Source organism: Methanomicrobiales archaeon (assembly GCA_030019205.1).
Lineage (GTDB): Archaea > Halobacteriota > Methanomicrobia > Methanomicrobiales > JACTUA01 > JASEFH01.
The window spans coordinates 1-57,671 of sequence record JASEFH010000015.1; the positions used below are offsets into that span (position 1 = coordinate 1).

53 protein-coding genes (1 of these 53 running past the window's edge) are annotated in these 57,671 nt (G+C 64.2%); 25 read left to right on the top strand and 28 right to left on the bottom strand.

What is annotated here, in order from left to right; genetic code table 11:
• Positions 1-555: 555 nt before the first annotated feature.
• A complete protein-coding gene (locus QMC96_08840; protein MDI6876860.1) occupies positions 556-1,320 on the bottom strand; it encodes a dihydroorotate dehydrogenase electron transfer subunit in 765 nt (254 codons plus the stop codon).
• Complete coding sequence (locus QMC96_08845) at positions 1,313-2,200, bottom strand: dihydroorotate dehydrogenase (GenBank protein ID MDI6876861.1); 888 nt, start codon at positions 2,198-2,200, stop codon at positions 1,313-1,315. The genes QMC96_08840 and QMC96_08845 overlap by 8 nt, the downstream gene beginning before the upstream one ends.
• Before the next feature lie 52 nt (positions 2,201-2,252).
• Here QMC96_08845 and QMC96_08850 point away from each other — a divergent pair, with 52 nt between their 5' ends.
• Positions 2,253-3,119, top strand: coding sequence for a lactate dehydrogenase (locus tag QMC96_08850; protein ID MDI6876862.1), 867 nt, complete (start codon positions 2,253-2,255; stop codon positions 3,117-3,119).
• Between the two features lies 1 nt (position 3,120).
• The gene (locus QMC96_08855) at positions 3,121-5,592 is read left to right on the top strand and encodes a DNA-directed DNA polymerase (protein ID MDI6876863.1); all 2,472 of its coding nucleotides are present in this window, start codon (positions 3,121-3,123) and stop codon (positions 5,590-5,592) included.
• Positions 5,593-6,555: 963 nt separating this feature from the next.
• Here the strand turns inward: QMC96_08855 and QMC96_08860 are convergent.
• Both QMC96_08860 and QMC96_08865 read right to left on the bottom strand, forming a co-directional pair.
• Entirely contained in the window at positions 6,556-7,050 is a 495-nt protein-coding gene (locus QMC96_08860; protein ID MDI6876864.1) for a tetratricopeptide repeat protein, read from the bottom strand.
• A 159-nt stretch (positions 7,051-7,209) separates the two neighbouring features.
• Entirely contained in the window at positions 7,210-8,061 is an 852-nt protein-coding gene (locus QMC96_08865) for an aldo/keto reductase (GenBank protein MDI6876865.1), read from the bottom strand.
• A gap of 315 nt (positions 8,062-8,376) precedes the next feature.
• Here QMC96_08865 and QMC96_08870 point away from each other — a divergent pair, with 315 nt between their 5' ends.
• A complete protein-coding gene (locus tag QMC96_08870) occupies positions 8,377-9,156 on the top strand; it encodes a fasciclin domain-containing protein (GenBank protein MDI6876866.1) in 780 nt (259 codons plus the stop codon).
• 166 nt (positions 9,157-9,322) lie between these two features.
• On the opposite strand, the gene QMC96_08875 is transcribed toward QMC96_08870, so the two are convergent.
• The 15 genes from QMC96_08875 to QMC96_08945 form a co-directional block, all read right to left on the bottom strand.
• Positions 9,323-9,850, bottom strand: coding sequence for a YbhB/YbcL family Raf kinase inhibitor-like protein (locus QMC96_08875; protein MDI6876867.1), 528 nt, complete (start codon positions 9,848-9,850; stop codon positions 9,323-9,325).
• A 44-nt stretch (positions 9,851-9,894) separates the two neighbouring features.
• Positions 9,895-11,037, bottom strand: a complete 1,143-nt coding sequence (locus QMC96_08880) for a DUF362 domain-containing protein (protein ID MDI6876868.1) — start codon at positions 11,035-11,037, stop codon at positions 9,895-9,897.
• A 167-nt stretch (positions 11,038-11,204) separates the two neighbouring features.
• Entirely contained in the window at positions 11,205-12,005 is an 801-nt protein-coding gene (gene budA, locus QMC96_08885; protein MDI6876869.1) for an acetolactate decarboxylase, read from the bottom strand.
• Entirely contained in the window at positions 12,002-12,547 is a 546-nt protein-coding gene (locus tag QMC96_08890; GenBank protein MDI6876870.1) for a hypothetical protein, read from the bottom strand. The genes budA and QMC96_08890 overlap by 4 nt, the downstream gene beginning before the upstream one ends.
• A gap of 222 nt (positions 12,548-12,769) precedes the next feature.
• On the bottom strand, positions 12,770-12,946 hold the full coding sequence (locus tag QMC96_08895; GenBank protein MDI6876871.1) for a hypothetical protein: 177 nt from the start codon (positions 12,944-12,946) through the stop codon (positions 12,770-12,772).
• Positions 12,947-13,135: 189 nt separating this feature from the next.
• Positions 13,136-13,582 (bottom strand): carboxymuconolactone decarboxylase family protein, encoded by a 447-nt coding sequence (locus QMC96_08900; GenBank protein MDI6876872.1) that lies wholly within the window; start codon positions 13,580-13,582, stop codon positions 13,136-13,138.
• A 184-nt stretch (positions 13,583-13,766) separates the two neighbouring features.
• Positions 13,767-13,991: a hypothetical protein gene (locus QMC96_08905; protein MDI6876873.1), complete on the bottom strand. Its 225-nt coding sequence runs from the start codon at positions 13,989-13,991 to the stop codon at positions 13,767-13,769.
• 984 nt (positions 13,992-14,975) lie between these two features.
• Positions 14,976-15,914, bottom strand: a complete 939-nt coding sequence (locus QMC96_08910; GenBank protein MDI6876874.1) for a methanogenesis marker 7 protein — start codon at positions 15,912-15,914, stop codon at positions 14,976-14,978.
• Entirely contained in the window at positions 15,911-16,492 is a 582-nt protein-coding gene (locus QMC96_08915; GenBank protein MDI6876875.1) for a methanogenesis marker 17 protein, read from the bottom strand. Before QMC96_08915 ends, QMC96_08910 begins: the two co-directional genes overlap by 4 nt.
• Complete coding sequence (locus QMC96_08920) at positions 16,493-17,731, bottom strand: methanogenesis marker 15 protein (protein MDI6876876.1); 1,239 nt, start codon at positions 17,729-17,731, stop codon at positions 16,493-16,495.
• On the bottom strand, positions 17,728-18,177 hold the full coding sequence (locus QMC96_08925) for a methanogenesis marker 5 protein (protein MDI6876877.1): 450 nt from the start codon (positions 18,175-18,177) through the stop codon (positions 17,728-17,730). Before QMC96_08925 ends, QMC96_08920 begins: the two co-directional genes overlap by 4 nt.
• A 2-nt stretch (positions 18,178-18,179) precedes the next feature.
• Positions 18,180-18,650 (bottom strand): methanogenesis marker 6 protein, encoded by a 471-nt coding sequence (locus QMC96_08930; protein ID MDI6876878.1) that lies wholly within the window; start codon positions 18,648-18,650, stop codon positions 18,180-18,182.
• A complete protein-coding gene (locus tag QMC96_08935) occupies positions 18,647-20,170 on the bottom strand; it encodes a methanogenesis marker 3 protein (GenBank protein ID MDI6876879.1) in 1,524 nt (507 codons plus the stop codon). Before QMC96_08935 ends, QMC96_08930 begins: the two co-directional genes overlap by 4 nt.
• A 10-nt stretch (positions 20,171-20,180) precedes the next feature.
• Entirely contained in the window at positions 20,181-21,791 is a 1,611-nt protein-coding gene (atwA, locus tag QMC96_08940) for a methyl coenzyme M reductase system, component A2 (protein ID MDI6876880.1), read from the bottom strand.
• A gap of 71 nt (positions 21,792-21,862) precedes the next feature.
• A complete protein-coding gene (locus QMC96_08945; protein ID MDI6876881.1) occupies positions 21,863-22,678 on the bottom strand; it encodes an HAD-IC family P-type ATPase in 816 nt (271 codons plus the stop codon).
• Between the two features lie 285 nt (positions 22,679-22,963).
• Here QMC96_08945 and QMC96_08950 point away from each other — a divergent pair, with 285 nt between their 5' ends.
• Both QMC96_08950 and dapF read left to right on the top strand, forming a co-directional pair.
• Positions 22,964-23,983 carry a ribose 1,5-bisphosphate isomerase gene (locus tag QMC96_08950; GenBank protein MDI6876882.1) on the top strand — a complete coding sequence of 340 codons (1,020 nt, stop codon included), beginning with the start codon at positions 22,964-22,966 and terminating at the stop codon, positions 23,981-23,983.
• Between the two features lie 117 nt (positions 23,984-24,100).
• A complete protein-coding gene (gene dapF, locus QMC96_08955; protein ID MDI6876883.1) occupies positions 24,101-24,922 on the top strand; it encodes a diaminopimelate epimerase in 822 nt (273 codons plus the stop codon).
• Here dapF and radB read toward each other — a convergent pair.
• A complete protein-coding gene (gene radB / locus QMC96_08960; GenBank protein ID MDI6876884.1) occupies positions 24,909-25,577 on the bottom strand; it encodes a DNA repair and recombination protein RadB in 669 nt (222 codons plus the stop codon). The two genes, dapF and radB, sit on opposite strands and share 14 nt — an antisense overlap.
• Entirely contained in the window at positions 25,574-26,761 is a 1,188-nt protein-coding gene (larC, locus tag QMC96_08965; protein MDI6876885.1) for a nickel pincer cofactor biosynthesis protein LarC, read from the bottom strand. The genes radB and larC overlap by 4 nt, the downstream gene beginning before the upstream one ends.
• A 46-nt stretch (positions 26,762-26,807) precedes the next feature.
• Here larC and QMC96_08970 point away from each other — a divergent pair, with 46 nt between their 5' ends.
• The 6 genes from QMC96_08970 to QMC96_08995 all read left to right on the top strand — a co-directional run bounded on the left by QMC96_08970 (position 26,808) and on the right by QMC96_08995 (position 35,265).
• Positions 26,808-29,225 carry a CDC48 family AAA ATPase gene (locus QMC96_08970; protein ID MDI6876886.1) on the top strand — a complete coding sequence of 806 codons (2,418 nt, stop codon included), beginning with the start codon at positions 26,808-26,810 and terminating at the stop codon, positions 29,223-29,225.
• A gap of 1,065 nt (positions 29,226-30,290) precedes the next feature.
• Positions 30,291-31,838 (top strand): class I adenylate-forming enzyme family protein, encoded by a 1,548-nt coding sequence (locus QMC96_08975; GenBank protein MDI6876887.1) that lies wholly within the window; start codon positions 30,291-30,293, stop codon positions 31,836-31,838.
• Positions 31,835-32,383 (top strand): hypothetical protein, encoded by a 549-nt coding sequence (locus tag QMC96_08980; GenBank protein ID MDI6876888.1) that lies wholly within the window; start codon positions 31,835-31,837, stop codon positions 32,381-32,383. The genes QMC96_08975 and QMC96_08980 overlap by 4 nt, the downstream gene beginning before the upstream one ends.
• The gene (locus QMC96_08985) at positions 32,384-33,823 is read left to right on the top strand and encodes an ATP-binding cassette domain-containing protein (GenBank protein ID MDI6876889.1); all 1,440 of its coding nucleotides are present in this window, start codon (positions 32,384-32,386) and stop codon (positions 33,821-33,823) included. It begins immediately after the preceding gene.
• A gap of 3 nt (positions 33,824-33,826) precedes the next feature.
• The gene (locus QMC96_08990) at positions 33,827-34,609 is read left to right on the top strand and encodes an energy-coupling factor transporter transmembrane component T (protein MDI6876890.1); all 783 of its coding nucleotides are present in this window, start codon (positions 33,827-33,829) and stop codon (positions 34,607-34,609) included.
• A gap of 59 nt (positions 34,610-34,668) precedes the next feature.
• Entirely contained in the window at positions 34,669-35,265 is a 597-nt protein-coding gene (locus tag QMC96_08995) for an ATPase domain-containing protein (GenBank protein MDI6876891.1), read from the top strand.
• 1 nt (position 35,266) lies between these two features.
• Here the strand turns inward: QMC96_08995 and QMC96_09000 are convergent, their stop codons facing one another.
• From QMC96_09000 to QMC96_09010, 3 genes are all read right to left on the bottom strand, one after another.
• The gene (locus tag QMC96_09000; GenBank protein ID MDI6876892.1) at positions 35,267-36,166 is read right to left on the bottom strand and encodes a methionine synthase; all 900 of its coding nucleotides are present in this window, start codon (positions 36,164-36,166) and stop codon (positions 35,267-35,269) included.
• A gap of 314 nt (positions 36,167-36,480) precedes the next feature.
• The gene (aspS, locus tag QMC96_09005; GenBank protein MDI6876893.1) at positions 36,481-37,773 is read right to left on the bottom strand and encodes an aspartate--tRNA(Asn) ligase; all 1,293 of its coding nucleotides are present in this window, start codon (positions 37,771-37,773) and stop codon (positions 36,481-36,483) included.
• Between the two features lie 150 nt (positions 37,774-37,923).
• Entirely contained in the window at positions 37,924-38,199 is a 276-nt protein-coding gene (locus QMC96_09010) for a hypothetical protein (protein ID MDI6876894.1), read from the bottom strand.
• Positions 38,200-38,406: 207 nt separating this feature from the next.
• Here QMC96_09010 and QMC96_09015 point away from each other — a divergent pair, with 207 nt between their 5' ends.
• Both QMC96_09015 and QMC96_09020 read left to right on the top strand, forming a co-directional pair.
• Positions 38,407-38,775 (top strand): hypothetical protein, encoded by a 369-nt coding sequence (locus tag QMC96_09015; GenBank protein MDI6876895.1) that lies wholly within the window; start codon positions 38,407-38,409, stop codon positions 38,773-38,775.
• Positions 38,776-39,038: 263 nt separating this feature from the next.
• Positions 39,039-39,809: a TIGR04255 family protein gene (locus QMC96_09020; protein MDI6876896.1), complete on the top strand. Its 771-nt coding sequence runs from the start codon at positions 39,039-39,041 to the stop codon at positions 39,807-39,809.
• 85 nt (positions 39,810-39,894) lie between these two features.
• Here QMC96_09020 and QMC96_09025 read toward each other — a convergent pair whose 3' ends face one another.
• Together QMC96_09025 and cofD are read right to left on the bottom strand one after the other, a co-directional pair.
• The gene (locus QMC96_09025; GenBank protein MDI6876897.1) at positions 39,895-40,161 is read right to left on the bottom strand and encodes a hypothetical protein; all 267 of its coding nucleotides are present in this window, start codon (positions 40,159-40,161) and stop codon (positions 39,895-39,897) included.
• A gap of 101 nt (positions 40,162-40,262) precedes the next feature.
• Positions 40,263-41,168 carry a 2-phospho-L-lactate transferase gene (cofD, locus tag QMC96_09030; GenBank protein MDI6876898.1) on the bottom strand — a complete coding sequence of 302 codons (906 nt, stop codon included), beginning with the start codon at positions 41,166-41,168 and terminating at the stop codon, positions 40,263-40,265.
• 211 nt (positions 41,169-41,379) lie between these two features.
• On the opposite strand from cofD, the gene QMC96_09035 reads away from it, so the two are divergent.
• The 7 genes from QMC96_09035 to QMC96_09065 all read left to right on the top strand — a co-directional run bounded on the left by QMC96_09035 (position 41,380) and on the right by QMC96_09065 (position 47,303).
• Complete coding sequence (locus QMC96_09035; protein ID MDI6876899.1) at positions 41,380-41,628, top strand: hypothetical protein; 249 nt, start codon at positions 41,380-41,382, stop codon at positions 41,626-41,628.
• 667 nt (positions 41,629-42,295) lie between these two features.
• Positions 42,296-42,676 (top strand): hypothetical protein, encoded by a 381-nt coding sequence (locus QMC96_09040; protein ID MDI6876900.1) that lies wholly within the window; start codon positions 42,296-42,298, stop codon positions 42,674-42,676.
• 144 nt (positions 42,677-42,820) lie between these two features.
• The gene (locus QMC96_09045; protein MDI6876901.1) at positions 42,821-44,026 is read left to right on the top strand and encodes an HD domain-containing protein; all 1,206 of its coding nucleotides are present in this window, start codon (positions 42,821-42,823) and stop codon (positions 44,024-44,026) included.
• 17 nt (positions 44,027-44,043) lie between these two features.
• On the top strand, positions 44,044-44,598 hold the full coding sequence (locus QMC96_09050; GenBank protein MDI6876902.1) for a UbiX family flavin prenyltransferase: 555 nt from the start codon (positions 44,044-44,046) through the stop codon (positions 44,596-44,598).
• The gene (locus QMC96_09055) at positions 44,591-45,826 is read left to right on the top strand and encodes a UbiD family decarboxylase (protein MDI6876903.1); all 1,236 of its coding nucleotides are present in this window, start codon (positions 44,591-44,593) and stop codon (positions 45,824-45,826) included. Before QMC96_09050 ends, QMC96_09055 begins: the two co-directional genes overlap by 8 nt.
• Positions 45,827-45,829: 3 nt before the next feature.
• The gene (locus QMC96_09060; protein ID MDI6876904.1) at positions 45,830-46,987 is read left to right on the top strand and encodes an aconitase X catalytic domain-containing protein; all 1,158 of its coding nucleotides are present in this window, start codon (positions 45,830-45,832) and stop codon (positions 46,985-46,987) included.
• A 49-nt stretch (positions 46,988-47,036) separates the two neighbouring features.
• Entirely contained in the window at positions 47,037-47,303 is a 267-nt protein-coding gene (locus QMC96_09065; protein ID MDI6876905.1) for a hypothetical protein, read from the top strand.
• A 928-nt stretch (positions 47,304-48,231) separates the two neighbouring features.
• Here QMC96_09065 and QMC96_09070 read toward each other — a convergent pair.
• Both QMC96_09070 and QMC96_09075 read right to left on the bottom strand, forming a co-directional pair.
• Positions 48,232-49,092, bottom strand: a complete 861-nt coding sequence (locus QMC96_09070) for a universal stress protein (GenBank protein MDI6876906.1) — start codon at positions 49,090-49,092, stop codon at positions 48,232-48,234.
• Positions 49,093-49,427: 335 nt separating this feature from the next.
• Positions 49,428-52,178 (bottom strand): HAD-IC family P-type ATPase, encoded by a 2,751-nt coding sequence (locus QMC96_09075; GenBank protein MDI6876907.1) that lies wholly within the window; start codon positions 52,176-52,178, stop codon positions 49,428-49,430.
• 177 nt (positions 52,179-52,355) lie between these two features.
• On the opposite strand from QMC96_09075, the gene QMC96_09080 reads away from it, so the two are divergent.
• The 5 genes from QMC96_09080 to QMC96_09100 form a co-directional block, all read left to right on the top strand.
• Positions 52,356-53,663: a HEAT repeat domain-containing protein gene (locus QMC96_09080; GenBank protein MDI6876908.1), complete on the top strand. Its 1,308-nt coding sequence runs from the start codon at positions 52,356-52,358 to the stop codon at positions 53,661-53,663.
• A 132-nt stretch (positions 53,664-53,795) separates the two neighbouring features.
• Positions 53,796-54,527, top strand: coding sequence for a DUF432 domain-containing protein (locus QMC96_09085; GenBank protein ID MDI6876909.1), 732 nt, complete (start codon positions 53,796-53,798; stop codon positions 54,525-54,527).
• The gene (locus tag QMC96_09090; GenBank protein ID MDI6876910.1) at positions 54,524-55,381 is read left to right on the top strand and encodes a mechanosensitive ion channel family protein; all 858 of its coding nucleotides are present in this window, start codon (positions 54,524-54,526) and stop codon (positions 55,379-55,381) included. Before QMC96_09085 ends, QMC96_09090 begins: the two co-directional genes overlap by 4 nt.
• Before the next feature lie 22 nt (positions 55,382-55,403).
• Positions 55,404-55,988, top strand: coding sequence for a HEAT repeat domain-containing protein (locus QMC96_09095; GenBank protein ID MDI6876911.1), 585 nt, complete (start codon positions 55,404-55,406; stop codon positions 55,986-55,988).
• 997 nt (positions 55,989-56,985) lie between these two features.
• Positions 56,986-57,671: the beginning of a DNA-directed DNA polymerase II large subunit gene (locus tag QMC96_09100; GenBank protein MDI6876912.1), read on the top strand. It continues 3,202 nt past the right edge of the window; the window shows 686 of its 3,888 coding nt (coding positions 1-686); its start codon is at positions 56,986-56,988; its stop codon lies beyond the right edge, outside the window.

Consider the following 57,671-nt stretch of genomic DNA (forward strand, 5'->3'; position numbering starts at 1 on the left):
CCCCCCGTGCCCCCACCCCGCTGGTACGATAGCCCGGAAGGGAGGAAAATCCGGGAGCGCTACGTCACAGTGCCCTTCCAGCCGGTATGATAGCTTGGAAGAAAGGTAGGCCCTTCTTCTGCACCTGTACACCGCTGTTTTGTCACCGAATCCACCATATCCAGGAGCTCATCCTATTGCACTTCAGCAGGATGTAGCCCCGGATGGCTCAAAAGAGGAGAATACGCACCGCCCCCGCCGCGCCACGATCGACGACGAATTGGCATCCGCTGCCGTGTCGCGACAACAGCCCTCCCTGCGCAGGTTCGGGGTGAGGTCTTCACTTTCCAAAAAGCGGGTCCGGATCCCCATCGAGGCTGATGCCGTTCTGGTATGCTCCGGGGAAGAGTCTCCGCCTGCCCCTTCGCGCGATAGAGAGGCTTCTACCCGGATCTTTCATCTGATACGGGCATATTTCACTATTCCCCTCCCCTCAGAAAGGGGAGGAGCATCCGGATCATCGATGGGCTATCCGCGGGACGAAAAATCCCCCGGAAGGTTTCTCACCAATGGGAATCAGATGTATACCTTCCGCCCGCTGCCATCTCTGGCGTACCGTCCGAACTCGCTCTCGAGCAGGCGATCTCCGGGAAAGACCGGGCCGTCGCGGCAGACGCGCAGCCCGTCCGGGTCGATGCAGCAGGAGCCGCAGACGCCCACCCCGCATTTCATGTACCGATGCAGGCTGAACTGGCCCCGATCGGCGATCCCCGCATCCTGGAGGCGTTTCAGCACCGTCCGCATCATCGCCTCGGGACCGCAGACACAGACATGGTCGAACTCCCGGAATCGAACGGCATCCAGGAGATCGGTCACGAAACCGTGGTGCCCCAGCGTTCCATCGTCCGTCGCGATCCGGAGATCCGTGCAGCGGCGAAGCGCCTCGGTGAAGGGGACCTCCTTCCAGGTCTTCGCCCCGAGGAGGAACGTCTCCACCTTCCCTTCGGCAGCGAGAGGGACCAGGGGGGCTGCCCCGATCCCCCCGGCGACAGCGAGCGTCCGCCCGTGAACGGAGAAACCGTTCCCGAATGGCCCGCGGATTCCGATCCGGCCGCCCTCTGAGAGCCCGAACAGGGCTGCGGTGGCATCCCCCACCCTCTGCACCGAAATGGAGATCGCGGAGGAGAGCGCCATGGGGATCTCGTCCACACCCGGCACCCAGACCATCACGAACTGCCCGGGCGAGAACGGAAACGACTCTTCGAAGAAGAGACTCCGGATCGTGGGCGTCTCCTTCACGATTCCCCGGATGGTCACCGCCCGCGGCAACGCATCAGGCATGGGCACACCCGACGATCTCTTCCGGGGCCAGACCGTCCTCGCTGTACAGCCCCGATCCTATCCTCTCGAAGATGTCCGGCCCCTCGAGGACCGCGCTGCCGATCTGGACCGCGCTCGCTCCTGCCATCATCATCTCGATCACGTGGGCGGGCGTCGAGATCCCCCCGCACCCGACGATGGGGATGCAGCACGCCTCGTAGAGTTCGTAGACGCACCGCACCGCGATCGGGAAGATCGCGGGGCCGGAGAGTCCGCCGTAGCGATTTCCGAGGACGGGCCGCCGCAATTCCGTGCTGATTCGCATGGCCTTCACCGTATTGATGGCGACGAGGGCATCTGCTCCCCCCCGTTCCGCCGCAAGACCGATCGTCGCGATGCTAGCGACGTTCGGCGTAAGTTTCACCCAGGTGGGTATGCCGAACTCCCGCACCGCACGGGTGGAGGCTTCCACCACCGCGGGATCGCTCCCGATCGCCGCTCCATACCCCTCGGCATGCGGGCAGCTCAAGTTCAACTCGAATCCGGCAGCCGTATCGGCAAACCAGCCGGCAACGGTTCCAAACTCCTCCGGGCTTCCGCCGAATATGCTCACAAGGACCGGTTCGCCCTGGAGCGCGGAGAGCTCGTCCCGGAACTCCCTCGAGGGGTTCGGGAGCCCCATCGCGTTCAGGACGCCGCAGTCGAGCTGCACCACGCAGGGTCCCGGATGCCCGTCAGATGGACAGGGTCCGATCGATTTCGTCACCGCACCTCCCGCACCATGGGCGAGCACCCGTTTCACCGACGAGCCCGTCGTCCCCAGGATGCCCGCTGCCAGTATCAGGTGGTTCCTCAGCGGCACGCCGCCCACGCGAACCGCACCGGGCCTGAGCTTCAGCATATTCAGAGTGATTGTAGTTTTTTTATTATTAGCATACCCATTATAGTATCATATGACAAGCCTTGCGGTGATGGGGACGGGGAGGGTGGGAGGCGAGGTGGCATTCCTCGCCTCTGTGATGGGCATCGTGGACGAGCTCATCCTCCACGACATCTACTCGCCCCTCCTGCACGCGCAGGTTCTCGATCTTCAGCACGCCATGCCATACCTGGACATCTCCACCGATCTATCCCGCATGCGGGATGCTGATATATGCATCTTTGCCGCCGGGTCGGGCCGAACCCCGCATGTCAAGACCCGTGCCGATCTCATCGGCGCCAACCTCCCCGTCGCCGCTGCCTGCACGAGATATCTGGAGCAATTCTCCGGCATTTTCATCACCGTGAGCAACCCCGTCGACGTTCTCAACTACTATCTCTGCCGCCGTCTCGGGCTGGATCCGGCCCGCTGTATCGGGTTTGGGGGGCAGGTCGACAGCGCCCGCTTCCAGATCCAGCTGCTGGAGAACGGGATCGACGGGGAAGGCTATGTGATGGGGGAGCATGGGGAGCATCAGGTACCCCTATTCTCCCAGCTCCCCGTGCAGGTGGACCTCCCAAAGAAGGAGGAGATCCTTTCCGCTCTCCGCGGCATGAGCATGAAGATCATCGAGGGCAAGGGAGCCACGACCTTCGGTCCCTCCGCCCATATCGTCGATCTGGTGGATATGATAAGCGAGGATGCCGGATCCATCATCACCGCCTCTGCCGTGGTCGACGGTGAGTACGGTCTCTCCGGCTGCTCCATCGGGGTTCCCATCCGGATCGGGGGCGAAGGAATCGAAGGCATAGAGGAGTGGCAGCTGGACGAATGGGAGAGGGAGAGGTTTGAGGAGGCGGGGGCGTTCGTAAAAGCCCTCTGTGCATCGCTGGATGTCTGACATGTCGGGGACCGTCGATGCGGTCAAAGAGTACCATGCGCCCGCCGCCTGCATCGATACCGGGAGCGGTGCGGTGCGGATCGCCATCAACCAGGTGGAATACAGCAACACAGCCCAGGGTCCCGTTATCCACATATTCGGGAGGGACGAGAGCGGCTGCGCCGTTCACCTGGAGGTCACGGGATTCCGCCCCTACTTTTACGCCCCGGTAGGGGAGGCCGACCAGAACAACCTTCCGCCGACGGTCGAGGTGGAGCGGGGCTCCGTTTACCGCTCCATCCGCGGGGAGCCGCTGCGGAGGCTCTACACCCCGCGCCCCACCGATGTCCGCGACGTCCGCGAACGCTTCCAGCACTACGAGGCGGACATTCCCTTCGCCACGCGTTTCATGATCGACTGCGGGTTGACGGGAGGGGTTGAGGCGCCCGCTCTGACGGTCGATTACCGTGAGATTACGCCTGCCGATGTAGAGGCACCGGCACGGGTCTGCATGCTGGATATCGAGTGCGACGACTCCCGCGGATTTCCCGAGGCGGAGAACGACAGCATCCTCTGCATCACCTGCTGGGATTCGTTTGAAAATGCCTATGCAACGTTTCTGTTCCAGCCCCCGGGGGGGTCTTCGGATCTGCCGTCGCTCGGTCGCGGGGCCACGCTCCCCGATGGATGCTTCTGCGAGGAGAAGCACGCCATCCGCTGCTATGCGACGGAGCATGCCATGCTGAAAGGATTCGTAGAGCACATCCGGGCTGTGGATCCCGATATCCTGAGCGGATGGAACATCGAGGAGTTCGATATCCCCTATCTGCTGCGGCGCATGGAAGTGCTGGGCCTCTCTCCGACTCTGCTCGCCCGCCTGCCCGGGCAGACCGAACGGAACGCGCTGCGGGGGAGAGCCATCTTCGATCTGCTCCAGGGCTACAAGAAGATCCACGGGGCCACTCAGAAGGAGTCCTACCGGCTGGACGCGATTGCGGAAGCGGAGCTCGGCGAGACGAAGGTGAGATACAACGGAACCGTCTCCGATCTCTGGAGAACGGACCTGAGGCGGCTGATCGAGTACAACTTCACAGACGTCGCCCTCTGCGTCGCTATCGATCGCGAAAACCTGATCATCGAATTCTACCGGGAGATTGCCCGCTACGTCGGCTGCCCCCTGGACCGCACCATCAACTCCTCCAGCGTGATCGATGTCTACGTCCTGCGGAAGGCGCACGGACGGTTCGTGCTTCCGTCCAAGGGTTTCGCCGCAGGCGACGAGTTCGAGGGGGCAACCGTCTTCGATCCCACGCTCGGCATCCGCGAGAACGTCGTGGTGCTGGACCTGAAATCCCTGTACCCCATGGCGATGATGACCATCAACGCGTCTCCGGAGACGAAGGATCCGGAAGGGGAGTACCGGGCTCCGAACGGGGTCCGTTTCCGGCGGGAGCCGGACGGGCTGACGCGGAGCATCCTCGCGGAGCTTCTGGAAGAGCGCGAGGAGAGGAAGCGGTTGCGGAACCAGCACCCCTTCGGCTCCCGCCAGTACCTGCTCTACGATCTCCAGCAGAACGTGATCAAGGTCATCATGAACTCCTACTATGGCGTCAGTGGCTACGCCCGCTTCCGCCTGTACGACCGGGAGATCGGTTCGGCGATCACCTCGGTGGGAAGGGCGATCATCGAGCATACCCGCCGCGTGATCGAGGAGATGGGATACCACGTGCTCTACGGGGATACCGACTCGTGCATGGTGGAGCTCCCGCCCTCCGATATCGGGACGACGATCCGCACGGCGAGGGAGATCGAGGCGGCGCTCAACGCAAGCTATGCCGACTTCGCACGCAACACCCTGAATGCCGAGAAGCACTACTTCTCCATCAAGTTCGAGAAGATCTACCGCCGTTTCTTCCAGGCGGGCAAGAAGAAGCGCTACGGCGGGCACCTGATCTGGAAGGAGGGCAGGGAAGTGGACGAGATCGACGTCGTGGGGTTCGAGATCCGCAGGAGCGACTCGCCCCAGATCACCCGCATCGTCCAGAAGAAGGTCTTCGATATGCTCCTCCGGGGCGAGGGGTTCGAAGCGGTTCGGGCATATCTCAGCGGGATCATCAGGAAGTACCGGGCCGGGAAGTTCACTCTGGACGAGATTGGCATCCCGGGCGGCATCGGAAAGCAGCTGGACCAGTACGAGACGAACGACGCCCACATCCGCGGAGCGAAGTACGCCAACCAACACCTGGGCGCCCAGTTCGGGCGGGGGAGCAAGCCCAAGCGGGTGTATATCAAGCACGTGCGGGCACGGTACCCCCAGACGGATGTGATCGCTTTCGAGTACGGCGATCAGGTCCCCCCCGAGTTCGTGGTCGACTACGAGACGATGCTGGATAAAACTATCAAGCAGCCGATCTCCCGCATCATCGAGGCGGTCGGGTGGAGCTGGGACGACGTGGACCCGACGCGGACCACCCTCGCACAGTTCGGGCTTTAGATCCCTGTTCGGGAGCGGATCGCTCGAGCGAGCCCGCTCCATTCTACCGGGCAGGAACTACGGCGTCCAAGCGTATTCTCCGGAATACCGACACTGCCTGTCCAGGCAGGCTCTATCGGATCGGAGGAGTTACGGAAGGGGTTTGCGCCCCTCCCGCATCTGCCTCTCACCCCCGCAGACGATTCCTGGAGAGGGGAGCCACGCGGTCCAATCCCCTTGAGAATCCCTGCCATTCCGATTGTCGCCGGATGTGGCCGAATCTCCATGCCATGAGAGCATGCCGACTCGATCCGACCCAGAATCCAGCTCCGATCCTGTGTTCCTGTACAGGCCATATCGCACCAGGAGGGGGAGGCGTCCCCCCGCATGTCCCCCGTCCCCGCGTTGCGACGCCTCACTGCAACGGGGCGAGGATCCATACGGGATAACCCTTTGGGCGGGGAGGGGGATCGATACCCCCTCTCCCGCGACGAAAGCGGTCTCATCCCGCATCCACGTGCTTCGCGCCAGGACGAAGCGGGCGATCGCTCCAGGTTCGCCGATGCCAGATCACTGACCATCGGCACCATGCTCTCCGGCGTACGATCGCGGGAGAGCCGAGCTTCCCCGCCCATCGTCGCGGTAATGGGGTGCCGGTTGTCGGGATTTCGGATCCGGCATCCATCCCGATCCGAACCACGCATCACCCGGGATTGTGGAAGAACGAACAGCCTGGATCGAGGCTGTCGTGCGGGTAGAGCGGGGTGATGGGAGGGAGAAGAACACCGTCGGGCCACCCGACCCGCGAATGCATTCAGTCCTTCCCCGGCGGATTCCAAACCGAAGATCTCTTGCTCGGGGGCGGCGGCTGTGCCCCGCTCCGGAACTCCGCTCCGACAGCATCGCGATGAACGGAGGCCCAGGGCAACAAGGGCGATTAAGAATCGATCTGGCAGGAATGCCGTCCCGCCGTAAACCCTCTCGTCAGTCCTCCGCGCCTCTTTTTATCTCCGCGAGCAGCCGGTTCCTCCTCTCCTTTATCTCAAAGACAGTTCGGATCTTCAGGGCTTCCTCGTAGCTGTCCAGGGCGTCCCGATAGTTGCCGAGGGCCTCCAGACTGAGTCCGCGGCGGTACCAGACGTAAGGATCTTCCCGATCCGCCTTCAGGGTCTTGTCGAAGCAGAGGATCGCCTGCTCATGCCTCCCCAGAGCTGCCAGGGAGAGAGCCCGCTGGTACCACGCATCCGCGTCGTCGGGAGCAGCGACGATCGCCTTCTCGAAGCATTCCAGCGCCTCCGCATGCCGACCCAGGTGCGCAAACGCCCTGCCCTTGCCGCAGTGTGCCCTGCTGCTCCGCGGATCGATCTCGATAGCCCGTGAGAAGGCCTCCACCGCCTCCCCGAATTTGCCCACCTGCATGAGATCGAACCCTTTCCTGATCCACACAGACGCATTCCCGCCATCGAACAGGGTCTTCACCTGCTACATCCCTTCCTTCCACAGAACGCGGAACCTTCCATCCCGATATACCAGTGTGTCGGCGCAAAACTACATGAACTGTGCGCTTTTGTTCGTCGCAGGTGGCGGGAATCGTCCCGATTCTGCACGCAGATCCGGCGGGATGAAAGGAATCGCGATTCAGAGTACACGGCGGTAGAATGCCATCTGCTGAACATACGGGCGGTAGCGATCCAGGAGCTCGTGCTGTTCTACCTCGGGGAGGGGTTTGAAGCCCCGTGCCGCAGCCGCAAGCGTCTTCACCTCGTCCGGATGCGAGCACCCAACGATAATCACGTCGATCTCCTGCGAGAGTGCATAGCGGATCAGAAGTTCCGGCGGTATCCCGGCGTTCCGGTCGATGTAGTAACCGGCGCCGAGCACCTTCATCCCGATAACCGCGATTCCCCGATCTCTTGCCGCCGGAAGCGTGGTATCCAGGAATCCGCCCAGAATCCCCTCGATTGGGTTCACCGGCAACAGCACCGTGTCCACGGGCCAGTGCTCCACAGCATACGTCAGCACCGAAGGATCCTCGTGGCCGCTGACACCGATGAAGGTGCATCGCCCGTCGTCCCGAGCCCGCTCGAACGCCTCCAGAGCCCCTCCCGGACCCTCGATGCTCTGGAGGTCGTCGCGGGTCCTTACATCGTGGATCTGCCAGAGATCCAGGTGATCCACCTTCATCCGCTCGAGCGTCTGCTGGAGATCCACCTCTGCGCCGGCCCGGTCGCGGGCGGCGGACTTGCTGGCCTGGAAGATCCTGCTGCGGACATCCGCCCTCCGCGACCAGATACGCCCATAGTACTCCTCGCTGCCGGCATACGCGCGAGCCGAATCGAAATAGGTGATCCCCTGGCCGATCGCCTCCTCGACGACGGCGGCCGCCATCGCGGATCGCCCATAGGTTCGGAGGACTCCTTCGCCCCCGAGCCCGACCGCCGTGACCTCCCGCCCGCTCTTCCCCAGCGAATGTGTCAGCAACCTGTCCATGCATCCCCCTATCCAGAACCCGTTAAATACCTATGCCCGCCGGACGGTCTCCGGGGAGCGGGGCGGGCGATGACCTGTCCCCCGTCCGCGTCGCGACAGGAGGTCATGCCCCGATCTCGTTCCGGCACACCGGGGAGGCAGAAACGGGTGCGAATACCGCCCGACACTCGATCGCGAACGAGAATGCTCTCTTTCACCGAACAGCACGTCAGGATCCGTTATTGCCAGATTACGCCCCCGAAAGGGGGCAAAAAAATATATATAAGATTGCACGATAGGTTCGCGACCCCCTCATCATGAGGGAGGAGGGCAGATATGATCAAGAAGATGGGACTCGTGTTAGGGGTGCTTGTCTTGGTGCTTCTTCTCAGTGCAGGCTGCACTGTGGAGGACCTCACCAATATCAGCACGACTCCGACCCCCGGGGCGACCTTGACTCCGGGTGTAACAGCGACCCCTGGCGTAACGCAGACACCCGGTGCGAATCAAACGCCCGGAGCCGGGCAGTCGATCGTGGAGGTGCTGCAGGGCGAAGGGCAGTTCTCAACGCTCCTGTTCGCAGTCGATGCAGCGAACCTGACGGACACACTGACTGAAGGCGGTCCATACACGGTTTTTGCCCCGACAGACGATGCGTTCGATCAGGTGCCGAACGAGACGCTTAACGACATCCTTGCCGATGAAGAGAGTCTCAACACCTTACTGCTCAACCACGTCGTTGAGGGCGAGTATACCGAGGACGAACTTGTCGGTATGGGGAACGTGACGACCCTCGCGGGGGAGACGATGAACGTCAGCAGAGGGCTCCTGGGCGGGATGACGCTGAACGATAATGTATCCATATCCGACACGTTCAGCGCGGACAACGGTATTATTTACGCCATCGACCGGGTGCTGATTCCGGAGGGTCTCCCAAGCGGCAATGCCACCTCTGCCGTGGCGACAACCTCGCCGACCGCAGCTCCGGGTATCGCCGCGGCGAACACCACGGACAATCGGACCGGTCTGACACCCGGGGGAGTCCCGGTCGTCGTGAACGTCACGAACACGACGCGGAACGAGTCGATTGCGCGTTCCCGTTCGGGATTCTTCTGACCCGCCAATATCTTTTTCCGGGAACGGGCAGGGGCGGGATCTCCGACCCTGACTCAATAATGATGGCCGCGGCGGGAGTGAGAGCGCGGCAGGAATCCCGGAACGGTTCGTCAGTATTCTGGAGCATCCTCTCTGAAGGAGAGCAGGAGGTCCCCTCGTGCCTGCATCACCGCCCGTAGATCCCCATCACCTCTCCACGGGCCAGAACGTGCCCCTCCATCGCCCTCATAAAGCGAGCTCTCCCTTCGTTCCCCGCCAGATCCAGCAGCGTGTCCAGGGCATACACCCGGAAGTAGAAGCGATGCGGCTTGCCGGGCGGGGGGCAGGGTCCGCGATACCCTACTGTGCCGAAGTCGTTTCTCCCCTGGACGCTCCCGTCGGATAGCCTCTGTCTCCGCGGCACGTTCTCCTCCAGCCGCCGCGTATCCGGCGGCATATTGAAGATCAGCCAGTGGGTGAAGATGCCGCGGGGAGCGTCCTCATCCTCGACGATGAGCAGGAGACTCCGAGCCCCATCGGGTACGTTGCTCCAGGCGATCGGCGGCGATAAATCCTGACCTTCGCAGGTATGTTCCCGGGGTATCCTGCCGCCGGGGACAAAGGCATCGGATGATACGCGGATATCCGCCATGCACTCCTCCATGCTCCCGGTGAAGCGCTTGGCCGTTGGGATCGGCAGGCAATGCGCATGCACCGTACGGGTATAGCGACGGTGCGCATGAAAAGGGTTTCGCAAGCCTATCGGATGAACCGCCTGAGGAACGGGCGCGTGATCCCAATCGCATTCGCGGGGCAGATCTCCTGGCAGCAGAAGCAGCGGATGCATGATCGGCAATCTATGGCAGATCTCTCTCCCGCCCTCCAGCGGATGGCAGAAGCCGGGCAGTTCTCCGCGCAGGCGCCGCACCGGATGCAGGACTCCTCCCGCACGAACGGTCTGACGGCGAGAAACCAGCGGGCAACGCGGAGCATCTCCGGGGGAACCCGACCCAGGATCGGAGCCTCCGCCGGTTTGAAGTCGGGTACCGCAACGGTGGCGGGATCCTCCCCTGCGATCCGTATATCGGCAAGGGACGCGGGACCGATCCCCCGCAGGGCTGCCAGGCGAACCGTGGGAAGTGCGAGCGGATCGAAACCGACGATCGAAGCGGCGACGAAGTCGAGCGCCGGGCCGCTTCGGCTTGCCATGAGAAGCCCGATCCGGCGCGGGTTCCCGTTCGACGGACCATTCCCCTCCATGCCCACGACCGCGTCCATGATATGGAGCGCCGGGGGCAGGGAGATATACAGATCGAGGAGGAGTTCGGCGAAGCGCTCGACGCTGTCGGCTGCGTGGAGGTGGTATTCCGCTTTTGTCGCTCCTGGCAGGCATCCATAGAGGAGCTTTACGGCGCCCGTGAGAAGAGTGAGCTGATGTGTCTTCAGCTTGGGCAGTCCGATCACCACATCGGCATTCAGCACCGCATCCGCTACCGGGAACCTCTTGAACGTTCTCGCCTGCTCCGAGGAGATAACGGTGGATGCGGCATCGAAGCAGGCAGACTCGCAGCCGGTCTCGTCGATTACGGCCTGAATCCCCGTCTTCTGCAGGAGATGCGCGTAGGAGGTCAGCGTTCCGCGTCCCCCCGGCGAGTCTCCCACGATCGGGATGGCGCCAATCTCCTGCACCATCCGCACGACGACCCGCACCAGAGCCGGATGTGTGGTGACAGCTGCATCCGGAGGACGGGGGGACAGCAGGTTCGGCTTCACAAGGACGCGATCCCCCCTCTCCACGAATTGCTCCAACCCTCCCAGCGGTTCCAGAACCTGCATGACCGCTGCGCGGATTGCTTCGTCGCGGTATTCCGGGCAGCGGGCAATGGAGACCCTGTACTCCATCCTACGCTATCCCCCCGCCTGCATGAAGCCGACCAGGAACACCCTGAGCCCCTTCTTCCCCGGCCGCGCATACCGGCCGCGCATACCCCGCGCGGGTACCTGCGACGTTCGGCACAGACACCACCTCGATGACTCCCGAGACCGCGTCGCCGCTCATCCTGCCGACATCACCTCTGCTTCTCGGCGCGCTCCAGCTCATCCGTGAGGTTCGCGCCCGGATCAGCGACGTTGGCGCCCTCCCGGAAGACCACGTGGAGTTGCGGTGTCGCGTCCAGCTCTGCGGCGCCCTCAGGGGCAACGAACGCCAGAACGTGCCCCCCTGTCCTCCTGTCCTCGCTGATGAAGTGAAGATGGTAGCCGGGCACGTTCAGCCCGCCTACGTTCTGGGGGGAGTACAATCCAACGAGCGACCCGGAGATGTTCCCGTACTCGTAGACCTTCTGGAACTCGAGCGCATCCGCAAGCCGGGGATAGGGCTCCTGCTGGGCATCCACGCTGCGCACCACCATGGCGGGGAAGAGTCCCTCCATCCGGATCGCGTAAAAGACGGACTTCGATGGAAGATTGCGGTCCAGGGAAGCGGTGAATTCGCTATAGGTGGATCCTTCCGCCACCGGAATCTCGATATCGGCATCGAAGAATGTCACCGCGGCAAACGGAATGCCGACAGCCGGATCCGCGACGTGGGCCCTTCCGTCCCCCTTCACCTGGTAACAGGTGCCGTTGATTACGATCATCTCGCCGTCCAGGGATTCGAACGTACCGATTCCAAAATCCCCGCGCCCGCTCAGCTCCCGCAGGGAGACAAGTCCGCCGTACTCTCCCTCCACAAGGGCATCGATTGTGGATACCTGATAGAGAACCTCCCGATCCGGCGGGGGGGCTGCCTCTCCCGAACCCCAGCAGAGCAGAGCCAGCCCGATGAGCGCCAGCACCGCAATCCCTAGAGCGCCTGCCCACCGCCTCAACTCCCTGCCTCCTGCGGCGCCATTTTCAGCGATCGGGAGGAATCGCTCCCTCCCGCAGCCCGCAGGTAGACTGCAGGATGCGTGAGGGGATCCGGTTTCCAGCGGCCATTGCCGGTGCCGCCGCGGCAATCGGCGCGTTCGGTGGGAGCGTCAGCGTAGACCTCCCGATGCAGCATGCACCATGTTCCACGCTTCTCCAGGCTCCGAGTGCACGGGCTCGAGGTCGCATCGATCCTCCGCGGATTCGGTACGCTGCCTGCCGGCCCGAGCGGCATCCCCGCCTGCATCCGCACACCGGCGGCGACGGCAACCGATCCCGGTCCCGCAAACCCCGCCGTGCTGCAGGGGATCCGCTCCTGCGAGGTTGATGCTTCAATCTTCTCCGCCGTTCCGCTCGCGGTTGCGGGCACCGTGCCATCCGCCTCTGTGCAGATGGCAATTCCGCAGGGATGCCGATCGCCGCGCTCCTCCGGAAATGATCCGGAGGCCCCGGGTGGCGGGATGCGGCAGGTATTCCTCTCGGGAACGGGGCGGCAGTACATGAATGATCCTCCGCGCTCGCAGGGGATGAACCTTATCGAAGCTGCCACTCTCCAGCGCACCGCCTCCGCGGCTGTCGCTGCCTCCCGGATCCAGAAGCGCGCGGGAGATCCCCCGTTCCTGCAGTGCAGCCCCGGAGCGAAGGGGCTCGACTCTCACGGCGCGTGCCTGGCAGCGGCAACCGGCTTCGCGGCTGCGATCTTTGAGGTCCGGGCTCGAATCCGTCAGTGCAGGAGAACGATACCGATCTTCGGTTCCGCTGCAAAGAATCCCAGCGCCGTGCAGCGGCATCCGAAGTGCGGGGATACCTCCGCATCCACGGCGCTGATCGCGGTCGTGACAGGATCGAACCAGCCTGAACTCTCCGACGCCAGTACCCCCTGGGGATGTGCGTCTGCCATCCGGGCCGCGGCAGGAGATGCGTTCTGCTACCGTGCAGGGAGAAGCATCCGATCGAAGGCGAAGCGGGGAAGGGGCTCCATGACGCTTGCGGCTCCCAACGAAAACAGGCAACGGTCTGCAGAGTGCGGCCGCAAGCGTTGAAATGGGCATAAGGGCTGCCGCCTCTGCCCGCGCCTGCGAAAAGAGTGTCACTTCGGCGGCTCTTTGAGCCCAACGTTATTGGTATTGATATCGCAGGCAGTGCACTTCTCCACGTTGTCGATGATGCGGTATGCATTGGCCAGGATGGCCGCATTGGCCAGCAGACCCGCTATCAGGACCACCTCCAATATCTCCTCGCGGGTCGCCCCCTTCCGCATCGCCGCCTGCATGTGGTACTCCACGCAATGGGGGCACTTGAGAGCGGATCCGACGGCAAGGCTGATCAGCTCCACGTACTTCGGCTCGATGCTGCTCGTACGGGAGATCGCCCCCTTGTAGAGGAGATGCGAGATGAGCACCTCGGGCCGTTCGGCCATTCGCCGGAAGATCAGCGGAACCCGCCCGTACTCCTTCTCGATGTCGTCCATCCACTCCTTCGAGATGGTCTCAGCCCCCTCCTCGACGATCGTTGTAAGGATGTCTTCGAAAGCCATGTCCGTCCACCGGGCTGTCAATCCCTGAACAGGTCTCAAGAAGCGTATGCAGGAGAAGGTTTAGAATATATCGACAGCACTCCGCGCACAGCGGTGCCCCTTCGCTCGAGAGGGGGACTCTCCCCCGGTCCGGGGAATCCCCCGCAGAATCCAGCGAACCGCCCCGCGCTCTGCCTCCCGCCCTTCACTCGAGGTGCTCCGGCCACCGCTCGGGAGGCCTGCCCGGCGGGGGCATCGGGGGCAGAGGGGCGGGTGGGATCCCCGGCCGCTCCGCTCCGCGCTGCATAGTGAGACCTCTCCTCACCAGGGATACAATCGCCTGCTCGGGGTCCCGGAAGATCCCCTCGGCGACCAGCGCTTGGATCTCCGACCAGACATCCTGCGGCAGATCGACTGTGACCACGGTCATGTGTGAGGAGGAGTCCCTCCCACACCTTCAAGGTTTCCCCTGGCAGGTAGACCGGAGTCTGCTCTCCCTCGGGATCCGGGCGCCGCATTCAACGCGACGGGATCGGCACCGGACCGATACCGGTACCGATCTCCCCTGCAGTGGCTCTCTCAGTGTTCAGGGCCGGCGGTGCATTCGAACCTCCCGGCATCGCAGTATCACGGGGATGGGTGGTTGAAGTACGCAGGATTCCCGTGCCAGGGATGCGTGCGCGCACGACATCCGGGCCATGTGGAATCCCGATACGAGATCGGAACGCACTTGCCCGCTGTTGGACCCCGGTCTCTCCCGGCGTATCGCACTGCAGGGAGGGGATTCCTCCTCCCTGATTGCCCTCATCCCCGCCTGTAGCGGGATGCCATGACAGAAGAGGCTATCCATCCGTGATGATGACAGGTCATGGGACGCAGATCCGCACTGAACAGCACTCCGATCATCGCTTCTCCGGAAGAATCCGATCGCAGTTGAGGAGGATCCAGAAGGGATCGCACCCCCTCCTCCAGACCCTCATCCCGCCGGTACGACATGCATGAGAGGAATGTCCGCTGCAGAGACCCTGCGATGCATTCGGCTCCGGACTGCAGAACCGATTGGACTCGATCGCATGCGGCGATGACCGGCTCGATCGACCCGTTGACGGCGACCGGCCTGCCCCCTTCGCTTCCTATCGCAACGGTAATGAACGAGGCTCTGTGGAACAAGTCCTCTGACGTGCAGGATATTCTGTCGATTGTAGGATACCCACCTCCCCGCGGCCCGTTCCGGATCGCCCCCTACCCTCGGTGAGGGGAATCATGCGATAGGCCTGTTCGGGCTGGGGAAATCAGGAGTTTCTCCCCCCGGACGTGGGGGAGGGGCGAGACCCCCTCCACGGAGAATGCCTCCGTCAACCTCGATGGGGGTATCGGCGGAGCCAGGAAGAGAACGACACCCGGCCATGACCGGTCAGACCATGATATTGGTCTCCGAGAAGGGGCGGATCTTCAGCAGGATGTAGTTCCGCATGCGGGAAGGGGAGATATCGGCCACGCTTCCGATCCGCAGATCGCCATCGATCGGGAGCTCGCGCAGCCGTTCGGCGAACCTGTCGTAGGGCAGCTTCACCCGCAGCCCGGCCATCTGGACCGTGATCGGTGTGGGCGAGGTGACCTCGTGCAGCTCGGGCAGCCTGTCGCTGATGATGTCCATCAGGTGGGCAGGGAGGATGGAGAGGGGATCTTTGGCGATCTCCTCACGAACCCTGTCCATCACCCGGGACACCTCGGAGACGATCTCCTCCAGCTTCTCGATCTCCTCCGGGCGTTTGAAGCGGTGCATGACCCGTCCCACGCCGCCCACGTAGCCCTCCACGGGAGGATCGATCGCCCTCTCCAGCGCCTCCCGCGACGGTCCCCCGACGACCACGATCGGAACGTGGATCCCCCGCCGCAGAGCGGGGAACTTGCGGGCGATGCAGGTCTCGAAGTTCCCGAGCACGTAGACCGCCAGGTCGTGCTCGTTGATCACGTCCCGCTCTTCGACATTGAGCTGCGCTATCCGTTTGCCGAACCCCCGGGAGAGGCCAATCATGTTGGTCTTCGCCCCGTACTCCCGCAGGTACTCGGCAACGTCGCAGGAGGTGTGCGGGAGATGGTGGATCTCGAGACTCGGCGAGATTACGGCAATCTCCGTCCCCACAAGGGGGGAGAGGGTGACCTCGCCGGCCATCGGCTTCGCCATCGCCCGGATGGCGTCGATGTCGTCTCTCGGCACCATCAGCTGCAGGACCACCTCCTGCGCCATCACCTGCTTCTGGATGACGTAACCGCCCAGATCCTCCACGAGCTCCAGTATCATGTCGTGCTGATACACGCCGCCCTTATACGTGATCGGGACGAGGATCACAGCGTCACCCCCATCCTCCGGAACCGTTCGCGCACGATGCCATCCACCACGTCCTCCGGCAGTGTATCCTCGCTCGCTGCAAAGTAAAACTTGCCATCCACGAACTGCTGTCGCCGGACCTTGAAACCCTCCGGGGCGATGTGGAGGAAGGCGTAGATCAGGTCTTTATAGACCCCCTCGCTCGGATTGGATACATGCATCCCATCGATCGCGTGCAGCTCCGGATTCGCTCCGTGGACGACCACCGTAAAACGATCCGGCTGATCCACGTTCTGCCGTCCGAAACGCTCCCAGAGGACGGAGAGGAGCGGGGCCAGGTAGGCCTCGTTCCCGAGGGTGATCACCGCCCGGTCCTCCCGCACCGCCACCTCGGCAAAATCCGCCACCGTGACGAAGGGAGGGAGCTTCCGCATGGTCCCCACCGCGACGAAGAGGGGGATGCCCGGGTCGATGAAGATGTGGAGCCGATCCACCACCCGCAGCAGGTTCTGATCCTGGAGGACGTCCGACGCGATCCTGCGGTAGTACTCTCCGCCGACGGGTTCGGGGCACTCCACTTCGAAGTAGTCGAGGGCCATTTACTCTCCCTTGATGAAGCCGGAGGCGAGCAGGCTGGACCCCACGGCGCCGATGAACTGCGAGTAGCGGGGCACCAGGATCTCCGTCTGGAGCAGCGTCCCCATCGCATACACCAGCCCCTCGATGAGGGATGTGCCGCCGACCATGATCACCGGCTCCTTGATGTCGATCTCCTGGAGCTGCTGCTCGAAGACCTGCTCCGCGACGCTGTGGCAGGCGGCCGCGGCGACGTCCTGGGGGGAGCAGCCGCTGGAGAGGGCGTTCACCAGGCTCTGGGTGCCAAAGACGATGCAGTAGCTGTTCATGGGGACGTTTGCGCCCATCCCCTGCATGGCGAGCGGCCCGAGCTCCGTGATATCCACGCCGAGCCGTTTTGCCGTCATCTCCAGGAACCGCCCGGAGGCTCCGGCGCAGATGCCGCCCATGGTGAACGTGCCTGGTATGCCATCCTGAACCGAGATCGCCTTGTTGTCCATGCCGCCGATGTCGATCACCGTACACGGCCCGTGCTGGCGATCGGCAAGGAAGACGGCGCCCTTGGAGTTCACGGTAAGCTCCTCCTGGACGAGGTCGGCCTTTACATGCTCGCCTATCAGGAACCGCCCATACCCGGTGACGCCGATCGCCTCGAGTTCGGACCGCTTCACCCCAGCCTCGCCGAGCGCCAGGGCGATCGCCTCGTCCGCGCTCTTCAGCACGTCGGTGGTGGGCACCCACCCCTTGCCGACGATGGCGTTGTCCCGCATCACGATCGACTTCGTGGTGCTGGAACCGCTGTCCACGCCCAGCGTCAGGCCCACCTGCTCCTCGCGGGCGAGGAGCGCCCGGCGGCGGGCAATGGTGGTGAGGGCTTCCATGCGGGTGAGGAGCGTCCCCGCCGTCGTCCGCTCTGTGAACGAGTAGCTGACGACGGGGAGTCTGGAGTTCTCGTGAATGTAGCGGCGGAGCTCGTTCCGCACGATCGCCGCCTCGGCGCAGCGGAAACAGGTCCCGATGAACACCGCATCAGCATCGATCCGACCTTCAACGAGCGCCTTGGCGCGGGCGATCGCCAGTTTGAGATCGGCGCTGCGGGCCTCGAGCCCGAAGAGAGCGGAGTCGCGCTCGATATCGGCAAGCGATATGTCCGGGAAGAAGATCTCGGCGTTAACCGCTGCGGCAGCCTCGTTGATCTCCTTCTGCACCCCGCTGTACTCCGAGCCGCAGGAGAGCTGGGCGATCCGCACGGGGGCGGTCATCGCTTCTCACCCCCGAGCTCCTGGAGGAACCTCCGGATCGCAGCCACGAACGCGATCCCTTCCTCCTCGGTCTTCGGGTACATCAGCTCAAGGATAGGGATTTTCCGCCGCCGAACCAGATACTTGACCAGTTCGTTGGTGCGGGCGCACCCCATGCAGCCGAACGCCAGGTCCGCGTCGTTGATGATGATCGCCGCCTCCGCATGTTCGATCAGGGGGCCTATCACCGCCATCCGTCCCCGAACGCCCGACGGAACCTCGACCGCCGCGTAGCGAAGCCCCTTCTTGGGCTCCTCGGGGGTGATCTGCAGGGGCGGGGAGTCGATGCCCGCCGTCTGAATCCGCTCCCGGATTCCCAGCGGAGAGCCGAGGGGCTCGTGCCCGAACCGTGCCACCATGTCGGAGAGGATCAGGCTCGTTGTGGGGTAAATGAAGACCTTCGCCATTTTCAGGACTCCTCTGCCTCCATCAGTTCGATCAGACGGCGGATGCCGAGCCGGGGCCTCTCCGGGATACAAACAGGCTCTCTCTCCTCCTCTTCCAGCTTCCCCTCTTCCCGCCGCTCCAGTTCTTCGAGGCCGGCGGAGACGTTCCGCAGGTGGCGGAACTCGTACTCCAGCCCGTGGAACCCGGGACGGGCCCCCCCCAGGTTCGCGCGGCAGCGCCGTGGATCGCCCGGCGGAAATGCCCGATCCTTGACGAAGATGTGACAGGGATCGAATGAGCGGACGTGAGCGATGATCCGCTCGACTTCCTCGGGTTCGCCGCTCACCTGAAGCCCGAAACAGGTCTCCTTGATCATCGCCCCGCGGGAGACCTCGTAGGCCCGGAGCGCCAGCTCTCCCGCTGTCAGCGTGGGGGATTCCACGAAGACGTACTTCGTTACGGTTCCGATATGCTCGGGAGTATACTCGGTCACTCCCTCACCTCTCGGATGTATACCGTCTCCTTCTCTCTTACTCCTTTCAGTTTATCCATGTCTATTACAGTCCCGATGATGTTCGTGCCGTCGAATGGTTCGGAGGTCGGCCCGAACTCTGTGCTCGCCTCCGTTCTGACCCCGACCATTCCCGCTCCCCGCCGCGAGTCGTTGGTCATCGCGAGAACGGCGCGCTCGACGCGACCGACAGGAGTGTTCTCCGGGATGATCTTCATTCCCTCTCCCAGCCGTGGCTTGAATAGGTATACATCCTCGAAGTGGAAGAACAGGGGCATCGTTCCCACCCTGCGCCTGTCCAGCCCCGTGACGGAGCGGAATACTTTTACTGTCAGCGGAGCATGGCGATCGTCGAGTGCGACATCCACCACCTTACCGGCGGAGACGGACTTCAGGCGGACCCGTCCTGCCGCGAGCACCTCCAGCGTGGTCGGGGGGTCCTGGTCGACCACCACCCAGTCACCGGAGGGTGCGTCCACGTCGACGGCAATGTTGCGCGCCGCCCCGATGCGGCGGGCCTCCTGGACCGTAAGGCCGATCATGTCACACCGCTCCGGCGAGACCTGCAGGCAGAGGATATCCCCCTCCGTCGCGAGCTTCGCCAGCTCGATCCCGTGCGTCACCTGCCCGACGACAGTGTGGGCTGGCGTCCCGGGCAGATCCGTGCGGTAGATGTAGAGCGCGCCCTGCGACCTTCCGCCCGCACGGGCGGTTATGGTGCCCTCCCTGCGGGCGGACGGATGCTCCGCGGGGACGCCGATTCCGGCCGGCGTCGGATCCATGATGTGCGTGCTGGTGGCCCGCCCGACGCGGAAGTGGCCGTCCTGCACGCTCCACAGGAGATGCTCGACGCTCGCAGCGCTGTGCGTATCGATCCGCCCGGGCTCGTAGCCCTCGGCGGCGGCGGCGACGTAGGATATGACCTGCATCCCCTCCTCCAGGAGGAGGCTTCCGTCCGTCGTCGTGAACGAGCGGCTGGTGTCGGCAACACTGACGATCCGCTCCATCCGCTCCAGGGCGGCTCCGGGAGACCAGCGGTCGATCACTCCGCGTCCGCTGACCACCCTGCCGATGACGCCCCCGTCCGCGGCGGCGCCGTGATCGGCCACATGGCGCATCCGCGAGAAGACCAGGGCGGATCGGGCGGGATCGTAGCCGCTGCACCCCAGGATCACGTCCCCTCGCTCGTAGAGGTGCGGTGCGCGGTCGGGCCTGATGCCGGACGGGAACGGGCCGAACGCAGCCGCGTACCGATCCGCCCACTGGATCGGGAGGGGTCCCCCAATCGCGGAGATGATCGGGGATGCCTGCGCCGGGTCCAGGAGCTCGACCACCACCTCGCCGCCGCTCGTGGCGACCTGCAGGGATCGGGTCTGCTCCGCCTCGGCAGCCCTCGGCACGATGACGGCGACGGCGCAGCGGGGATCCCGTCCGGGCAGGATATCCTGCAGGGTAGCCCCCGCATCCACTTCCACCCGCTTTCCATCGAGGTGGATCTCCATCTGCCTCACCTCAGGGGGCAGCCTTTCCCATGACCATGCGCTCCTCTTCGGTGAGACTCTCCAGCACCTCCGCCGTAGGCCCGATCTTGATGATCCGCCCCCCCCGCATCAGGGCGATCCGGTCACATATGTCCTTTACGAACTCCATGTCGTGCGAGACGACGATGAACGTCTCGTCCGTCTCGTCCCGCGCGGTGATGATGGAGTGTTTCACGTCGATCTTGGTGATGGGGTCCATGGTGCCGGTCGGTTCGTCCAGGATCACCATGCGGGGTTCGCGGATCAGCACCTGGGCGAGGGCCACGCGGTGCCGCTCCCCCTCCGAGAGCTGGCCCGGGTAGCGGTCCAGGATCTCGCGGCTCTTCTCCTCGGAGAAGCCGGCCATGCGCAGCGTGAGCACGGCCTTGCGCACCGCCAGTTCCTTGGGGAACTCGAGCCCGATCGCGTCGGTGAGGTTGTCGAGCACGGTGCGGTGGGGGTAGAGGTCGTACTCCTGGTGCAGCAGCCCGATATACTCCTTCGCCCGCCCCCGCTGGTCGATCCCCGGCTTGGTCATGTCGATCCAGGTGTCCCCGATGCGGATGTTCATCTCCCCGCTCGTCGGCTCGATGATCCCCGCCATGATCCGGGAGAGCGTCGTCTTGCCCGCACCGCTCTTCCCGATAATCCCGAAGATCTCCTTCTCCGCAACCTCGAAGCTGACCCCATTGACGGCTTTCACCACGCCACGGTCCACGGAAAGGTAACGCTTCACCACATCCCGTCCGATGAGGATCTTCGTGCCGAACTTCGCCGCGTCGTACTCCTCAACCTCCGGGAGTCCGGACATGAACTGCCCGATCACTTCTGCCGGCGGCCCGATCTCGATCATCTCCCCGTCCGCCAGGAGGAGCGCCCGGTCTGCGACCGTCTCGATCACCTGCGGGAAGTGGGACGTGATCACCATCCCCATATGGTTCTTGCTCGTCGCTTCGAGGAGAGTCTCGTGCACCAGACTCGCCGTCTCCGGATCGAGCGTTCCCGTGGGCTCGTCGGCGAAGAGCATGATCGGCTCTTTGGCGAGCTGGCGGGCGAGCACCACCCGCTGCTTCTCCCCGCCGGAGAGGTCCCGGGCGATGTGCATCATGCGGTGAGAGAGCCGGACCTCGTCCAGCAGGTCGGCAGCCCGATTGATCGCTTTCTCCTCCGGGTAGTTGACGTCGTCCAGCGCCCGCAGCACGTTCTCGATCACCCGGTCGTTGCCGTAGAGGGCGAACGTCCGCTGGAACATGATGGCGGTGCGGCGCATGATCCGGCGCTTCATCGCCTCGCTCTTCCCGCCCCAGAAGTCCACGTCGACCGCCTTCAGCGTGCCGGGGCATTTCGGGCAGGGCTTCCCCGCCATACTCGGCATATCCAGGTAGCTGCAGGCATCGCATGCGGCGACATGGTAGATGATCCTCCCGCTGGTGGGAGGCTGGTCGACCCCCCGCATGAGGTGCATCAGCACCGTCTTTCCTGCACCGCTCCTGCCGATGACGCCAAATATTTCACCCTCCGCCACCTCAAAACTGATATTCTTTAGTGCCTTTTTTCCGTTAAAATGCATGGAGAGGTTCTCAACCGTAATGAAAGGGACCATGGCTCTTCCTCGTTACCTATTGTCTCATATGTGTAATATTACCATTATATATTAAAACGATACGAGCAGCATCAACCGGGGCAGAGTTTTCTCACGATCTCGACCACGTCCGACACCCTCTGGATGATGTAGTCGGCAGATCGGTAGAGTTCATCCGGTTTTCTCCAGCACCGCTGCTGTTCGGACAGGATGGCGACATCCGCTTTCTCCATCGCAGGGAGATCGTTGATGCCATCCCCCACCATCACCACCGTATCGAACTCCCGTTTCAGATCCTCGACGATCTGCGCCTTGATCTGCGGCGTCGCGGTGCCGTAGACCCGGTCGATGGGAACTCCCAGATGCTCTGCAATCCGTTCCAGCTTCTCCCCCCGATCGCCGGAGGCGATGTAGGTCGCGACACCCAGCTTCTGCAGGGCATGAATGGTATCCATCGCCCCCCTGAATGGCCTCCCGCCGGAGGTGACGGTGAACTCGATACCCTTCAACTCAAAGTTGACGATGGCGCCGCTGTCCATCATCACGATGGCCTCCCGTTTGCACTGCGCCCAGACCGCACGGATGCAGTCCTGGATGTCTCGAACTGTCGCGTGGCGGTCGTTGTAGAGGACATCGCCGACGTCTTCGGATACGACGACCCTGCGGGCACAGGCAATCCCGAAGCCGATCCGATTCTCGGTCAGATACTCCGAGAGGAGTTTCGCGGGCGGCGTTTCCATGATTTCGCGGGAGTGGACGTGGAGCACGACGAGCACCCGATGGATGGAACTGTAGGTGAGGATCGTCGTCTCGGCATCGAGATGGATCTTCTGGGATCTCACGTCTTTCACCGCACGGTACGTGCGGAGCAACGTTCCAGCGCTGTCGAACACCACCGCGATTGCCATCGCATCTCACCCTCAAGCAGACTGCGGCACGCCTCTCCGACCGCAGGTGTACTTCCGCCCCCACCTGTCGGCACAGTTGTACACTGCAGATAAAAATTGGTATGCCATCGTAATAAGTCATTTGCCCATCGGGAATTCGCTGGATGCGGCTGTTCTCGCGGTGGACCGGCATCCGCCGGAGAGCGGTAGCCGATCCAGCCCGGCCGCCCCGTGGACTCCGCCGAAGTTCACCGGGCGAGGGAAGGGCACTAGTATTATGGATGCCGCCGCTCCATTCCTGTTGGTATGCGCAGGAGAGATACGGGGAACGCAGGAGGCACCCCCGCATCCGCGCGGGTCGGGAGCCCCCTGGAGGAGACGGCGGAGAAGATCCGGCGGATGGAGATCCGCGGGGCGGGACGGATTGCACGGGCAGCGGCGGATGCGTTGCGGGTGCATGCGGAGACCGTCGATGCCCGCAGCCTGGAGGCGTTCCGGGAGGAGATGGAGGCGGCAGCCCAGAGGCTGGTCTCCACGCGGCCGACGGCGGTCTCCCTGCCGAACGCGGTTCACATCGTGATGGCGCCCCTCGACCAGGCCGGAGACGTCGAGGAGGCCCGCCGCGGCATCATCGAGCGTTCGGTGCGGTTCGTCGAGTCCTCCCTCTCGGCGGTCGAGCGGATCGGGGAAATTGGAGCCCAGCACATCCAGGACGGCGACGTCCTCATGACCCACTGCAACTCCGAGGCGGCGCTCGCCTGCATCTGCGGAGCGCACCGCCAGGGAAAGGAGATCGAGGTCTATGCCACAGAGGTTCGGCCCGGGAACCAGGGGAGGATCACCATCCAGTGGCTGAACGATGCCGGGATCCGGACCAACTACATCGTGGACTCGGCGGTCCGCTACTTCATCAACAAAGTCGACAAGGTCTTCGTGGGCGCGGATGCCATCGCCGTCAACGGCGCCGTCGTCAACAAGATCGGAACCTCGCAGGTCGCGCTCGCCGCCCACGAGGCACGCACCAACTTCATCGTTGCCGCCGAGACTTTCAAGTTCGCCCCGCGAACCATCTTCGGGGAGCTCGTGGAGATCGAGGAAAGGAGCGGGGGCGAGATCCTGCCGCCGGAGGTTGCTGCCGCTCTCCCCCACGTGCGTGTTCGCAACCCGGTCTTCGATGTGACGCCGGCCGCCTACGTGGACTTCATCATCACCGAACAGGGGGCGATCCCGCCCACCCTGGCGTTCATCATCCTGCGGGAGTACCTGGGCTGGAGCGTCGAGGAATTCCATAAGGAATTTTTGATCGACCATCGAAACCCGGTATGATGCGGCACTGTCCGGCCAGATCGTCCCCGCAGCCGGCTCATCAGCCGAGGGCAGTGAGTCGTCCGGGAGCCGGAGCGCCGCGGATAGACGTTCGAACTGTTCAAGGAGAAACGAGGCATGGACATACAGTTCACCAAACTGCAGGGCAACGGCAATGACTTCATCCTGATCGACGAGCGCGAGGGAGAGGTGATCCCCGATGAGATGAAGGGAAAGTTCGCCCTGCTCTACTGCGACCGAAGATTCGGTGTGGGTGCCGATGGGGTGATCTATCTCCAGAAGTCCGAATCGGCGGACATCCGCATGCGCCTCTTCCAGCCGGACGAGAGCGAGGCGGAGATGTGCGGCAACGGAATCCGCTGCCTGGCGAAGTACGCCTTCGACAACGAGTACGTCAAAGAGAAGTGCACGGTCGAGACGCCGGCCGGGCGGATTGGGGTGCAGATGTGGTACTCGGAGGAGGGGGAGTTCTGGGCGCGGGTGCAGCTGAACCGTCCCGCGTTCCAGCGGCCCGAGATTCCCGCCACGGGCGAGGGGGAGTACCGGGAGGAGATCAACAACCTCACCGTGCATGCGGTCAATACCGGCGTTCCCCATGCCGTCGTCTTCGTGGACGAGATTGGGGCGGTGGACATCGGCGCGGTCGCGCCGCCCATCCGGAACCATCCCACGTTTCCCCGCGGCGCCAACGTGAACTTCGTCGAACGGGGTGAGGGGGATACGTTGCGGCTGCGTACGTTCGAGAGAGGTGTCGAGGCGGAGACCACCAGCTGCGGCACCGGCGCCGCCGCCGCGGCGGCGATCGCCCACAGGCTCGGCCTGGTTGGCGATACGGTCCCCGTGGAGACGACGGGAGGGCCGCTCGTGATCCGCATCGGGGATACTCTCGAACTGGAGGGGCCGGCCTATACGGTCTACTCCGGATTCATACCCTGCTGATGCCCTCCCCCGTGATCACGAAGTCAAAATAGGTCCCTTCGGGCAGGGAGCGGTGCTTGACCAGCACCGCCCTCCGGAACCCATCCCGCTTCTCGATGCGGACGATCGTCTTGGAAAGGTGGAGGAGCGCAGTCCCCCCGAGGCCGCGGAACTCTTCAGTGTCCACGTCTATGTACACCTGGTTGGTGATCAGCACAGGCAGGTCGTACTTCTTTGCCAGCCCGAGGAGGTGGATCATCTGGCGAGCGAGCTTCCGCTGGGCGTCCCGGGTCTCTCCCAGCTCCGTGCGGTAGAGAGCTGTGGCCGAGTCGACGACGATCAGCCCCACAGTCCCCCGGCGGAGGAGCGTCTCGCTCTCGGCGATCATCAGACCCTGGCGGTCGAAGTCCGCAGGTTCGTAGATGAAGAGGTTCCCGGCGAGCTCTTCCGCATCCTCCCCGGCGATCTGCCGGAACCGTTCAACGGAGAACCCCTCGGTATCGAAGAAGATCACTCCCTTTCCGCTCTTCAAGGCGGCGACCGCGGCGATGATGCAGATCGTGCTCTTCCCGGATCCCGGCTCCCCGTAGACCTGCGTCAGGGACCGCCGTTCGAGTCCCCCTCCCAGGAGATCATCCAGCGCCTCCACCCCCATCGGCATCCTCTCCGCGTTCATCGAATCTGCTCCTCGCCCAGTTTCTCACGGGCAGCCGTTTCTGCTTCCCGCATCACGTCCCGGATGGGCAAGTGCAGCTCCTCTGCCCACCTCCGCACCTGTTCGAACTCCGGTTTGAGGCTGACGAGCCGATCCCGCATGTAACTGCACTTCACGTCGACCGAAAAATCCCGCCCCTGCAGACGCAGGGCGACCGGTTCGATCGTCCTCCTCGTGATCAGGCGGTGGACAGCGGTGCTGCAGCGGATCCCGAGGGTGCCGAGCTCTTCTGCCAGGATCTCCGCCAGCCGCAGCGTGTCCGGGGGCAACGAGATCACCCGCACCAGAAACCCGATCCGCCCCTTCTTCATCATCAGCGGCACCGCGCTCGCATCCCGCGCCCCCGCGTCCATCAGGCGGGAGAGGGTGTGGGAGAGCACCTCGCCGCTTACGTCGTCCACGTTGGTCTCCAGCACGTCCACGCAATCGCGTTCGAAGGCGCTGTCGGTATCCACGATCATCGCCCGGAGGACGTTGGGGATCCCCGGTGTATCCCGCCTTCCGGCTCCGTAACCGACCGCCCGGATGCGGAGGGGGCCGTGCGGTGGTTCCAGGCTGGAGAACTCCGAGAGAAGCGCTGCACCGGTGGGCGTGCAGAGCTCGCCGTCCGTGGATCTGCCCGCTCTCACCTGCAATCCCGACCGCTGCAGGATGGCAGCCGTCGCCGGAGCCGGCACGGGCACCGCCCCGTGGCTACCGGAGATCTCACCGCCTCCCAGCAGGATGGGAAGGACGGCGACCCCGTCGACCCGCAGTGAGTGGAGGGCAGTGCAGGCGCCCAGGACGTCTGCGATCGCGTCGTCCGCGCCCACCTCGTGGAAGTGGGGCCGCTCCCCGTGAATGCTGGCTTCGGCCTCGTGCAGCCGCAGGAACACTCTCCGGGCCATGGCGACGGCGGGCGGCGGTGCCCTTGCCTCATTCACCCGGGCGAGCACCTCCGCAAGAGAGCGAGACGTCGCCGTGGCATGGGTGGAGATCAGTATACTCCGGATGCCGCCCCGCTCCACCTCCTCCACGGTCGGCTCCGCCACTACCGACCGCATTGCCTCGATCACCAGGGATCGGTCCGCTCCGAGTGCGAGCAGCGCTGCGGTCACCATGTCGCCGGCGGCGCCGTGAAAGGGGTCGAACAGAAGAATCCGCATACCTGAACAGTACCTATAAATCCCTTCGTATATGACCATTAGGGTAATGCCTGAGACATACCTGAAAGTGGACAGCGCCTATCCCGAGGATCAGGGCGGTGGCAAGGCCCGCCTCGACCCGGACACCATGCTGCAGCTCCGCATCTCCCCCGGCAATATTGTCTTCATCGAGGGGAAGCGGAGGACGGTGGCCAAGGTCTGGCGATCCATGGTGAGCGACTGGCAGCAGGGGAAGGTGCGCATCGACAACTTTACGCGGGCGAACGCCGGGACCAGCATCGGGGACCGGGTGCGGGTCGCCCCCGTCGGGGAGGAGGTCGAGGCGAGACGGGTGGTCCTGGCCCCGCCCGAGGATCTGCCGCGTCAGCTCCCCATCAACTATAACACCGCGGTGAACCGCCTGATCGATTTCCCCATCATGAAGAACGACACCGTGCCCATCCAGGCCGGCCTGCCCTTCATGCAGCCCCAGCTGGTCGCGTTCAAGGCGGTCGTCGTGGAGCCCGAGAATGCGGTGATCATCACGAAGAACACCCGGATCGAGTTCTCCGAGAAGCCGGCCGTCGGGTTCGAGGGGGTGAAGAGGCTCTCCTACGAGGATATCGGTGGCTTGAAAGACGAACTCCAGCGGGTGCGGGAGACGATCGAACTTCCCATGCGCCACCCCGAACTCTTCCGGAAACTCGGGATCGATCCGCCGAAGGGCGTGCTCCTCTACGGCCCGCCGGGTACGGGCAAGACTCTGATCGCGAAGGCGGTGGCGAGCGAGAGCGGCGCCCACTTCATCTCCATCGCCGGGCCCGAGGTGATATCCAAGTACTACGGCGAGAGCGAGCAGCGGCTCCGCGAGGTCTTCGAGGAGGCCCGCCAGAACGCTCCCTCCATCATCTTCATCGACGAGCTGGACAGCATCGCACCCCGCCGCGAGGAGGTGACGGGCGAGGTGGAGCGCCGCGTGGTCGCCCAGCTGCTGACGATGATGGACGGGCTGCAGGAGCGGGGGCAGGTGGTCGTGATCGGCGCCACGAACCGGGTGGATGCCATCGACCCGGCGCTCCGCCGCCCGGGACGGTTCGATCGCGAGATCGAGATCACAGTCCCGAACGAGAACGACAGGAGAGAGATCCTGCGTATCCATACCCGCGGCATGCCCCTGGCCGAAGACGTGGATCTGGAGAGGCTTGCCCAGCAGACCCACGGTTTCGTGGGCGCCGATCTTGCGGCTCTCGCCCGGGAGGGGGCGATCCGTGCCCTGCGCAGGTATCTCCCGGATATCGACCTCGACGAAGAGGAGATACCGCCCGAGATCCTGGAGGAGATGCAGGTGAAGAACAGCGACTTCCGGGAGGCGCAACGGGACGTGGGGCCGAGCGCGATGCGGGAGGTCCTGCTCGAAGTGCCCCACACCTCCTGGGAGGAGGTCGGGGGGCTGGAATCTGCCAAGCAGGAGGTGCGGGAGGCGGTGGAGTATCCCCTCACCCAGCGCGAGCGGTTCGAGGACCTGGGGATCGATCCGCCGAAGGGCGTGCTCCTCTACGGCCCGCCGGGCACGGGCAAGACTCTGATCGCCCGGGCGGTGGCGACCGAGAGCGGGGCGAACTTCATCCCGGTGCGGGGGCCCCAGCTCCTGTCGAAGTGGGTGGGGGAGAGCGAACGTGCGGTGCGCGAGGTCTTCAAGCGGGCCCGGCAGGTCGCTCCGGCGATCATCTTCTTCGACGAGCTGGACGCCCTCGCACCCGCCCGCGGCACGGTGAGCGAGTCGCATGTGCTGGAGAGCGTCCTGAACCAGATCCTGACCGAGATGGACGGTCTGATGGAGCTCCGCTCGGTGGCGGTGATGGGCGCGACAAACCGCCCGGATATCGTGGACCCGGCACTCCTCCGCCCCGGGCGGTTCGACCGCCTGGTCTACGTCGGCGAACCGGACGAGGAGGGGCGGCGGAGCATCCTGCGCATTCACATCCGCTACATGCCCATCGCGGGTTCTGCGATCGAGGCGATCGTCGATCGCACCGATGGCTGGGACGAGGGTCAGCTGGAGAGCCTCTTCGAACGTCTGGGGACCGACCGCCCGGTCACACCCGAAGAGATCGTGAAGGCAATCGAAGGCATACCCGCCGGATCCGGCGAGGGGATGCGGCGGGGTCAGCGCCGCCGGAAGATCGTCGACCAGCTCCATGCCCAGCGGCTGCAGCTCGAGGATCCCGTCCGCGACGCCCTGATCGCCTCGGTCGCCTCCCGAACGCCGGGGTATGTGGGTTCGGATCTGGAGACGCTGGCCCGGGAGGCCGGCATGTTCGCGATGCGGGACGGTTCTCCCGCCGTCGAAGCGCGGCACTTCGAGGAGGCGGCAAAGAAGGTGCATCCCACCATGAACGACCGCCTGCGGGAGAGCTACAGCCGCTTCCAGGAGTTCTTCAAGGGCGGTCTGCCGCAGAAGGACCAGCCGATCGAGTACCAGTAAAGGGGGCGAGAAGGGGGCGCTCCCTCCCTTCGTGCGATAGGGGGGACAGAGGGAAAGCAGGATGCCGCCGGGATGCAGTCGTCCGGCAACGGCATTCGGATCGGTCCCGAGCTGCGATCCTCGTTCCCGATGGGAGGTGAGACAACGCCTCCGGATCCTGCTGGAGCTGTGCATGCGCGTGATGCTCTCTAACAGGCTCTGTCGAAATCCTCATCGAGAGCGTGGTGACGGCTCTCCGAAGCTCTCCGGGAACGGGCCTCGCCACCCCCCGCCCCATCGTTCGATAGAGAGGCTCCTCCATGGTACTCTTCGCCCGGGCCTGTCGCACGATTTCTCTCCCGTCGGCGAGGGGAGGTGGCAGGATATCGATGGGTTCTCCGCGGAAGCGGTGCAGATGTTCACCGGAGAGCTTTGCAACGAGCCCTGTGTTATCGAATATCCCCGATGCGCGGGATCTGATGTCTGCCGGAGGAGATAGACATGGCACAGGCCACGGTGTCCGTCCGATCGTGCCATTGCTGCCGCTCCGGCCGATCTCATCCTCCGGGCTTCGCACTGCAGAGGGGCAGGGGGACGGAGGAAGGCGCCCTCCTTGGTGCGATTTGGCCTGAACGGTGACCGAAGGGTGGATAATCCTCCGGCGCGGCCGCTATCATCGTAAACTCCGGTGAACATTCCAGAGCCGGGCCTGTCTTCACCGGCGGGACGGGGGAGAGGGGGAGTTGTGCGCCCCCTGTAACCCATCCCCCATCCGTGCTATACGTCCTCACCGGAGTCCTCTTCTCAGATTATCCTCCATACCCCGGGTTCGCCCAATCTCGTCGCAAGGGGGCATGACCGCCGGACGGCGACCGATATGGGCGGACCACCACACCGCCATCACCGAGCCCGATGTACATACCTGCTTCAGAGTGGAATGACCGAGACCTCAATCGGATCCGCGGCCCCCTGATCGCATCGCCTCCCCCCGGCCAGGTGAAGGCATTGTAGTGCAATAAGCAATGAATTTATACACAAATGAACAATTAAATACATCACGGTGCACTAATAATCTGGAGCCCTGACATGCCGAACATCTCCACCTTCCTGGATGTCAATGCACGCTACACCAAGAGGCCCGTCCTCATTTATCCCGCCCGCAACGAGTCGTATACCTTCTCCGACCTGCTCTCCCGCACGAACGCGCTGGCAAACGCCCTTCTTGCCGCCGGTATCGGCAGGGGCGACCGCATCTGCATCTACCTGGACAACTGCCCCGAGCACCTCATCGCGTACCTGGCCTCCTGGCGGATCGGCGCCGTGGCGGTCCCCGCGAACCGTGCCTACCGCGAGGCAGAGCTGCTGCACGCTGTCTCGGACTCCGCTGCACGGGCGGTCGTCACCGACGCGGCAGGGGAGCAGGCGATCCGGGAGATTCGCGAGAAGGTTCCCGCGCTCTCCGCCATCATCTCGAGCGGCTCCCCCTGCGCCGGCGCCCTCTCCCTCGCGGAGATCTTCGCCGGCCCGGACCGGCTCCCTGCCGCCGACTGCAGGTTCGATGACCTCTGCCAGCTGCAGTATACCGCCGGCACTACGGGGAAGCCCAAGGGTGCGATGCTCACCCACGGCAACTGGATGGCAGCGCTGGACGCCGAGCGGGAGGTCCTCTCCCTCACCGCGGAGGACACCTACCTGGGCATCTACCCCCTGGGCCATGTCGGGTTCTCCTGGGGGCTCGCCGCCCTGAAGAGCGGCGCCCGTTTCGTCATGATGGACCGCTACGAACCGGAGCGTTACCTCTCCCTCGCGGAGGAGTACGGGGTGACCGTGCTCTCCGCCATGCCGCCCGTGCTCCACACCCTGCTCTCCAGCCCGCCCGGCACCGAAGAGCGCCTCGCGACGGTGCGGGTGGCGATCAGCGGCGGCGGCCCCCTCCTGCCGAGCATCTGGGAGGGCTTCGACCGCCGCTACCGCATCCGCATCGCGAACGCCTACGGCCTCTCCGAGACGATCGTGGTCGGGTCGGCAACCTGCGTCCTCCCGCAGCACTACGAGATGCACCGGGGGTACCGCAGCGTGGGCGCTCCCGTCGGCTACGCGGAGATCCGTATCGTCGATGAGAGCGACCCGCAGCGGGAGCTGCCCCCGCATTCGGTAGGGGAGATCGCCGTGCGGGGGCCTGCCGTTGCGAAGGGCTACTGGAACCTGCCGGCAGCGACTGCCGAGGTCTTTCTCCCCGGCGGCTGGTTCCTGACGGGCGATCTCGGCTATCTCGACAGGGACGGCATCCTCTATGTCACAGATCGCAAGAAGGACATGATAAACATGTCCGGCTGGAAGATCTACCCTGCCGAGGTGGAGAACGTCCTGATCCAGCACCCGGCGATCCGGGATGCGGCGGTCTTCGGCCGACCGGACGTGCGGCGGGGTGAGAGCCCGGTGGCCGCCGTCGTGCTCAGGGAGGGTCGGAGTCTCGACTACGAGGAACTCGCCCGCTTCTGCCGCGAGAGGCTGGCCGGTTACAAGGTGCCCCGCGGGATGGTCGTCCTCCCCGAGCTGCCTCGGGTGAACGGCTGGAAGCTGCTCCGCAGGGAACTGCGGGAGAAGTTCGATAACGGAGTTGAACGGGTATGAAGTCACGAGATATTGCTGTCATCGGAATTCTGCTGGGTGTTGGAGCGATACTGCGGTTCTTCCTGGCGATGCTGCACACGCCGCTCACCCCAAACATGGTGATCGCCTTCTACTGCCTGGCGATCATCCTGGTACAGCCGAAAGTCCACGAAGCGGTCGGGATCGGCATCGTCGCCGGGCTGCTCTCCATGCTGATCTCCAGCTCGATTTTCCCGCCGGCGAACCTGATCAGCGAACCCATCGGCGCCCTGGTCTGCCTGGGTGTCTGCGCGGCCTTCCGGGGCCTGCCCCGTATCGCCCCGATGGCCACCACGTTCGTGGCCACGCTCGCCAGTGGGTTCTCCTTCGCTGCCATCGCGTTCATCGCCGTTGCGGCCAGCATCTTCGCGAAGTTCGGAACCGTCAATGGTTTTGTCATGGTCTTCGTGCCGATCGTGGTGATCACCGCGGTTTTCAACGCGATCGTCGTGGAGTTTCTCTACATCCCTTCGAGCCGCGCGCTCCAGCGGGCTCCAGCCGCGAAGAACATCGGAAAGGGAACCTGAATGATCCAGCTCGAAGGAGTCCACTATACCTATCCGCTCAAGACGGAGAAGGCGCTCCGAGATATCACCCTGACCTGCGAACCCGGTCGGTGCGTCATGGTCGCCGGGCCATCCGGATCGGGCAAGACAACCCTCTGCCTGGCGGCGGGCGGTATCCTCCGCCACGAGTTCGGAGGCACGCTCGAAGGGACGGTATCGATCGCGGGCACAGACATCGCGACCTACCGCAGCCTCCCGGAGATAGCGGCCACTGTCGGGATCGCCTTCGACGATCCGGAGGCCCAGCTCATCTTCACCACCGTCGAGGAGGAGATTCTTTCGGCCCTGGAAGGGCGGGGGCTCGATCCCGCCGAGGCCGAGGAGCGGCTCGAGGCGATTCTCGCCATGACCGATCTCACACACCTCCGCGACCGCGCTCCGCACGCCCTTTCGGGCGGCCAGAAGCAGCGTGTGGTGCTCGCCGCCACCCTCGCCCTCGGCACGGATATCCTCATCCTGGACGAACCGACTACGGAGCTCGACGAGCAGGGAATCCGCTCGATTCTCGGGATTCTCAAATCCGCAAAGGCGCAGGGCAGGACGATTCTCCTGACCGATCACGGGATCGACGGGCTGCGGGAGGTCGTCGATACTCTCGTCGTCCTGGAGGGGGGGCGGATTACGGCAGCCGGCCCGCCGCACGCCGTGCTGCGGGAGGAACGGGCGAAGGATATCCTCTCCCGGGATTATTCCGGACTGAACTCCCGCGCCATTCCGAGACCTGCAGCGGATGGTGCACCCGTCATCGAGGTCCGCGGACTCGCCCACCGCTACGGCGGCATTCCCGCTCTCCGGGGTGTGGATCTCGCCATCCGCTCCGGGGAGTTCGTGGCGATCGTGGGCGAGAACGGCTCTGGAAAGACCACGCTTCTGAAGCACTTCAACGGCCTTCTGAAGCCGGATTCGGGGCATGTGACCGTTCTTGGCAGAGACACCCGGTTTGCCGCGGTATCGGAACTTGCCCGTCACGTGGGGCTCGTCTTCCAGAACCCCGATCACATGTTCTTCCAGGAGACGGTCCGGGACGAGATCGCGTTCGGGTCGCTCAACCTGGGCATCCCGGACCCGGAATCGGTGGTCGACGAAGTGCTCCTGCAGATGCGGCTGCAGGACGTCCAGCACATCTACCCCCGCTGGCTCTCCCGCGGCGAGCGCCAGCGGCTGGCCATAGGCTGCATACTCGCCATGCAGCCGTCCATCATCGCCCTCGACGAACCCACCACGGGGCTGGACGGGCGGGAGACTCGGGGGATCCTGGAGATCCTGAAGGGGCTCCAGCGCGACGGCCGCACGATCGTCGCCGTCACCCACAACCGCAACATCGCGACGCAGTGCGCCGACCGCGTCGTCACCATGGAGCGGGGGATGGTGATATCCGACGTCACCGTGCGGGGAGAGTGACGTATGGCGGAGATCCTGCAGTACGTCCATAGAGACGGTTTCCTGCACCGTCTCAATCCCCTGACGAAGATCCTCTGCATCCTGGCGATCGGCGCTTCTACCGTCCTGTCGGATCAGCCCCTCCTGCTCTCCGCCATCATCCTCGGCCTCATCCTTGTCGCCTGGAAAGGCCGCATCCTGAACGAGATCCTGCGGCAGACCGCCCTCATCGCGGCGATGAGCGCGATACTCATCGCGATCGCCATTCTCACGGTTCCCCACGGGACCGTGCTCGGCACCCTGATCCCGCAGCCCGTTCCGCTGATCGGCGGTGCCATCCCGATCACCCTGGGGGCGCTCGGGATCGGCAGCCTCATCACTCTCCGCTTCATGGTCCTGATCACACTGTTCCAGCTCTTCGTCATCTCGACGCAGCCGCGGGATCTGGTGCACGCGCTGGAGTGGATGCGGGTGCCGCCGGAGTACACGCTCATGTTCGTGCTGGCCCTGCGGTTCATCCCCTCCCTCCAGCGGGAAGCCATCCGCATCCACGAGGCACAGCTTGCCCGGGGTTACAACCCGGGCGGGGGATTGTTCGGGCGGATCCGCAGCCTCGCTCCGCTGATGATCCCCCTCGTCGCCCACTCCCTCGGAAAGGCGACCGTGCTGGGGCTCACCATCGACCTCCGGGGCTATCGGAGATACCGGCCAGTGCGGAAGCTCCGATTCTCCGCTGCCGACATCGCTGCCGTCTCCGGAGTTGGCCTTGGCGGGATCGCTCTCTGCTGGTGCATATTCCCGATTTAAAACCACAGAATCACAATCAGTTAAGATTATGTCTGGAAGAGAAGAGTACAAGGATTAGGATGCTATCATCATCGAAGGATAACTCCAAACGGTCCACCGGCATCAGCGGTCTGGATTACACCCTGGATGGCGGTATTCTGAGTGGAACCTCCACGGTTGTCATTGGATCCCCCATATCGGGTCTGGATCTCCTGGCCCGGCAGTTCTGGAAGACGGAGGACGAACAGGGCTCCTATCTGATGCTGGATGCGGACGCCGAAGAGGGTATGGACCCCGTGCACGATCTTCCGCCGGACCGTCTGCCGGAGCGCATGAAAGGAGATAGGATCGTCGTCGATTCTCTCTCCTCCCTGGTCCTGACGTACGGGATCGATGCCGCGATCCGGTTCATGTCTGACGGCATCCGCGATACGTTCGCCCGCAGGGCGAACGTCCTCTTCGTGGTCTACTCCGGCCTCCATGCCCCTGCAGAAGAGATACGAATCATTCGTGCTGCGGACAACGTGATCGAGCTTCGCCAGGAGGTCCGCGGGAACGAGGTGATTCGAACACTCGCCCTGTACAAGCTCAAGGGGGCGGCGGTTCCCGATCGCGTGGTTCCGTTCATCATCACGGAGAAGGGAATCGAGCTCTCGACAACGAGCCGGGTTGTGTGAGTCAGGCCAGTTCTATCCGCATCTGCCGGCTGGCATCCACCATGTTCTTCAGTTTTTTGAAGGCCACATCCCGGGAGAGCATGCGCAGTCCGCAGTCGGGATCGATCAGCATCCTGCGGGGCTCGAAGATCTCCGCGCCGCGCTGAATCCGCTTCTCGATCTCGGCCACGCTCTCGACGCCGGGATCGCTGCTGTCCACGCACCCGAACCCGATCCATCTCCCCTTCACATCCCGCCGTGCGATGATGTCGAGGTTCCGGTCGCTGCCGGAGAACTCGAAGTCGAAGATGGTGACCGGCATCTTCAGGATCGCGTCGATCACGCCGACCAGCTCCCCGCAGACGTGCAGGCAGGTCGCGCAGCGTAGCCCGGAGGTGATGAGCGTGATCGATTCCAGAGCCGCCTGCATGTCCGCCATGCCCGTCGACAGGATCGGTTCGTCGATCTGCAGGATGGTCACCCCGGCCTCTTCCAGCCCCTTCGCCTCCACGAGAAGGCTCTTCGCCAGATCGAGGATCAGCTCCTCGCGGTTGCGGTAGATCGGCGTGGCGATCTGGAGGGCATGGGCGAGAGTGCTCGGCCCAGTTATGATCCCCTTCACGAGGGGGTGGCGGGAGAGCGCATACCGCGTATCCCCGAGAGTGATCGGCCGGGCCGGCGGCTCGACCTTCCCGACCACCCGCTGACCGTGGACGCCCGGCAGCCGGGAGGTGAACACGGACACCATGTCGCCCCGCACCTGCCCGTCGGAGATGATGTCGATTCCGGCCTGCATCTGATCCGAGACGGCCTGCACGACAGCGGAGTGGAGGGGATCGAGGAGACTCTTCAACCCCACGCTCTTCACCACGGGGTAGCTTCCGACGACCGTCGTCGGAAAGAGTTTCGAGATAAATTCCATCGTTTCACCCTGCAGAGGCTGCCTGCCCCCTCTTCTGCGAGGTTCATCGTCGCGGACGGGAGCCTCAAATCTGAAGAAGGTTATCATTCGCGGCTAAAATCGTTTCTGCTCCGATGTTTCGTGAGTGCGAGCCGGGGCCCTCCGATCGGGAGGCGACAGCGAGATCGCGGCTGCCCGTGGAGAGCACGTCCGCCACGCCGGACCGCCTGGCGGCAATCTGCGCTTTCCCCGGCACCGCCGGATCCGTGGTACTTCGGCAGGGGCTTCATCTCCCGAAAGGCCGGACCGTGCGATCGATAGCGGTGCGATTCCCCTCAAGGAACCAGGCGGTGCCGATCCCGCGGGAAGAGCACCGCCTCGCGGATGTTGGGGAGGCCGAGCATGGTCATCACAAGCCGCTCGGCCCCCAGACCCCAGCCGGCGTGCGGGGGCATGCCATACCGGAACGGCTTCAAGTAGAACTCGAAGTTCTCCGGCGTCAGCCCTTTTGCCCGGATCTGGTCCACGAGCAGATCGTGCTGGTGCACGCGCTGTGCACCGCTCGCGAGCTCCATCCTCGGATGCATCAGATCGAAGGCCTTGCAGAGTTCCGGTTTCTCCGGGTACGGCATGGCATAGTAGGGGCGGATCGTCGTGGGCCAGTCCACGATGAAATAGTGCTCGCCGATCTCCTCGCCCAGAGCCTTCTCCGCCGCCGTGCCGATATCGTCTCCAAAGGCGATCCTCTCACCGGTCCTCGTCGCCGCGATATCGATCGCGTCCCCGTAGGAGACGCGCGGAAACGGCGTTCTGGGCACCTCGAATCCGTCAAGGCCCAGCTCGGCGAGGGAATCGCCGTTCTTCTCCCGCACCCGGCGGTAGATGTGGACGATCAGGTCCTCCAGAATCTGCATCACGTCGCGGTGATCCGCAAAGGAGACCTCGATATCGATCGATGTGGCCTCGTTCAGGTGCTTGGTGGTGTTGTGCTCCTCCGCCCGAAAGATGGGGCCGATCTCCAGCACCTTCTCGAATCCCGCTGCCATCATCATCTGCTTGTAGAGCTGCGGGCTCTGGTTGAGGAACGCCTCCTTCTCGAAGTAGGCGATCGGGAAGAGCTCCGTTCCCCCCTCGGTTGCAGCCGCAACAATCTTGGGGGTGGCGATATGAACGAACCCGCGGTCCGCGAAGAATCCGTTCACCGCCTGCATCGCCGTGCTGCGGATCAGGAATACGGCCGTTACCCGAGGTTTCCGCAGGTCCAGGAATCGGGCATCCAGGCGGGTGTCCAGTTCCGCCGGCACCTTCTCCACCACATCGAGGGGGAGCGGGGTGGCAGCGGTGCTGAGTATCTCCAGGCTCGCGGGGATCAGCTCCCGCCCCCCGGGCGCCTTGTCGATCGCCTTCACGACACCCGATACCCGAACCACGGACTCCCGATTGAGAGTGTTGATCGCGGCAAGAACACCTTCGGGAGCCTTTTTCTTGGCGATGGTAACCTGGATGATTCCGGTTCGGTCCCGCACGAGGCAGAAGAACAATCCGCCCAGATCGCGGATCTCATGCACCCAGCCCTGGATCTCTGCGGTGCTCGTATACGGAGTCACTTCACGGATTGGAACGCTCATGTGAACTCTATACCGTTGGTGCCGGGGGGATATAGGGTTTTATACCCACGACCGCAGCCGGCATCGCACCGGCTCCGCAGGCAGGATCGGGAAGGGCCCCATGCCGCTGCCAGCGCGATCGTGCGCGGGAGCATCTCCAGCACGGCACCGTCAGGCTTTCTCTTCGACCGCCTTCAGGCGGAGGAGCGGTTCCAGGGAGCGGGCATCGCCGATGCGCCCCAGGAGGTCTTCGGCCTCCACAGATACCGCCATTCTGTCCTGGACCCGTGAAACCCATGCATCGGAACTTCTCGCCGCCTCCTCCGCCCCACGGGCTTCCCGATCCCCGATCTTCCTGCCATCGGCGAACGCCCGCATCAGCCCGCGGATGTCCCTGCGCTCCCGAATCCGCTCCCGCAGCGTCCGGTATAATCCTCCTCTCTCCATTCCGCCCCTCACCGCGCAGCTACTCATGAGTATTCCGGAACACTCTATATATGCTTCGCTTTTTGTCTCACGCACGTATCTGCGGCGCAGATTCCCGTGACGATTCCCGCCTGCCCCTGCCCTTCGGTAAGCTTGATGGGGAAGTGCGGGATATTAATATGCACTCTGCGGGGCGGCTCGATCAGGGCGGCCCCGCGATACGTCATCATGAAGATCAATCTCACGCGATACATGCTCTACCTGGTGCGGTGGCAGGCCAGCACACCGCTCCTCGCCGGCGTGCTGATCCTGCTCGCCGCCCTGGATACGCTGACGGCAACGATCGTCGCCAACCTGATCGGCGGCCTCATCTTCTTCTGGGTCGACCGCTTCATCTTCACATCGCGCCGATTTTCAGCCCAGTGGGAGGTGAAGGAGAACATCCGGTGCGTCGACTGCGGGAGGACGGCGCGGGGCTACCGTCTCGTGAAGACGGCAAACTACGACCGCACAGATGACAGGGCGCCTCAGTTCCGTTGCGAATCCTGCTCGCAGATCAAGACTGCGGAGTTGAAGAAGCGGGGGGTGCAGCTGTAGCCGTCCCTGCCAAATCGTGCCTTGGATGAACGAGGTTCCGCTATCGCCCCCGGATCCCTCCCGGAAGGGAGGATCCTGACGGATGCACCGCCCAATCCCCTCCGCAACCTATATATGTGAAAATGGCGACAGAACGCACAACCGGGAAGCGATATCCCCGGCGGCGGGTGCCCCCGGTGCGAAAGGCGCGGGCTGAACGCCGGCCGGGCACACCTGCTGCGCCACGATCGTCCGTTGCTGCCCCGGCACCAGGAGAAAGCCGCATGAGGAGAGAGTACATCAACTCCCCGATCGAGGAGGCAATCTGCGAATTCCGGATGTCACCGGAGACAGACTGGGATCTGGCGGTTCCCGGCCTGTACTACGACCGCATACGAGAGGAGCTCCCCACACGCGAGCAGCGGAGAGTGCGGAGCGTGGAACTCGTCATGGGAACCGAAGGGCTGATGGAGGAGCTGCTGGTCCAGGACAGGATGTTCTTCTTCACCCCCGACAGGAGCATCGGCATCCAGATCGGACCGAAGTTCCTGGGCGTCAACGTCCTGAAACCCTATCCGTCCTGGCAGCGTTTCCGCCCCCGGATCGAGCATGCCCTCCGTATACTGACCGAGACCGTTAATGTCAAGGGCATCTATGGCATGAGCCTGCGCTACATCAATCTCGTCCAGGCGCCGGGCCTCGACGTCGACCCGGAGGAGTACTTCGAGTTTCTCCCGCGGTTCGGCACGGGATTTCCCGTCCATGCCGACAGTTTCATGGTCGGCGCGGAGCTGCCCTTCTTCGACGGCCAGGACGCCTGCCGCATCGAGGTGAGTGATGGCATCCCCAGCATGCCGGATTCGACCGCTTTCCTCCTGAACATCGAGTACTTCCTCGCCGAACCGGAGTCGGTCCCCATCGATTCGGCGATGGACTGGCTCGACCGGGCTCACGCAAAGACGATCGAACTATTCGAGGCCAGCATCACGGACAAAGCACGGGAGCTCTTCGGGATCGCCGCGGAGCCGGAGACTGCAGCGGGCGAGGCCGCCTGAGTGCGGTGAGCGGGAAACCTGACACTTTCCCGATCTCCTGCCGTCTGGTCAGCATCGCCCGGGATGATTGCCGCGGGGGAGGGCGTCATCCTCTCTCCCGCCGCAGCTGTTTCAGGAGATTCTCCACGGCAGCTGGATCGGCCATATCGCTAAAGCGGGCAGAGGCTCTCGGGTCCCCCTCCCGGGCGAGGGCCTGCAGCTCCGACCGGGGGTCCAGCAGCTCGCTCATCGCGAGCGCTGAACGGTCGGTAGCGGTGCCCTTCGGAAAGGCGGATCCCCGAACCATCGTCTCGAGCAGCTCAAGGTTGTCCGGCGCCTCCTTCCCGACCCTGAAAAATTTCAGCAGCCCCAAGGGATTCGCTCCGTTCGGATCTCATCTAATATTTTAAAATTCTAATATATTAAAATATCTATTTTCGATTAATTAAATTTTTTATAAATTATTATATTTCATCAAATTTTATTGCTTATTAATCCGATCAAAGCCTCTGACAGCGTTATGCTCTTCTCGACAGTCACCATCAGGGTATCCAGCCTCGCCGCCCCCTCGATGGATACGGGATCGCGGACGTCCTGGACGAAGAGGTCAACGAACTCTTCGTACAGCCTGTACGTTCCCAGAGAACTGGCCTCGCATCCCCAGGCCCGCATCAGCTCGGCGGCCGGTCCGCTCACCGGGCGGTCACCGATGAACGGGCTGACCGCCACCACGAACGCATTGAGCAGCGCCGGGATCACGCCCTCGCACTCGAGGATGGGGGATATGGAAGTCACCGGGTTGCTGGGGCCGATTACCACGGCATCGCTCTCCTCGATGGCGGCGAGCACCGCATCCGTCGCGGCAGGACGGTCCTTGCTCCTCCGCAGGACATCCTGCACCGCGAGCTGCCCCCGGTGCTTCACCCAGTACTCCTGGAAGTGGAGCAGACCCTGCTCCGTCTGGATGCAGGTGGTCACCGTATCGTCGGTCATGGGCAGGATCCGCGCCGCCACGCCCAGCTTCTGCGCGAGCATGGCGGTGCACTCCGTGAGGGTCTTCCCCTCCCGGAGCAGATTGCCCCGCAGTATCTGCACGGCGCGGTCCCGGTCTCCGATGCGGATGAACTCGTCCCCGCCCAGTTCCCGCAGGACTTCGTGCGTGCGGAAGGTGTCATCGCGGATGCCCCACCAGGTCTCCGTGTTCAGGATGCCGCCGAAGAGGTAGAGAACGGTATCCACATCCGGGGAGATGTGGTTGCCCGAGATCCAAATGTCCTCGGCAGTGTTGACGATGACGCTGATCGCAGCGTCTCCCAGCACCTCCCGCATGCCGCGGAGGAGCTTGGGCGTACCGGTTCCCCCCGACAGGAATGTTATCATCAGCAGTACATGCGTCATTCCATTAAAGAATCTGCATCATTTCGTTTCCGCCGGCAGCGGCATCTGTTCTGCCGCAGCCGGCACTGCGGCATGACGTGCTGCCACGACCCCCTCTATCCCTTCAATGGGTTCCAATCGCTCCGCATACCCCCGGTAACATTTATTATCCTCCATTGTCTGAATAATCCATGCCCATCTCAGGGTGAGCGGAATGGAGAGGTTGATCGGCGAAGTGACACACTACTTTCCCCGGATCGGGGTCGCTGCCGTGCGGCTCGACGACGATCTCAGCGCCGGGGATGCGGTGATCGTGCGGGGGGCCAGGACAAACTTCAGCCAGACGGTGAGTTCGCTGCAGCTGGAGCACCGGACCGTCTCCCGAGGCCTCAAAGGGCAGGAGATCGGCATGAAGGTGGATCAGCGGGTCCATACCGGCGACAGGATCTACCGGCTGCTCTGAAGCTCCCCCGTCGGGTGCATGCACCTTCCGGGCAGAGCAGCGGATGCACTCCCGCTTGATGATGCCCTGCCAAATGATGCGAGCGGTGTACGGGACGGCAGCGGAGACCGCGGGGGGAGCGCGGAGATACGGAAGCACAGCCTGCGGGGCCGTAGCGGCGCCCTCTCTTCGTGCCATCCCGAAGTCTTCGGGATGAAGGCTGGACTGCAGCGAGTGACCGGAGAGGCGCTTCCAGGATTCCGCCGGTCCCCTCGCGGCCATCGGAATTGCTGTGCGGAGGAGGGAGTGCATCAGCGGCAGCGATGGGTCGGGAGGTGCGAGGCGATGATCGAGTCGGTTTCGCGGTAGAACCCCTCCATCTCCCCCGAAACCCATGCCCCATGACTCCCTCCTGCGAGGATGCGGATCTCATCGCATGCGGGCATGCGAGATCCCTTCCCCGATGCGATACGTCCGCATCATTCATCCCTGTACGATACACCCACGGGATCTGTCTTCTCCCGATCCGAGGCGCTTCCCTCCTGCGCGGGAGTGAGGCAGCAACCCGGGGACGCGGGAGAAGCATGCCGTACCAGCATCCACGGCGCCGCACTGCCTCCGGGCAGCGGAACACCCGCACGCACGCGAAAGGAAAGAGTTAATAATCCGGGAACCGCGTGGTTCTCGTATGCCGATGACGGAGCCCTACGGCATCACGCAGGAGATATCGAGGAAGATCAAGATCGCCGTGGAGGGGCGGTGCGAGGTATGCCAGGAGACCTGCAGCCTGCCAGACCTCCGGATCCACCCGATTCCCGGCGGGGACCATCCCGACCTTCAGCGGAACATCCTGATTCTCTGCCGCCTCTGCCACACCCACGTGCACGCTCTGCCGGTCCCTCCAGAGCAGCAGAGGGCATGGGTGGATCGCCGCCCCATCGTGACGCGGAAGGCGATCCGGCGGATCATGGGATACCGCCTGAAGCCCTACATCCCCCCGGATTCCGGGGATCCGGCAGAGCTGTTCGCCGAGGCTGCGCGGAGCTGGGGGCTCAACGGCTCCGGCTGATGTTGCGGGTATTCGCGGGCATTTTAAGGGGTGCGGTGACCCCTCGCTGAAACCGTTTTTATACTCCCGTGCCGATATACCTGTGCAGAACGGGGTGCCACCGACCCGGAGGAGTCGCCAGGGCGTCCCGCCCCAAGGATTGCCATGAAGATCATCAAGGATCCGGTGCACGGATTTGTCGAGGTGGACGACACCGCTCTTCGGCTGCTCGACTCTCCTCCCCTGCAGAGGCTCCGCTACGTCAAACAGCTCGGGTTCACCTACCTGGTATACCCGGGAGCGATCCACACGCGGTTCGAGCATTCGCTCGGGACCATGCACCTCGCGGTCCTGATGTGCCGCAAGCTCTCCCTGTCCCCGGCTGAGACGCTCCTCGTTGCATCCAGCGCCCTGCTCCACGACATCGGGCACGGCCCCTTCTCCCACGCCCTCGAACCGTTCATGCAGGAGTTCCTGGGCTGGGGGCACCTGGATGCCGGCGCCCGCCTCATACGGGAAGGGATCGTCGCCGACCTGCTCGAGCGCGCGGGGATCGAGCCGGCGGAGGCGGCGGAGATGGTGATCGGCCGTCACCCTCTCTCCGGCATCATCCACGGCGACCTGGACGTGGACCGGATGGACTACCTGCTGCGGGACGCCCACTACACCGGCGTCCCCTACGGGACGGTGGACGCCCACCGCCTGATTCAGGGGACCATCCGCACCGATGCCGGTCTGATGCTGGACGAGAGCGGGATCCACGCCGCCGAGTCCCTGCTGATCGCACGGACGCTGATGCGCCCGTCCGTCTATTTCCACCATGTCAGTCGCATCGCGGAGAGTATGCTGGCGTATGCGCTCCACGAGCATCTGCGGGAGGGGGGTGATCTCCCCGCCCTGATGGCGATGGACGATGCCGAGTTCCTGCTCGAACTGCGCCGTTCCCGGAGTGCGGCAGCGCGGCGGATGGCAGAAGCCGTGTACCGGCGGCAGCTCTTCAAGCGGGCCCTCTATGTGGGGAGCGATCGGGTGAATGTCGCGGCACTCCAGAGCGAGAGCGGTTATGCGTCTTCACGGCGGTTCGCGCAGGATATCGCCGAGCGGGCTTCCCTGGACGAGGGCGAGGTGCTCGTCGACATCCCGCCGATGCCCCGGGACATGGCGGTTCAGGTGCGGGTCCAGAACCGGCACACGGCAACGGTCCTGGAGGAGCTCTCCCCCCTGATCACCACCCTGAACGAGACGCGGAGGCAGCAGTGGCGCATGGGCGTCTATATGCCCGCACATCACCGTGATAAGGTCGAAGCGGCGGCGACCGAGGTCTTCCACGTGAAGAAGCCCACGCGGCAGGATAAACTACCGGTAGAGTGAAGAGTACTGGAGAAGGCATGGAGAGAGAGTTCGTCATCGGGGTGACGGGAGCGAGCGGAAGCATCTATGCCCGGCGTCTGCTGGAGGTCCTCTGCCGCTCCCACCGCGTCCACATCATCGTATCGGAAACCGCACGCGAGCTCGCGTCCCACGAAGGGGTGAACCTGGACGGGTTCGATGCGGCATACTACGACAACCGCGACCTGGCTGCACCCATCGCCAGCGGATCGTACCGCTTCGAGCGGATGGCCATCGTCCCCTGCAGCGCCAAGACGCTCGCCGCCGTCAGCCACGGCATGGCGAACACCCTGATCGGGAGGGCGGCGGACGTCGCCCTGAAGGAGCGGAGGGGACTGGTCCTGCTGATGCGCGAGATGCCGCTCTCCCGTGTCCACCTGCGGAATATGCTGCTTGCCGACGAGAGCGGGGCGACGGTGATGGTGGCGAGTCCGGGTTTCTACCACCATCCCAGGACCATCGACGATCTGGTGGACATGGTGGTGGGGCGCGTCCTCGATCACCTCGGCGTGGAGCACGCACTGATGGCGCGGTGGAGAGGATACGATGCGTGAGTTTATCGAGAAGATGCGGCGGAAGGGGTGCGTCACGGAGATCGACGGCCCGTGCTCCTCCGCGTACGAGGCCCCGAAGATCGCCAGCCGGACGGACAGGATCGTGTTCTTCCACGACATCGACGGATCCCGGGCCGTCATGAACCTGACCGCGAACCGGCACTCGCTCGCAGAGGCGCTCGGTATCGCGGAGTCGGAGCTCGTTCCCCGCCTCGCCGCAGCAGAGTACGCGGGGATGGTCGTGGAAGAGGGGCGGATCGCGATGGAAGAGCCCGATCTCTCCCGCTTTCCCGTAATGCGCCACTACCCCGGGGATGCCGGACGGTACATCACGGGAGGGATCGTCTTCGCACGCTGGAACGGCGTGCAGAATGCATCCATTCACCGCATGCTGGTGCTGGACGGGCGGCACGCGGCGGCGCGGCTGGTGGAAGGGCGGCACACCCACCTGATGCACCAGGCGGCGCTCGCCTCCGGAGAGCCCCTGCCGATCGCGGTCGCCATCGGGGCACATCCGGCGGTCACATTTGCGAGCTGCACGCGGGTGCCGGAGGGGAAGGAGCTGCAGTTCGCCGCCGAACTCCTCGGCGGCGAGATCGGGGTGCGGAGATGCGCCAACGGCGTCCTCGTCCCGGACGCGGAGATCGTGCTCGAGGGGTATATCGGGCGGATGACCGCCCCGGAGGGTCCGTTCGTCGACATCACCGGTACGTACGATTCCCAGCGGATCCAGCCGGTCATCGAGTTCACGGGCATGCACGCCAAGCCGGATCCCATCTACCATGGAATCCTGCCAGGAGGCGACGAGCACAGGATCCTGATGGGCGTGCCCTACGAGCCCCGAATCTACCGCGCGGTTGCGGGCGTGACCCGGGTGCGGAACGTCGCCCTAACCAAAGGGGGGTGTGGCTACTTCCACGCGGTGATCCAGATCGAGAAGAGCACGGAAGGGGATGCGAAGAACGCGATCATGGCGGCGTTCGCCGCCCACACTTCCCTCAAGCATGTCGTGGTGGTGGACACGGATATCGATCCCCTCGATCCCCACGAGGTGGAGTACGCCATCGCCACGCGGGTCAGGGGTGACGCGGATATCATGGTCATCACGGGCGTTCGGGGGTCCTCCCTGGATCCGCGGCGGGCAGCGGACGGCACCAACGTGAAGGTCGGCGTGGACGCCACCATGGTGCTGGGCGAAGAGGCGGAATTCCGGCGCGCGGGGTGGTGAAAGGTGTTCCTGGATGCGGAGGAGGAGAAGATCCTGGAGGGCGAGTACGGGGAGACCCGCCGCCAGATGATGGAGATTCTGGTCGCGCTCGGCACGGTCTACGGTGCAGAGAGACTGATCCCCATCAGGAGCGCGCAGGTGAGCGGCGCCTCCTACAAGACCATCGGAGAGTGGGGCCTGAAGTGGCTGCAGAGCCTCGACGCCCGGGTGGTGGTGCCGACCGTGCTCAACCCGATCGGCATGCCGCGTGAGCAGTGGCAGGAGCTCGGGATCAGCGAGGCGTTCGCCTCCCGTCAGAACGACGTCCTGGAAGCCTATCGGAATCTTGGCGTGAAGCTCGCGTGCACCTGCACCCCCTATTACCTCCAGGAGATGCGGTACGGCGACCACCTCGCGTGGGCGGAGTCTTCGGCCGTCGCCTATGCAAACTCCGTCATCGGAGCCCGCACGAACCGCGAGGGCGGTCCGGGCGCCCTGGCCGCGGCAATCGTGGGAAAGACGCCCTTCTACGGGCTTCATATCGTGGAGAACCGGAGGCCGCAGGTGGTCGTCGATCTCACGCGCCTGGAGATCCGGCCGGAGCAGTACGGGGCCCTCGGCTACGTCGTCGGCAGGAAGGTCGGAAACAGGATCCCCCTCTTTCTCGGCATCCGCCCCACCCGGGACCAGCTGAAGGCGCTCGGGGCCGCGATGGCGGCAACGGGTGCGGTCGCCCTCTTCCACGTGGACCGGATCACGCCCGAGGCCCGGGTGTTCCGCTACGCGCCGGATGGGCTCGATGCCCTCACCGTCGATACCGACGAGCTTGCCGCGCTCTATGCGGAGATCGAGGTGGATGCGGTGGCCGTCGGCTGCCCCCACTGCTCGGCGGAGGAGCTGCAGGCGGTCGCCCGCCTTCTCAGTGGCAGGCAGGTTAAAAAGCCCTTCTTCGTCTTCTCCTCCCGGGGCGTCATCCAGGCCAACCCGGAGGCGGTTATGGCGATCGAGCGGACGGGGGCGCGGGTGTACGCCGACACCTGCATGGTGGTCTCGCCGGGGTTGGAGAGGTATGCCGCCATCATGGTAAACAGCGGCAAGGCCCTCGCCTACGTGCCCGACATGTGCGGTGCGGTCGCGCGCCTCGGCACCCTGGAGGAGTGCGTGGAGGCGGCAACCACCTGATCCCCGCGGGTATACGCGGGCGGGTATACGGGCTGACTCTCTTTGTCCGTTGCCGGGTATCCTCGTCCTGCTCGGGAGCGAGACGGCCGCGGATCTTGCGGGTGGCCCCGGGGCTCCACCCATCTTCCTCACCGTTCCGATCGGCCCGCCCCGGAGCCGAATCATCGGGCGGAACCGGGAGGCGGTTCTCTTCCCGAACAGACGCTTCGTCCCGGGAGACCCCGGGGTTCGGCGGGACCCCGGCGTGGAGGCGGAATGGAGCGGGGCGATCGCTCCCGAAGTCTTGGTCGACCTGCTGCGGATCGCTGACATCTAGGCGTATCGAGCTGGATCGTCACGATACGTATCTAGAATCGTCCCGTCGAGGGGATAGGGGCCCGGCGGCGGGAGGGTCAGGTGACAGCCGATATGCCGCCTGCTTCTCGACCGGGCGCGGGGGCGGTGCCGATCTCACCGACGACCCGTCCACCATCGTGGCCTTCAATCTCCCGGAGACCGGCGTGCTCCGCCTCATTCTCCTGCCCCCGTAGTGTCGCTCGGGAAGGAGGTGCACGCCGATACATCGCCCAGATCCCCCTCCGCCGCGATCCCCCGGGCCAACACGGTCTCCCCCCATTCCGGACAGCGCCACCCTTGGCGGTGGCGGAGATGGGGGGAGCCCGCGGCCTGCGATGACGGTGGCGCAGTATCGGGGTGCCTTCAGGGGACTCCCGGTCGCCGGCGGCAAACGCCGATCGAGGGCAACATCCCCACCACGTCGCCGCCGGAGAATCGCGGATCGCCCGCCGGGAGCGGGTTGGGGTGGAGCTGATGGCGATTCCGGTCCGCTTGGGCGCGATCTTTCTTCCGGCCTGACCCGGGCGGCAGACAGGAGCGGGAGCCTCCGATGTTCCGGGATTCCATCCCGGACCAAGCTCTCGTGCAACGGAAGGAATGGCGGTTTGCCCCTCCCCGCAGCCCGAGAGGCCGCACCCTGCCCGAAACTGTGGTTTGCGGGAAACCCTGGCACCGAAGGGCGGCGCGAAGAATCCCCGTGATGGGCAGGCCTTTCAGACCTGTCGCACTGGGGGAGGATGGCGCCGTATTCGCTATCAACAGAGCCTTTGCCGCGATCCCTCCCAAGGAGCCGTTCAAGGCACACTCCGCCATCGGATTCCGAGCAGGATGCGCTCCAATCACGCAACGGACCTCCGCCCATCCTGCAGGTGCTTGCTGGGAGAATTCCCCCGCCCGAGGCGGGCGGTTCAATCCTGGTGGACAACCAGGATCGGCCTTTTTGTGCGTTTTGCCACCAGGTAGGTCGTGCTGCCCAGCACCAGCTCCCGCAGCCAGCCCTGACCATGCCGGCTCATCACGATGAGCGACACATCCTCCTCCTCGGCAAGGCGGATGATCTCGTCCGAGGGGCTGCCCAGCCGAACCCGGATGTCCGTTCCGATGCCCGCTGTATCGAAGGATTTTCGGGCCTCATCCAGTTTCTGCTCTGCAGCATGGACATACTCCTGAATCTCCTCCTGCGTCTCCCCCTGTGTGACGACATGCGCAAGCACCACCTTCTCCACCCCCTGCATACCCTTGAGCAGGGATGCCGTCTTCTGCGCAGGCTCCGAAAAGTCCGTTGGGTAGAGGAGCTTACTGAGTATGGACTGGCAGAACTTCTCGTACCGGGAATCGCCCATCTCCTCCGCCACGCGGTGGCGCATGATCAGCACGTGCTGTCTGGCATACCGCAGCACAGACCGCGAGACGCTTCCCAGAAGAATCCCCTGGACGATGCCCCGCCCCCGGGCACCCATGAAGATCAGGGTGACATGCTCTTCTTCGGCCGTCTTCAGGATCGCTCCAGCGACATCACCAGCAGTGATGACCTCCACTTTTGCCCTGGTCCGGATCCCATGGCCTTCGAGCCGCTGCTTCTGCTCTTCGAGCTCGATCCGGGCACTGGCAATCGCCGGCCCATGGGTCCAGCCACGCTTGGAGGGGTATGTGGCATCGACGACGTGCAGGAGGATTACCTCACGCACCCCGGGAATATCGCTCAGACAGTCCAGGGTTTTGCGGGCGTACTCGGAAAAGTCCGTGGCAAACAGTACCTTCTCAAACATGAGACCCTTCCATGTATTTTCTCGTTGATCCTAATTCAAAGTATGCGATAGAGGGCAGGCAGTTTCCAATTCACGGCGCTTTATCCTCAGGTACCCGATGCACGGGATCTCCCCCGCGTGCCCGGCCAGGCCTCGATTCTTTTATCCCTGCAGCAACCTGGCTTGAGAATTCCACTCGTTCCCTCGCCACCAGGGTAGACGCGAGTGCAGAACGGGACGGCATCCCTGTGCAGGCCGTTGAACGAAGGAGGAAGTGCAGCGGCGGCAGGCTGGATCGCATGGAACGATGGCAGCAGAGGCATGGTGTGGGCATCACATCCGATCGGGGTTGGCCCCTATCCTGCCGCGGCTGCACGGCTGCCCCGGTAGTACCGGATCGTCTTGTATGCCTCCCCGACGATCAGCAGGGGGAGCCCGAGGAGGAACAGCACCAGCCAGTCGGAGAGCGCCAGGGCAGTGGTGCCGAGGGCGGTCTGCAGCAGCGGGTTGTAGACCGCCAGCGCCTGGAGGATCAGGGTGGCGATCAGCGCAAGCACCAGCCAGCGGTTGGTCAGGATACCGGTCTGAAGGAGGGGCGTGCGGAACGAACGGAAGTTCAGGATATTCACCATCTCGAAGACGACGATGCCGCTGAATGCCAGTGTGCGGGCCTGCTCCAGATCCATCGGCAGCCTCTGGCTGAAGAGGTAGATCATCACCCCGCCCATCCAGAGCCCGATCAGCAGGATGAGCAGGAGGGCCCGCCGGGAGAGGATGGGTTCGTTCGGGTCCCTCGGCGGCTGGGCCATGATGTCCCGCTCCGCCGGCTCCAAGCCGAGCGCCAGCGCCGTAACCCCATCGGTCACCAGATTCACCCAGAGGATCTGCACGGGCAGGAGGATCAGGGGGAGGTTCAGCAGGAGCGCCCCGCTGATGGCGACGATCTCGCCGATGTTGGACGAGAGCAGGTAGCGGGTGAACTTGGAGATATTGTCGTACTCCCGGCGCCCCTCCTCCACGCCGGAGACGATGCTGGCAAAGTTGTCGTCCACGAGCACCGTGTCGCTGCTCTCTTTGGCGACATCGGTGCCCTTGATACCCATGGCGATGCCCACGTGCGCCCGTTTCAGCGCGGGGGCATCGTTCACGCCATCCCCGGTCATGGCGACGACCGCGCCCTGCCGGGAGAGCGCCTCCATCACGCGGAGTTTGTGCTCCGCGGAGACCCGGGCCAGGATCTTCACACTCTTCAGCGTCTCCGCCAGCTCCCGGTCGTCCATCCGGTCGATCTCCGAACCTCGAACCGCGCCCCGGCTCTCCAGGCCGATGGCGTCTGCCACCGCTTTGGCCGTCGCGGGGGAGTCCCCGGTGATCATGATCACGTCGATGCCGGCCCTTCGCGCCGTATCGAGCGCCTCCCGCACCTCCGGACGGGCGGGATCGAGGATGCCAAAGAGCCCCAGAAATACCATCTCGCGCTCGACAGCCCCCTCCTCCATCTCGATCCCGGCAGGAAGCGTCCGGCAGCCGACGGCCAGCACGCGGAGCCCGAGAGCGGCGAACCGCTCATAGGCGCTGCGGAACCTCTCGCGGGCGGCGCCGTCCAGATCCTGCACGGCCCCATCCTCCCGGTACCGGCTGCAGAGCGGGAGGATGACCTCGGGGGCGCCCTTCATGTAGGCGTTGATCCGGTCTCCTTCGTCGTAGACCGTGGTCATCCGCTTGCGGAGGGAGTTGAACGAGAACTCCCAAACGACGCGGGGAGGCGGGGATTCCAGGATCGGGAGCTGTGCCTTATGGGCGGCGACCACCAGCGCCCCCTCCGTCGGGGAACCGAGAATGCCCGGCGGATCCTGCGTGAGGGTGGCATGGCTGTTGAGGTATACCGCGCGGAGGAGCGCTGTGAGCCCCTCCGAGGATCGGGGATCGACGGTCTGCCCGTCCTGCATGAACTCCCCCACGGGGCGGTAACCCACCCCGCTGACCTGGAACTCCTGCCCCGGGATGTAGATCCGCGTGACCGTCATCTCGTTGCGGGTCAGCGTTCCCGTCTTGTCGGTGGCGATGACCGAGACCGATCCGAGCGTCTCGGATGCGGCCAGGCGGCGGATCAGGACGTTCCTCTGCCGCATCGCCTGCACTCCCAGAGCCAGTGTCAGGGTCACGACGGCCGGCAGCCCCTCCGGGATGACCGCCACCGCCAGGGAGATGCCGATCAGGAACATCTCCAGCAGCTCCCGCTGCTGCAGAATCCCGAGCGCGATCACCAGGGATGCCACGGCAAGAGAGAGCTCCCCCATATTGCGTCCCAGGCGGTCGATCCTCCGCACGAGGGGCGTGGCCTCGTCGGCGGTCGCCTGCGAGAGGTGGGCGATCTTCCCGAACTCCGTCGCCATGCCCGTACTGACCGCGACGCCCAGTCCTCTCCCGTTGGAGACCGTGGTGCCCATGAATGCCATGTTGGCCCGCTCCGCGAGGTTCAGGTCCGGTTCAAGGACCTGCGGGATCTTGTCCACGGGTGCGGACTCCCCGGTGAGAGAGGCCTCGTCGATCTGCAGCGTGGTCGCTTCCAGGAGATAGAGGTCCGCCGGTACCTTCCGCCCCAGCTCCAGCGCCACGATATCCCCCGGCACGATCGTGGTCGCATCGACCTCCTGCTCCTGGCCGTCGCGGATCACGACCGCACGCAGGGTGAGCATCTGCCGCAGCGACTCGATGGCCTGTCCGGCCCGCCACTCCTGTGTGAACCCCAGAACCGCGTTCAGCAGGACGATCCCCAGGATTGCCGCCGCATCGATCACCTCGCCGACGAGCAGGGAGATGGCAACGGCGATGAGAAGGATGAGGATCAGCACGCTCTTGAACTGGCGGACGAAGATCTGGAGTTTCGTCTCCCTCTTCTCACGGACGAACTCGTTTTTACCGTATCGTTCGAGCCGTCTTTCCGCCTCCTCCGCCGTCAGCCCGCTTCGCTGCGTCTGGAGACGCTGCAGCACCTCCGTATCCCCCAGCGCATGCCATGCGACAGCGCGGAGGGAGGGTTCCGCGCTCCGATCGGCCGGCCCCGCCCCGGCCTCGCAGTACTTCTCTTCCCTGCGGCTGTTCATGCCGTCTCCTGCCGTGCGGGCCCCATGAATCCCCTCCACAGGGCAATAGGTTTCGCAGGGCGATAAGGTGTTGGATTCCCGCCGGGTACCCCCGGTCCGGTCAATCCCTCTCTACCCCCCGGCGCCGGTTCGCCGCCGTGCGGAGACCATGCATACAATAATGCTTCGGGACAACGGATGATGAATACCGATAGCATGGCCGATCTCAGCGCGTACAAAATCCCCATTCTTGTCCTGGCGATTGCCGTCTCACTACTCCTCGAGGTCTTCGTGCACTACGGCCTGGGTATCAACATCATCTTCACGCACTTCTTCTACGTGGTCTTGGTGCTGGCGGGGCTCTGGTATTACCGCAGGGCGGTCTACCTCGCCATCGCCCTGGGCTCCATCCACATCCTGATCGAATACCTGACCAACGGCGCCATCAGCTCGGACGTGCTCATTCGCCCGGCCATGTTCATTGCCGTAGCCTTCGTGGTCGGGTATCTGGCAGAGAACATGGCAGAGGAGCAGAACACCCTGATTCGAACGGTCGTCGACAAAACGCTGAAGTTCCGCCAATCAGCGGCGATCCGAAGCGGCGAGGAGGGAGATGTCCGCAACCACCCTGAGATCACAGCACGGATCCGCTCCCTGCGCAGGGAGCGGAGTCATGCCGACCTGGTTCGCGGGCTGAAGAGCAGCAACCCCGACATCCGCAATACGGCTGCGGAACGGCTGGGGGAGCTGGGTGATCCGCAGGCCGTGAACCTCCTTGCCGAAGCCCTGGACGATCCCGATCCGGGGGTCCGCTGGAAGGCGGCTGAAGCCCTGGGAAAACTCGGAGCCCCGGCGGTGGATCCTCTCCTGATCGCCCTGAGGGGCGGCGACGTCGATGTGCGGTGGAAGGCGGCCGTCGCCCTGGGGGATATCGGAGATCCGCGGGCGATCGCCCCCCTTGCGGATCTGCTGGACGACGAGGACAGGTATGTGCGCACACGGGCCGCCGACGCCCTCGGGCGGATCGGCGGCCCGTCCGAACAGGTGCTGATCCACCTCCTCGCGAGGGGAGGGAAGCTGGAGCGTTGCGGGGCGGCGCTCGGCCTGGGGAAGATCGGCGATCCGGCAGCCGTCGAGGCCCTTCTCGCCGCTCTGGGGGATGCGGATCCCGATGTGCGGGACGCAGCGGTCCGCGCCTTCGGGGAGATCGGTGAACCGGCTGTTGCGCCCCTCATCGGACTGTTGAGAAGTGCGCCGGGGGACATCCGCAGGGAGGCGGTGCGGTCGCTCGTGCAGATCGGGGATCCGGCCGTGGATCGCCTGATCCAGGCTCTGAAAGAGACCGATGCTGCGACACGGGAGGAGGCGTTCCGGGCGCTCGCCGAGATGGAGAACCGCAGGGCGATCGAGGCGCTCCTGTTCGCCCTCACCGAGGAGGACAGCGAGCTCCAGCGGGCAGCCCGCAATGCCCTGATCGGCATCAAGAGGAGCCGCAGGATCTCCTGATCGGTCCCCGCCATCGCCCCGTGCCTCATCCGTGGGCGGCCGTGAACGAGCGATCTCCTCACCGTTTCTGCGATTTTATCCGCAGGAGTTCGTATACGTAGTTTTATTCCGTTCCGATGCCCACCGGTGTACGTGTTCGGGGTCTACAACTCCACATTTTCCCATGAGAGCGGCGTCCTGAAGCTGAAGATCGAGCGGGATGGCGGCGTGATCCGCTACAGACGGGAGTCCCGCGAGGGTCAGGTGGAGAAACTGCTCGCCTCGCTCTCGGGGAGCGTGATTATCAGCCCCGTCGAACCCGTCAACCTCCCTACAGAGGTAGCGAAATATCTTCAGATCGAGTTTCCTCCGCTGATCATCGGTCCGAAGGAGTCGCAGACTGTATACCTCACGTTCCCCCTGGAGATCGGGGTCTTCCTGGCAACCCGGGACTCCCATGAGGTGATCGATGTCTTCTCCTACGAACGGGCCAAGTACACCCTCTACGGTTCGCCGAGATCGGGTGTCATCTGCCGCTGGCATGCGAGCCGGATCCATACGGAGGTGCCCAAGGCCGATCCGCTCCGTGAAGGCGTGCTGGAGCTGCACGTCTCCAACGAGGCGGAGACCTGGGCGGAAGTAGCCTGTGCGGTCTTCACCGCCTTCGGTATCCGGCTCTACTACGACGGTCGGTTCGTCTCCATGGTCGCAAGGATGACGATTCTCTCGAGACTTGTCGCGGAGACGGTTTCTCTCGACCGTCCGCTCTGTCCCGGCATGACCAAGGGGATCGAGCTCTACCGCGAGCGGACCATGCTGCCCGGCATGGAGCGGATCCCCGGCATGGAGAAGGACAAGTTCCTGATGGAGTGGGGCCTGAAATGATCCTGGATGCCGTTGTGTACGGCGATATCACCGTCGGGGATGTCCTGTATGTGGCCGCGATCATCGTCGCCGCACTGATCGTCTCCCGGATCATCACGCTGAACCTGCGGCGGGCGTTGAGCCCCCGGCTGCGAAAGGCTGAGCTGGATATCCTCCTCCGGGCGATCTACTACGGCATCCTCGTCCTTGCCGTGATTGTCGCACTCCCCGCCCTCAATATCGAGCTCTCGGGGCTGCTGGTCGCCGGGGGTATCGTCGGTCTGGTCATCGGTTTTGCCAGCCAGAGCGTGGTCGGCAACCTGGTCTCGGGCATCTTCCTCCTCGTGGAGCACCCGATCGTGATCGGGGACGAGATCGGGATCGGGGATGTACAGGGGACGGTCGAGGATATCCGTTTCCTCTCCACCATCGTGCGCACCTACGACGGCGTTAACGTGCGGATGCCGAACGAGAAGGTCTTCACCTCGAATATCACCAACCTTGTGGCGAATCCTGCGCGGCGGATCGAGTACACTGTCAGGATCAGCTACGCCAGCGACATCCAGAGGGCAGTGCAGGTGATTGCAGGCGTTCTGGAGGAGTATCCGCTGGTGCTGAAGCGCCCATCGCCGGACGTCTTCGTCCAGAAACTCGGGGACAGCTCCGTGGAGATCGTGGTGCGGTTCTGGGCACCGACCCGGGTGTTCTTCGGGGTCCGCAAAGAGATGCTCCAGAGAATCAAGTTCGCGCTGGATGCAAACGGAATCGAGATCCCGTTCCCGCAGCGGGTGGTCTGGTTCCGCAACTCCCCGAATCCCGCCGCTTCAGGGCCGCAGGAGCCGGATCTCACGGGCAGAACCGGGGATTATAAATGATTGCGCGGTTACAGATCGGAGGATGAACGAGATGAAGGAGAGGCCACGCCCCACTGCCGTTGACCTCGCGGCAAGCCCGGACCCGCAGGAGCTGATCGACGCGTTGCAGAGGGACGACCTGGACGTGCGGAGGACCTCCGAGCGGAGGCTCGCCGAGCTGGGAGCGGCGGCGATCCCGCCTCTCATCGAGGCGCTCAGGCGCGAGCGGAACCGGGAGGTTCTCTGGTACCTCGCCCGCGCGCTGGCCCGCATCGGGGAGCCCGCGGTGAAGCCTCTCATGGATGTGCTGTCAGCCGAGAGAGATGTCACGGTGCGCAGGTATGCCGCCGCTTCCCTGGCCACTATCGGGCGGGTAGCGGTCCCGCCCCTGGTCGGTGCGCTCACCTCCCCCGACAGGGAGGTGCGGCGGTTCGCCAGTACAGCCCTCATCACCATGGGCGAGCCGGCAGTGGAGCCGATCATCGAGATGATCAAGGAGAGCGATCCCGAAGTGCAGAGGATCCTGGAGCTGATCCTGATGCGGATCGACGATGCCGGACAGAGGGCGCTCGAGTCCCTGTACAGCATGGACTTCAGCCGGCGGCAGGAGGAGAGGAGAGGCGGCTAGGCGAGCGCCGCCCGCGTAAGGCCTCTCGAGAATGCCATTTTATGCCTGCTGCCCGACGGGCAGCAAGCCCCTCCGATCCGGAGAGCGATACCCGAGGTCAGCGTCGCAGGGGACCCGGCCCCGTTTCCTGCATCCCGCCCCTCCATCGCGATTCGATCGCTTCCGACAGGCAGACGTCCCCGCACCATCGCCGCCAGAGGGGGAATTTCACCTCCGGGAATGCAGATTCCCGTGCCGTATGCGATGGCGATAGCATCGCATGATACACCGAGGGGGTCACCCGCGGAATTGTTCCAATCCCGCGGCAGGACAGACTATCAGGGTCTCCTGATCCGGCTCCTGCGGGGCACGACCACGGTTGGAACGGAATGTGCTCTATTCTGGAGGACTGCAGATTCGTTGATCGATCCATCGACCACTGCCCGATCTACCGCATCGGAGGGGGCGCAATCCCCGTTCCCCCACCCCTGCTGGTACGTCATATTCCGGCAGGGAAGTGACTATCCTGTGTCCAACGATAAATGAACAAATCCCATCTCCGTGTCGGCCGGCAACGGTCCCACCTGTCCTTCCGCCCATCCAGCATCCGCTCCCGCTGGCGATGCGATCGCAATCGTAGGGAGAAGGGGATGAGCTTTATATTCATCACCTTGCCCGTGTCGTCCCATGAGAGAAGATGCCATGGGGGCAGTGCCATCCCCAGCGCAGGTTGCGCCACGGTCTCTCCTGCGATGCGGCGATCCGTTCCCCTCGTCTCCTGTGCGCGGGACGAGCTCGGCAACAGGATGGGGAGCTTCTCCCCCTCCCTGGTGCCATCCGCCGGGATGCATCCCCCTCGCCGTTAGATTCGAGCCGGAATTCGGCATGCACCTGTCACCCCCCGCAACTCTTATCCCCTCCCTCTGCCATCCCCACTTCAGTCAAACCGGCTGCATGGCATCGTCCGCGCTGCCTCGAACCAGCAGGCACAAATCCCGCCATGACCATTGTGATCCGTATGGAGGTCTCACCCGCTGCCCGCATGTACTTCGAGAGGCTGGAGTCTGCCCTGAACGCCGCCATTGCCGTGGCAAAGGAGGCCCGCACCCGCGGACTCGATCCCCGGACGGAGGTCGAGGTGCCCGTCGCCAACGATATCGCGGACCGGGTGGAGGCGCTGCTGGGCATCCCGGGCGTGGCAGAGAGCATCCGCCAGCGCGAACGGCAGGGGCTCTCCCGCGAGGAGGTGGCGCTCGCCGCGAGCGACGACTTCATCCAGCGGAAGTACGGGGAGCGGAGCCGGGAGGAGATCCTGGAGCACGCCATCCGCACCGCGATGGCGCTTCTGACAGAAGGTGTGGTCGCGGCGCCCACCGAGGGGATCGCCAAGGTGGGCATCGGCAAGAACGACGACGGTTCGGAGTACCTGAAGATCTACTACGCCGGGCCGATCAGAAGCGCCGGCGGGACTGCCCAGGCGCTCTCGGTGCTGGTGGGCGACTACGTCCGCCGCGCCATCGGGATCGACCGCTACAAGCCTCACCCGGACGAGGTGGAGCGCTACATCGAGGAGATCCGTCAGTACAATTCCCGTCAGAGCCTCCAGTACATGCCGAACGACGACGAGATCCGTCTCATCGTCAACAACTGCCCGGTCTGCATCGACGGCGAGGCCACGGAGGACGAGGAGGTGAGCGGCTACCG

Bases quoted from the DNA above. Each gene is read 5' to 3' on its own strand.
- QMC96_08840 (MDI6876860.1), bottom strand. From the start codon at position 1,320: ATGCCTGATGCGTTGCCGCGGGCGGTGACCATCCGGGGAATCGTGAAG.
- QMC96_08845 (MDI6876861.1), bottom strand. From the start codon at position 2,200: ATGCTGAAGCTCAGGCCCGGTGCGGTTCGCGTGGGCGGCGTGCCGCTG.
- QMC96_08850 (MDI6876862.1), top strand. From the start codon at position 2,253: ATGACAAGCCTTGCGGTGATGGGGACGGGGAGGGTGGGAGGCGAGGTG.
- QMC96_08855 (MDI6876863.1), top strand. From the start codon at position 3,121: ATGTCGGGGACCGTCGATGCGGTCAAAGAGTACCATGCGCCCGCCGCC.
- QMC96_08865 (MDI6876865.1), bottom strand. From the start codon at position 8,061: ATGGACAGGTTGCTGACACATTCGCTGGGGAAGAGCGGGCGGGAGGTC.
- QMC96_08870 (MDI6876866.1), top strand. From the start codon at position 8,377: ATGATCAAGAAGATGGGACTCGTGTTAGGGGTGCTTGTCTTGGTGCTT.
- QMC96_08880 (MDI6876868.1), bottom strand. From the start codon at position 11,037: ATGGAGTACAGGGTCTCCATTGCCCGCTGCCCGGAATACCGCGACGAA.
- QMC96_08890 (MDI6876870.1), bottom strand. From the start codon at position 12,547: ATGTACTGCCGCCCCGTTCCCGAGAGGAATACCTGCCGCATCCCGCCA.
- QMC96_08895 (MDI6876871.1), bottom strand. From the start codon at position 12,946: ATGGCAGACGCACATCCCCAGGGGGTACTGGCGTCGGAGAGTTCAGGC.
- QMC96_08900 (MDI6876872.1), bottom strand. From the start codon at position 13,582: ATGGCTTTCGAAGACATCCTTACAACGATCGTCGAGGAGGGGGCTGAG.
- QMC96_08905 (MDI6876873.1), bottom strand. From the start codon at position 13,991: ATGACCGTGGTCACAGTCGATCTGCCGCAGGATGTCTGGTCGGAGATC.
- QMC96_08915 (MDI6876875.1), bottom strand. From the start codon at position 16,492: ATGGCCCTCGACTACTTCGAAGTGGAGTGCCCCGAACCCGTCGGCGGA.
- QMC96_08920 (MDI6876876.1), bottom strand. From the start codon at position 17,731: ATGACCGCCCCCGTGCGGATCGCCCAGCTCTCCTGCGGCTCGGAGTAC.
- QMC96_08925 (MDI6876877.1), bottom strand. From the start codon at position 18,177: ATGGCGAAGGTCTTCATTTACCCCACAACGAGCCTGATCCTCTCCGAC.
- QMC96_08935 (MDI6876879.1), bottom strand. From the start codon at position 20,170: ATGGAGATCCACCTCGATGGAAAGCGGGTGGAAGTGGATGCGGGGGCT.
- atwA (MDI6876880.1), bottom strand. From the start codon at position 21,791: ATGGTCCCTTTCATTACGGTTGAGAACCTCTCCATGCATTTTAACGGA.
- QMC96_08945 (MDI6876881.1), bottom strand. From the start codon at position 22,678: ATGGCAATCGCGGTGGTGTTCGACAGCGCTGGAACGTTGCTCCGCACG.
- QMC96_08950 (MDI6876882.1), top strand. From the start codon at position 22,964: ATGCGCAGGAGAGATACGGGGAACGCAGGAGGCACCCCCGCATCCGCG.
- dapF (MDI6876883.1), top strand. From the start codon at position 24,101: ATGGACATACAGTTCACCAAACTGCAGGGCAACGGCAATGACTTCATC.
- radB (MDI6876884.1), bottom strand. From the start codon at position 25,577: ATGAACGCGGAGAGGATGCCGATGGGGGTGGAGGCGCTGGATGATCTC.
- larC (MDI6876885.1), bottom strand. From the start codon at position 26,761: ATGCGGATTCTTCTGTTCGACCCCTTTCACGGCGCCGCCGGCGACATG.
- QMC96_08970 (MDI6876886.1), top strand. From the start codon at position 26,808: ATGCCTGAGACATACCTGAAAGTGGACAGCGCCTATCCCGAGGATCAG.
- QMC96_08975 (MDI6876887.1), top strand. From the start codon at position 30,291: ATGCCGAACATCTCCACCTTCCTGGATGTCAATGCACGCTACACCAAG.
- QMC96_08980 (MDI6876888.1), top strand. From the start codon at position 31,835: ATGAAGTCACGAGATATTGCTGTCATCGGAATTCTGCTGGGTGTTGGA.
- QMC96_08985 (MDI6876889.1), top strand. From the start codon at position 32,384: ATGATCCAGCTCGAAGGAGTCCACTATACCTATCCGCTCAAGACGGAG.
- QMC96_08990 (MDI6876890.1), top strand. From the start codon at position 33,827: ATGGCGGAGATCCTGCAGTACGTCCATAGAGACGGTTTCCTGCACCGT.
- QMC96_08995 (MDI6876891.1), top strand. From the start codon at position 34,669: ATGCTATCATCATCGAAGGATAACTCCAAACGGTCCACCGGCATCAGC.
- QMC96_09000 (MDI6876892.1), bottom strand. From the start codon at position 36,166: ATGGAATTTATCTCGAAACTCTTTCCGACGACGGTCGTCGGAAGCTAC.
- aspS (MDI6876893.1), bottom strand. From the start codon at position 37,773: ATGAGCGTTCCAATCCGTGAAGTGACTCCGTATACGAGCACCGCAGAG.
- QMC96_09010 (MDI6876894.1), bottom strand. From the start codon at position 38,199: ATGGAGAGAGGAGGATTATACCGGACGCTGCGGGAGCGGATTCGGGAG.
- QMC96_09015 (MDI6876895.1), top strand. From the start codon at position 38,407: ATGAAGATCAATCTCACGCGATACATGCTCTACCTGGTGCGGTGGCAG.
- QMC96_09020 (MDI6876896.1), top strand. From the start codon at position 39,039: ATGAGGAGAGAGTACATCAACTCCCCGATCGAGGAGGCAATCTGCGAA.
- cofD (MDI6876898.1), bottom strand. From the start codon at position 41,168: ATGATAACATTCCTGTCGGGGGGAACCGGTACGCCCAAGCTCCTCCGC.
- QMC96_09035 (MDI6876899.1), top strand. From the start codon at position 41,380: ATGGAGAGGTTGATCGGCGAAGTGACACACTACTTTCCCCGGATCGGG.
- QMC96_09040 (MDI6876900.1), top strand. From the start codon at position 42,296: ATGCCGATGACGGAGCCCTACGGCATCACGCAGGAGATATCGAGGAAG.
- QMC96_09045 (MDI6876901.1), top strand. From the start codon at position 42,821: ATGAAGATCATCAAGGATCCGGTGCACGGATTTGTCGAGGTGGACGAC.
- QMC96_09050 (MDI6876902.1), top strand. From the start codon at position 44,044: ATGGAGAGAGAGTTCGTCATCGGGGTGACGGGAGCGAGCGGAAGCATC.
- QMC96_09055 (MDI6876903.1), top strand. From the start codon at position 44,591: ATGCGTGAGTTTATCGAGAAGATGCGGCGGAAGGGGTGCGTCACGGAG.
- QMC96_09070 (MDI6876906.1), bottom strand. From the start codon at position 49,092: ATGTTTGAGAAGGTACTGTTTGCCACGGACTTTTCCGAGTACGCCCGC.
- QMC96_09075 (MDI6876907.1), bottom strand. From the start codon at position 52,178: ATGAACAGCCGCAGGGAAGAGAAGTACTGCGAGGCCGGGGCGGGGCCG.
- QMC96_09080 (MDI6876908.1), top strand. From the start codon at position 52,356: ATGATGAATACCGATAGCATGGCCGATCTCAGCGCGTACAAAATCCCC.
- QMC96_09090 (MDI6876910.1), top strand. From the start codon at position 54,524: ATGATCCTGGATGCCGTTGTGTACGGCGATATCACCGTCGGGGATGTC.
- QMC96_09095 (MDI6876911.1), top strand. From the start codon at position 55,404: ATGAACGAGATGAAGGAGAGGCCACGCCCCACTGCCGTTGACCTCGCG.